Here is a 49,592-nt window from a genome sequence, read left to right as displayed (position 1 = left end):
ACTGGGTTGATAGGCCGGATGTGGAAGCGGGGACTAACGACCCGTGGAGCTGACCGGTACTAATAAGCCGAAGACTTGACAACACAACTATTTCCCACACTTCGGTGTGGGGCTCGCGTCCACTTTGTGGTTCCCGACAGACGATCGGGAACAAGAAACTGAACACTGCGCATGCGCGGAACAGCTTTCGAACTTCCAAGCGATTGGGTCGAAGGTGTTCCGGTGGTCATAGCGAGAGGGAAACGCCCGGTCACATTCCGAACCCGGAAGCTAAGCCTCTCAGCGCCGATGGTACTGCAAGGGGGACCTTGTGGGAGAGTAGGACGCCGCCGGACTCAATTTAGTAAGAAGATGTGGCCATCGGCCCTCCATCGAGAACTCGTAGGGGAGACCCTCGTTCTCGGGAGGCCGGTGGCTACTTCTGTTTCTGCCGCACCTCGCTCGACTCGTGCGCTCGTTCGTGATGGACTGGGTGCACGCGTACGGGCGGGACAGTGCGGCGCCGACACACACAACGACACAGCGGACGATGGCCTGGGCGAGCGCTCGGGCACGCAATGAGGAGCAACGGTGGCGAACGACGACGATCAGCGGCGGAACGACGGCGATCGTGGAGACCGACGAGGCCGCGATGGCGACCGGTCCCCTCGGCGTGACGGTGGGAACCGTTGGTCGTCCGGGCCGCGCGACTTCGAGCGCCGCGAGGGCGACCGGCGCGATACTCCCCGGCGCGATGGGGATCGTCCTGCTCGGGATGCTGGTTCGTCCCGTGACGGGGCGCGCTCCTACCGGGACGGCGATCGTCCGTTCCGCGATGGTGGCCGGCGGCCCGCCTGGCGTGGTGACCGTGACGACTCGAGTCGTCCTCCTCGTGGTGACGGTCCGCGCAGCTCGGATCGTCCTGCTCGTGACGGGGATCGCCCGTTCCGTGGGGGTTCCGACCGTCCTCGTCGTGATGGTGACCGTCCGTTCCGGTCGGATCGTCCGGCTCGCGATGGGGATCGTCCGCGTCGTGACGGGGACCGTCCGTTCCGTGGTGGCGACGACCGTCCTCGTCGTGATGGTGACCGTCCGTTCCGTTCGGACCGTCCGGCTCGTGATGGCGACCGCCCGTTCCGGTCGGACCGTCCGGCTCGTGATGGCGACCGTTCGTTCCGGTCGGACCGTCCGCGTCGCGATGGTGACCGCCCCTTCCGTGGTGGCGATGACCGTCCGCGTCGTGATGGTGACCGTTCGTTCCGGTCGGACCGTCCCGCTCGTGATGGCGACCGTCCGTTCCGCTCGGACCGTCCGGCTCGTGATGGCGACCGACCCCGTCGTGACGGGGATCGTCCGTTCCGCTCGGACCGTCCCGCCCGTGACGGCGACCGTCCGCGTCGTGACGGGGACCGTCCGTTCCGCGGCGCCCAGGACCGTGACCGCGGCGGCCGCGACGATCGTCAGCGCTTCGGCGACGGCAGCCGTCACGCCGGTGCGCGGTTCGGCGAGGCCTCGCGGGACGACTGGGAGGACCGCGACCCCTACGGCACCAAGTCGATCCGCCCCCGCCACGAGGACCCGGAGATCCCCGAGGACATCCAGGCACGCGATCTCGACAAGGTCGCCCGGGCGGAGCTCAAGACCCTCAGCAAGGACAACGCCGACTGGGTCGCCCGTCACCTCGTGGCCGCGGCACTCCTGGTCGACGAGGACCCCGAGACCGCGAACCAGCACGCACTGAGCGCGGCTCGTCGAGCCGGCCGGGTCGGCGTCGTCCGTGAGACGGCGGCCATCACGGCGTACCGCCTCGGTGACTTCGCGACGGCGCTGCGAGAGCTCCGGACCTACCGACGCATCTCGGGCCGGAACGACCAGCTGCCGATGATGGTCGACTGCGAGCGTGGTCTCGGCCGTCCCGAGCGGGCGCTCGAGCTCGGCCGGTCGGTCGACCGCGCGGCGCTGGACACGGCCGTGCAGGTCGAGCTCGCCATCGCCATGTCCGGTGCGCGCCTCGACCTCGGGAATCCCACAGCCGCACTCGGCGAGCTGGAGATTCCACAGCTCGACCCATCCACTGCCTACAGCTGGTCCCCGGCGCTCTACAGTGCTTACGCGGCCACGCTCGAGGAGCTCGGCCGCCAGAACGAGGCCGACGAGTGGTGGGCCCGTGTCGATCGTGCGGCAGCGGCCCTGGCCGAGGTCGCCGACGAGAACGCTTGGGAGACAGTTGATGTGGTCGAGGAAACGCTCGAAGTCGAAGGACCCGCAGACGAGCTCGCCGGAGCCGTCGACGACGAGCCCGACGCCGAGCTCGCCGACGAGCCCCTCGCCGACGAGCCCCTCGGTGACGAGCCCGACGACGACGAGCCGGCCGGAGACGAGCCCGGCGAGATCGACGACGACAACCCCTCCGACGTCGACGGGTCCGCAGCCGACTGACGTGCCGAAGCCGCCGACGGACGGTGTGGACGTCGTCCTCACCGACCTCGACGGCGTCGTGTACCGCGGCCGCAACGCGATCCCGCATGCGGTCGAGGCGCTGACCCGCGCCTCGCTGACCGCCCGCGTCGGCTACATCACGAACAACGCATCGCGCCGACCGGTCGACGTCGCCGAGCACCTCGAGCGGTACGGGCTCGAAGTGTCCGAGGACGACGTGGTGACCTCGTCGCAGGCGGGCGTCCGGCTGCTCGAGACGCTCGTCCCCGCGGGTGCGACGGTGCTCGTCACGGGTGGTCTGGGGCTGACGAGCATCGTCGAGGCAGCGGGCTTCACCGTGACGTCCAGCGCCGAGGACTCGCCGGCCGCGGTCATCCAGGGGTTCTCCCCGGACCTCGGGTGGACGCACCTCGCCGAGGCGTCCTTCGCCCTGGCCGACCCGGACGTGCCGTGGGTCGCGACGAACATGGACTGGTCGATCCCGGTCGAGCGCGGCATCGCGCCCGGCAACGGCACGCTCGTGTCCGCCGTGCACCAGGCCGTCGGTCGGATGCCCGTGGTCGCCGGCAAGCCCGAGCGGCCGATCTTCGACGCAGCCCTCGCGCGCTTCGGTGGTGAGCACCCGTTGTTCATCGGCGACCGCCTCGACACGGACATCAAGGGCGCGAACGACGCCGGCATCCCCAGCGTCCTCGTCCTCACCGGGATCGACAAGGCCAAGCAGGTGCTCGCGGCCGACCAGCGTTCGCGTCCCACGTACATCCTCGGCGACCTCCGTGGCCTGTCCGAGCCCTACCCGGTGACCATCCGGCGGGAAGACCCGGACGGTACCCGCTACGCGACGGTCGGTGCCGTCACGGTAGCGATGCGCGGCCACGTCGTGCGGGTGCTCGACGACGGCGACGCGATCGACCTGCTCCGCGCCGGGACCGCCCTCATCTGGGAGTCCGGGCTCGCGATCTACGGGCTCGACGTCGACCCGAAGCTGTACGGCGGCGAGTAGCGTGACCGAGGTGTCGAACGACGAGCGGGACCCCGAGCGTGACGCCCGCCCGGGCGATCCGGACCAGGTGCGGACGGACGACCGTGCCGTGACGGACGACTTCGGGCAGCGCACCGCCGCGGCCGAATCGCTGCCGCTGGCCGAGCGCGCCGATGCGTTCTCCGCGCTGCACGACGAACTGCGGACCCGTCTCGAGAGCGGCGGCAGCACGAGTGCCTGACGAGCACGGCAACGGCGACGAGACACTGCAGGACGAACGGCCCGTGCGACTCGATGCCCTCCTCGCTTCCCGCGGGCTCGCGAAGTCCCGCACGGCAGCATCGAAACTGATCCAGGACGGCCGCGTGACCGTCGCCGGCACCGCGATCGTCAAGCCGTCGGCGCCGGTGCGGCCATCGGCCCCGATCCACGTCGCGGGTGCGGACGAATGGGTGTCGCGTGCTGCGCTGAAGCTCCTCGGCGCGCTCGACACGTTCGGCGTCGATCCGTCGGACCGTGTCGCGCTCGACGTCGGTGCGAGCACCGGAGGGTTCACCCAGGTGCTCCTGAGCCGCGGTGCACGACGCGTGGTGGCGCTCGACGTCGGGCACGGGCAGCTCGACCCCCTGGTGGCGCTCGACTCCCGTGTCGCCGTCGTCGAGGGCACGAACGCGCGCAACCTCACGGCCGAGGCCTACCTCGCGCTCGACCCCGCCGCGGCCGAGACGAGCCTCGTGGTGGGGGACCTGTCGTTCATCTCGCTCCGGCTCGTCCTGCCGGCGCTGGCCGAGTCCGTCCCCGCCGACGACTTCGTCCTGCTCGTGAAGCCGCAGTTCGAGGTCGGCCGCGGTGGTGTCCGTGAGGGCATCGTCCGTGACCCGGCGCTCCGGAACGACGCGCTCATGAACGTCCTCTGGGCAGCGTGGGACCTCGGTCTGGGCACCTCGGGGCTCGCGGCGTCGCCGATCGTCGGCACGCACGGCAACCACGAGTACCTGGCGCGTTTCCAGCGGGATGTCGGTACCAATCCGACAGAATGGATCGTCCGTGCGACCGAACTGACGGAAGGGACGGCATGAGCGACGACCGGCACATCCTCCTGGTGTCCCACACGGGCCGCCGCGACTCGATCGACGCTGCGGTCGAGGTCTGCGACCTCCTGCACGCCGCCGGTCTCGTCCCGGTCATGCCGTTCGACGAGTACGCCGACATCCGCCGCGCCGAAGCCTCGGTCGGGCAGGTCGACATCCTCGGCGTCGACGTCCAGGCCGACCAGCTCGAGATCGTCATCGTGCTCGGTGGCGACGGCACGATCCTCCGCGCGGCCGAGCTCGTGCGCGGGACGGGCGCCCCGATCGTCGGCGTCAACCTCGGACACGTCGGGTTCCTCGCCGAGAGCGAGCGGGACGGGCTCCGGGCGACCGTCGAACGAGCCCTGTCCGGCGAGTACCACGTCGAGGAACGCGTCACCCTGCAGGTGGACGTCGTCGTCGGCAACGAAGTCGTCTACTCGTCCTGGGCGCTCAACGAGGCGACCATCGAGAAGGCCTCCCGGGAACGCATGCTCGAGGTCGTGACCGAGGTCGACGGCCGCCCGCTGTCCTCGTTCGGCTGCGACGGTGTGGTCGTGTCGACCCCGACCGGCTCCACGGCCTACTCGTTCTCCGGGGGCGGGCCGATCGTCTGGCCCGACGTCGACGCGCTCCTCATGGTGCCGCTGAGCGCCCACGCCCTCTTCGCGCGGCCGATCGTGGTCGGCCCGGACTGCACCCTCGCGATCGAGGTGCTGCGTCGCACGAGCGGTGTCGGCGTCCTGTGGTGCGACGGTCGACGCACGCACGACCTCCCGCCGGGTGCCCGTGTCGAGGTCCGGCGCTCGCCGGACCCGGTGCGTGTCGCCCGCCTCAAGGACGCCCCGTTCACCGATCGGCTCGTGGCGAAGTTCCAGCTCCCCGTCGCCGGGTGGCGCGGCCCGCAGCAGGACGACGAGGACACCCTGTGATCGAGGAGATCTCCATCTCCGACCTCGGGGTCATCGGCGAAACCACCCTCGAGCTCGGCCCCGGCTTCACCGTGGTGACCGGTGAGACCGGTGCGGGCAAGACGATGATCGTGACCGCGCTCGGCCTGCTCCTCGGCGCCCGTGCCGACGCGGGGTCCGTCCGCCGCGACGCGTCGACCGCCGTGGTCGAGGGGCGCTGGCACGTGCCCGAGCACGACGCCGTCGCCGAACGTGTCGAGGACGCCGGTGGCACCGTCGAGGACGGCGAGCTCATCCTGACGCGCACGGTCTCGGCCGAAGGTCGCAGCCGTGCGACCGTCGGTGGCCGCAGCGCTCCCGTCGCGGTGCTCGGCGAGCTCGCGGACCAGCTGGTCACCGTGCACGGACAGTCGGACCAGATCCGGCTGACCTCGGCGACCGCGCAGCGTGCCGCACTCGACGGCTTCGGCGGTCCGGCGCTCGAGAAGGTCCTCGCGGCGTACGTGCGGGCCTACGACACCTGGCAGCAGCACACCGGCGAGCTCGAGACCCTCACCCGTGACCGTGACGACCGGGTGGCCGAGGCCGAACGCATCCGCGCGGCGTCCGACGAGATCGAGGCGGCGGATCCGCAGCCCGGCGAAGACGTCGAGCTGGCCGACCGTGCCGAGCGCTTGGGGAACCTCGAAGAACTCCGGTTGTCCGCGGGCCTCGCGCACGAAGCCCTCTCGAGCGAGTCGCTCGACGGCGTGCAGGACGTCGTGGGGCTCGTCGAGTCCGCTCGCCGGGCGATCGAGCGGGTCGCGGGGTCCGACGCCGAACTGCAGCCCGTGCTCGAGCAGCTCACGGAGCTCGGCATCCAGGCGTCCGAGGCCTCCGCGAGCCTGTCGAGCTACCTCGGCTCGCTCGAACCCGACGCCGGCCACGACCTCGAACTCATCAACGAGCGGCGGGCCCTGCTCGCCGGCCTCACGCGCAAGTACGGCGAGACCGTCGACGACGTGATCGCCTACGGGCAGCGCGCGAGTGATCGGCTGCTCGAACTGGACGGCGACGACGACCGCATCGTGGCGCTGCAGCAGGCGGTCGAGCAGGACGAGCAGACGCTCGCCGGTGCCGCCGCGGCCCTGACGACGGCACGGACCAAAGCGGCGAAGGACCTCGCCAAGCGCGTCACCGCCGAGCTGAAGTCCCTCGCGATGGCCGGGGCGACCCTCGTGGTCGAGGTCTCGGACGCGGGCGACTACCGGCGCCACGGCCGCGACCAGGTGTCGATCCTGCTGCAGCCGCACTCCGGTACCGACCCCCGGCCGATCGGCAAGGGTGCATCGGGTGGCGAGCTCTCCCGCGTCATGCTGGCGATCGAGGTGGTCATGGCGGGCAGCACGACGGTGCCGACGTTCGTCTTCGACGAGGTCGACGCCGGCGTCGGCGGTGCGGCGGCCATCGAGATCGGTCGTCGTCTGGCGAAGCTCGCGGAACGCACGCAGGTCATCGTCGTGACGCACCTGGCACAGGTGGCGGCGTTCGCGAACAACCACCTCAACGTCGTCAAGGACGCCAGCGGGGCGGTCACGTCGTCGAGCGTCCGTCGCCTCGAGGGCGAGGACCGTCTGCAGGAGATGGCGCGGCTCCTCTCCGGGCTCGGGGACAGCGCCAGCGGCATGGAGCACGCGCGCGAGCTGCTCGACGTCGCCGGCCAGCAGGCCTGATCGCGTCGTCGCACGCCGATCCAGGAGGCGCGGCTCGCGCCCGCCTCGCGCCGTGCGGCGGACCTCGCCGCACGGCGCGACCACGGCCCGGAGACCCGGCCACACGCCCGACGCAACGCCCACGGCGAACCGAGGTCGCGCCTCCCGGCAGTTCTGACGTACGATGGAATCCCGTGGCGGACACTCTCAGCGGCGGAACCAATTCTTCGAACGCGACCCCGAAGGTGACGAAGCAGATCTTCGTGACCGGCGGGGTCGTCTCGTCCCTCGGCAAGGGCCTGACGGCGGCCAGCCTCGGCAACCTCCTCACGGCTCGCGGCCTCAAGGTCGTCATGCAGAAGCTCGACCCGTACCTCAACGTGGACCCGGGCACCATGAACCCGTTCCAGCACGGCGAGGTCTTCGTGACCGACGACGGCGCGGAGACGGACCTCGACATCGGGCACTACGAGCGCTTCCTCGACATCAACCTGTCGCAGTCCGCGAACGTCACGACCGGCCAGGTCTACTCGACGGTGATCGCGAAGGAGCGTCGGGGCGAGTACCTCGGCGACACCGTGCAGGTCATCCCGCACATCACCGACGAGATCAAGCGCCGGATGCGCGAGCAGGCGCAGAACGACCCGCAGCCCGACGTCATCATCACCGAGGTCGGCGGCACGGTCGGTGACATCGAGTCCCAGCCCTTCATCGAGTCCGCGCGGCAGGTCCGCCACGAGCTCGGCCGCAACAACGTGTTCTTCGTGCACGTGTCGCTCGTCCCGTTCATGAACGCCTCGGGCGAGCAGAAGACGAAGCCGACGCAGCATTCAGTGGCCGCACTCCGCTCGATCGGCATCCAGCCGGACGCGCTGGTCCTGCGGAGCGACCGTCCGGTGTCGGATTCGAACAAGAAGAAGATCGCGCTCATGTGCGACGTCGACGAGGACGCCGTGGTGAACGCGGTGGACGTGCCGTCGATCTACGACCTCCCGACGCTGCTCAACAACCAGGGCCTCGACCAGGTCATCGTCGACGCGCTCGGGCTCGCGGCGGGGCCGGTCGACTGGACCTCGTGGACCCCGGTCCTGCGTGCCGTGCACGAGCCGAAGAAGGACGTCACGATCGCCCTGGTCGGCAAGTACATCGACCTGCCGGACGCGTACCTGTCGGTCACCGAGGCGCTCCGTGCGGGTGGCTTCGCGCACGACGCGAAGGTCACGCTGAAGTGGGTCGTGTCCGACGACTGCACCACGCCCGAGGGCGCGGCGAAGCAGCTCGGCGACGTCGACGGCATCTGCATCCCCGGTGGGTTCGGCGTGCGCGGCATCGAGGGCAAGCTCGGCGCACTGCGGTTCGCGCGTGAGCAGGGCATCCCGACGCTCGGCCTGTGCCTCGGCCTGCAGTGCATGGTCATCGAGTACGCCCGCCACGAGGTCGGTCTGACCGACGCGTCGAGCACCGAGTTCGACCCGGAGACCTCGACGCCGGTCATCGCGACCATGGCGGAGCAGGTGGACATCATCGCGGGCGGCGACCTCGGCGGCACGATGCGCCTCGGCCTGTACCCGGCGACGTTCACCGAGGGGTCGCTCGCGGCGGAGCTGTACGGGGCCCCCGAGGCGTCCGAGCGGCACCGTCACCGCTACGAGGTGAACAACAAGTACCGCCAGCAGATCGCGGACGCCGGCCTGGTGTTCTCGGGCACGTCGCCCGACGGCACGCTGGTGGAGTACGTCGAGCTGCCGCGCGAGGTGCACCCGTTCTACATCGCCACGCAGGCGCACCCCGAGCTGCGCTCGCGTCCGACGGACGCGCACCCGCTGTTCGCGGGGCTCGTCGATGCCGCGATCGAGCGGCACGAGGCGTCGAGCCTCTTCGACCCGCAGGAAGAGGAGCAGGTCGCGTAACGCGAGTGGTCTCTGACTGGAGGCGCGGTGCCAGCTGGCACCGCGCCTCCCGTCTGCCATGGGGTGGCGTCGGAGGCGCGTGCCAGGATGGTCGCGTGACTGACGCACCCATCGCTGACGAACCCGCCTCGTTCGAGGTCACCGAGTCCACCGTCGTGTACGAGGGCGCCGTCTGGGACGTGCGCCGCGACAGCATCGCGTACCACGACGAGACGATGGTCCGGGAGTACATCGACCACACCGGTGCCGTCGCGGTCTACGCCGAGGACGACGAGGGCCGCGTGCTCGTCATCCAGCAGTACCGGCACCCGGTGCGAATGCGCGACTGGGAGCTGCCGGCGGGGCTGCTCGACATGGCGGGCGAGGACCACCTGACCGCGGCGCAGCGCGAGCTGGCGGAGGAGGCCGACCTCGAGGCGGACGACTGGGAGCCCCTCGTCACCTACAACACCTCGTCCGGCGGCAGCGACGAGTTCCTGCAGATATACCGCGCCCGTGGGGTGCGCGCGACCGCGACGGCGTTCGACCGCGAAGCCGAAGAGGCCGACATCGTGAAGCGGTGGGTGCCCCGGGCCGAGCTGGTGGAGGCGATCCTCGACGGTCGGCTGCACAACTCCGGGCTCGTCGTGGCCGTGCTCGCGGTGGACGCGCTCGAGCGGGGTGCCGCATGAGCCTCGCGGCGCTGCTCGACCAGGGGCAGTGGACGCACGAGCCCGCCGCGGCCACGCTCGACGGCGAGGTCCTGCGGGTGACGGCTGTCGAGGGCAGTGACGCCTGGCGCACCACCTCGTACGGCTTCGTGCACGACTCCGAGCACGCGCTGCTCCGCCCGGTCGACGGGGCGTTCTCGGTCGAGGTGTCGTTCGTGCTCGACTACACGGAGCAGTTCGACCAAGCGGGGGTGTTCCTGCGGGTCGACGAGCGGAACTGGATCAAGGCCGGCGTCGAGTTCGCCGACGGGACGCCCCAGGTCGGAGCGGTCGTCACGCGCGATGCGTCGGACTGGTCGGTCGCGCCCGTGCCGGAGTGGACCGGGCGGGTCGTCACGGTCCGGGCCAGCCGCGACGGCGATGCCGTGACGATCCGGGCGTGGGCGGACGACGAGCCGCCGCGGCTCGTGCGGGTGGCGTACCTCGACCCCGATGCCCCCGTGTCGGCGGGGCTGCTCTGTGCGGCACCGTCCCGCGCGGGACTGACCGTCGCCTTCACCGGGTTCCGCGTGGGGGAGCCGGACGGGTCGCTGCACTGACGCTCCCCGAGCGGCGCTAGCCTCGTGGGGTGATCCCGTTCGAACGTGCCACGGAGACGTACCTGCGGCACATCGCGATCGAGCGGGGGCTCTCGCAGCACACGCTGTCGGCCTACCGGCGGGACCTGCTGACGTTCGCGTCGTGGCTCGAGACGGCTCCGGTCGTGGAGTCGGACGGCGCCGACCGTGCCGGCGGACCGGCCGTGCTCGACGACGTCGGGAGGATCGCGCGCGCGGACCTCGCGGGGTTCGTCGAGCACCTCGCGACCCGACCGTCCGGGCCGCTCGCGCCGAGGTCGGTGGCACGCATGCTCAGCTCCGTGCGGTCGTTCACCGCGTTCGCCGCCGGCGAGGGGTGGCTCCAGCTCGACCCCGGCGCGTCCGTGCGGCCGCCGAAGGCCCCGATGCGGCTGCCGAAGGCCATCTCCGTGCACGACATGGAGCGGTTGCTCGGGGCCGCGTCCGCCGGGTCGCCCGACGGTGCCGCCGACGACCTCGTGGGGCTGCGGGACCGGGCGTTGCTCGAACTCCTCTACGCCACGGGAGCGCGCATCTCGGAGGCCGTCGGGCTCTCGGTCGACGACGTGACGACGCTGTCGGACGGCTCCGGTGACCTCGACGACGGGCTGTCCGTCGTCAAGGTCACCGGCAAGGGCAACAAGCAGCGGGTGGTGCCGCTCGGCAGTTTCGCGCGGGCGGCGATCGACGCGTACCTCGTGCGGGCGCGGCCGGTGTTCGCGGCACGGGGAGCGTCGACGCCGGCGCTGTTCCTCGGTGCCCGGGGCGCACGGCTGTCACGGCAGAGTGCGTGGCTCGTGATCCAGGCGGCAGCCGAGCGTGCGGAGCTCTCCGAGCACGTGTCGCCGCACACGTTCCGGCACTCGTTCGCGACGCACCTGCTCGAGGGGGGAGCGGACGTGCGGGTCGTGCAGGAGCTGCTCGGGCACGCGAGCGTGGCGACGACGCAGATCTACACGATGGTGACGGCGGACATGCTGCGGGACGTGTACCAGACGGCGCACCCGCGGGCGCGGCGTACTTCGTGAGCAGGAACGGTCGGGTCGCCTGACGGCACCCGACCATTCCTGCTCACGAGGTCAGAACACGTGGAACTGCGCGGACGCCGCCACGGCAGCCGTCGCCACCGCGAGGACCAGGGCGCTCGCCGAAGCACTGCGCGCCAGCACCCGCCAGCCCCCGGTCGCCCCGGGCCACGCGACGCCGAGCAGCCCCGCCACGATCGCCGCCGCGCTGCTCGCTCCCCAGGGGTTCACCGCCACGGAAGCCACCGCGAGCAGCACCGCCAGGGTCGAGAACGCACTGAACCGGTGGACCCCGGAGCCCCCGGACGCCCAGGAACGCGTCCGGATCGCCGCCGGCTGCACCGAGAACGACGGTCCGACGGGCGCGACGACCACCGGGACGATCGGCTCGGTCCGGCTCGGCAGCACCCGTGTCGCCGCTCCCCAGGCGCGCCCGTCCCACCAGCGCAGGCGGCTCGCGTCCTGCGGATCGGGGAACCAGCCGGCGGCCGGCAGCGTCACGGGGTGCTCCTCGGGGTGCGTGGGAAGGTGCACGTCGACGCTACGGGAGTGCGGGAAGCGGCCACAGTCCCAGCCCGGGTGTCGGCAGGAAGGGGGACCACCCGCGTGCAGTAGCGTCGAGCGGGTGACCTCGACGCTCGACGACTTCTGGCGTGACCGGCGCGACGAGCGACCGGAGTTGCCGACGGCCCTGCCGGAGGCGTGGTCGTTCGGCGCGACGCCGGCGCAGGCGGACGATCTGCTCGACCTCGTGCTGCGCGGGGTGAAGGACGGGACGGCGTCGTCGTTCTGGGACTACGAGGCGTCCGGGGACCGCGTGCCGGAGGTCGGGGACATCGGCATCGTCACGGACTCCACCGGGGCACCGCGGGCGGTCGTCGAGACGACGAGCGTCCGGATCGTCCCCTTCGACGAGGTCGATGCGGACCACGCCCGGGCCGAGGGGGAGGGCGACCGGACGCTCGCGCACTGGCGTCGGGTGCACGAGGCGTACTGGCGCGCGCACTCGGAGGACCCGCGCGGGTTCGATCCGCGGATGCCGGTCGTGTGCGAACGCTTCCGGCTCGTCTGGCCCGCACCCGCACCGGCGCCGACCCCGCCCGCACCGGCGACGACCCCGCCCGCACCGGCGACGACCGCGCCCGCACCGGCGACGACCGCGCCCGCACCGGCGACGACCCCGCCGGCCCCGCCGACCCCGGACCCGACCGCCGTCGCCTGACCGCCCGTCAGGCCGGGACGGGCGCCGCGTCCACCTCGCGCATGACGTCCTTCACCGAGGCGAGCAGCCGGGCGTTGAACTCGACGCCGAGCTGGTTCGGCACGGTGACGAGCACGGTGTCGGCAGCCCGCACGGCCTGGTCCGCCGCGAGTTCGGCCACCAGGTCCTCCGGGGACCCGATGTACGACCGGCCGAACCGGGCGAGCCCGCCGTCGAGGTGCCCGACCTGGTCCTGGCCCTCGACCTGTGCCCGGACACCGAAGTAGTGCCGCGACTCGTCGTCGATGATCGGGATGATGCTGCGGGACACCGAGACCCGAGGGGTCCGCTCCCAGCCGGACTCGGCCCAGACCCGACGGAAGCGTTCGATCTGCTCGGCCTGGAGCTCGTCGAACGGCACACCGGTGTCCTCGGTCAGCAGGGTCGACGACATGAGGTTCATGCCCTGCTCGGCCGTCCACTCCGCGGTGGCCCGGGTGCCGGCGCCCCACCAGATGCGGTCGCCGAGCGAGTCGGAGAGCGGCGAGATCGGCAGGGACCCGACCGAGCCGGTCATCTGCGGGTTCGCGTTCGCCATCGGTTCACCGGCGATCGCCCGTCGGAACACCGACGTGTGCGCCCGCGCCATGTCCCCGCCGTTCTCGTCGGAGGCGTCCGGCACGTAGCCGAACTGCTGGTAACCGGCGAGGGCGGTCTCGGGTGAGCCCCGGGAGACCCCGAGCTGCAGTCGACCACCGGAGATGAGGTCGGTCGCAGCCGCCTCTTCCGCCATGTACAGCGGGTTCTCGTAGCGCATGTCGATGACGCCGGTGCCGATCTCGATGCGGCTGGTCTTCGCTGCGATCGCGGAGAGCAACGGGAAGGGCGCCGCCTGCTGGGGCGCGAAGTGGTGGACGCGGAAGTACGCGCCGTCGACGCCCGCCTCCTCGGCGGCGACCGCGAGGTCGATCGCCTGGACCAGGGCCTCACGACCGCTGCGCACCTTCGACCCCGGCACGTCGCGCCAGTGTCCGAACGACAGGAACCCGATCTTCGTCATGTCGATACGAACGCATCCGACAGCACGGCCATTCCGGGCCGACTACGGTGTCCGGCATGGACGACCCTCGCCAGGCACTGGTCGCGGAGCGGGCGCGCAACGAGCGGCTCCTCGCGGACGTCGAGCGGAGCATGCGGGACGTCAGCGACGCCCGGCAGGACGCCAACTCCGACGACGAGCACGACCCCGAGGGCGCGACCCTCGCCTGGGAGCGCGGCTCGCTCGGCGCCGTGCGGGACGACGCCCGCGCGCGGATCCGGTTGGTGGACGCCGCGCTCGCGCGGCTCGACGCCGGGACCTACGGCCGCTGTGCCATCGGTGGGGAACCGATCCCGGAGGCGCGCCTCGCCGCCGTCCCGTGGGCCGCGACCTGCGTGGCGCACGCGTGACGAGCCTCCTGGCCCACACCGTCTGACGGGAGGCGCGGGTCGCCCCCGCCACGCGCCTCCCGTCACGGACGCACCGCACGTCCACCGCGCGCGCCGCGGTTTCCCAGCCGCGCGCCCTACATTGCGGCACATGGAAGGCGACCCGAACGACCGGACCGACGCGGTCGAACGTGCCGAGACGCCGCACCGGCGGTTCCAGTGGTTCCACGACGTCCGCGCCTGGATCCACGCGCGTCCCCACCTGCACCTCTTCTACAAGGTGCTCGTCGGGATCGTCGGCGGGCTCGTCGTCGTGATCGGGCTGATCCTCGTGCCGCTGCCCGGGCCGGGGTGGCTGGTGGTCTTCATCGGGCTCACGATCCTCGCGAGCGAGTTCCACTTCTTCCACCGGATCATCACGTGGCTCCGTGCCCAGCTGCACCGCTTCTGGGACTGGGCGAAGGCGCACGGGCCGCAGTGGCTCCGGAACGCCGCCGACCGCGGCAAGGCGGACGTCGACGCGGCGCACACCGGTGCTGCTCGGACGGTCGGGGTGCGCGGGCGCGGCGCGAAGCGGGCGCGGCCTGGGCACTGAACCGCGCGCCGGTCGCGCCTACTCGGCGGGGGACACCCAGACCGAGCCGGTGCAGGTGCGCTCGAGCACCTCGGCGGCCTGCTCCTCGACGGCGGCGGCGTCCCGCGACACGAGCTGCAGCACGAGGGCGACGACCGCGGCGAGGACGATGAACGCCCCGTACCCGGCGATGACCGGCACGAGCCCCACGGTCGGCTCGAGCAGCCCTCCGACGACGGCCGGCACGCCGAACGCCAGGTAGCTCACGACGTAGATCGTGGAGAGCAGCCCCGCCCGGTGCGTCGGTGCCGCGGTGGCGAGCAGCATCCGCAGCGGTGCCTGGAACCCGGCGCCGAAGCCCACGCCCGCGATCGCACTGCCCACGACGAGGCCGGGCAGGGAGTGCGCCATCACGAACGCCACCGTGACGATCGGTCCGAGCACGAGGGCGACCAGGCCGATCAGGACCGCGCGACGGGCGTCCATCCGCTGCGTCGCGAGGCCGGTCAGCGCGCCGACCCCGGTGACGACGGCGATCAGGGCCCCGGCGGCGAAGTGGTTCGTGATGCCGAAGACCGCGCCGAGCGCCGAGGGGACGAGCGACAGGAACATCCCGCCGAGGGCCCAGCTCGCGATGAGCGATCCGGCGACGCTGCGGAACAGCCGCCGCGAGGACCGGGGCACGCTGATCCGGGGGACCAGGGAGCGGAGGGCACCCGGTCGCGGGGTGACCCGCTCGGGGACGACGACGAGTGCGATCACCATGAGGACGAGCAGCGCGCCGAAGAGCAGGTACACGAGCTGCTCGGGCGCGGGACCCCACTGCACGAGGGCGCCGCTCGACATCGCACCGGTCGCGAGGGCGATCGGCGGGATGACGCCGTTCAGCACCCCGGCGAGGGTGGGGAAGCGCTCGAGCGAGTTGTCGATGAGTGCCGCTCCGAGGGCGCCGATGAGCAGTCCGACGGAGACGCCCTGCACGATGCGGTCCACGATCAGTGCGCCGACACCGTCCGCGACCGCGAAGAGCCCGAGGGACAGTGCGACGCCGAGGCCGCCGACGACGAGCACGGGCTTGCGGCCGACGTGGTCGGACAGGCGCCCGGCGACGAGCAGGCTGGCCAGCAGCCCCGCGACGTAGATGGCGAACACGCCGGTGAGCATGAGCGGGGTGAGGTGCCACTCCGCGGCGTACACGGGGTAGATCGGCGAGGGGACCGCCGACGAGGCGACGGACACGAGGAGCATCGCCGCCAGGATCCAGAACCCGGCGACCGAGCGAGCTGACTGCGCCATGTGCGCCACCTTCCGTTGCGAGCGGGACAGTACGAAGAGAGTCGTACAGTATCGAGTCGTGCTGTACGACGCAAGTCGTACTACGAGCGGAACGGTGGTAGCGTCCCGTCCATGCCCGCGACCGTGGATGCTCCCGAACACCTGCCGCAGCCGACCGTGGCCGAGATGGACCTGCCGGTCGTGATGGACGCCCTGAGCGACCCGATCCGGCTCGCGATCCTGCACCGCTACCTCGTCGACGCCGCCGGTGGCATCCGCAGCTGCGGCTGGGTCGGCATCGACCGGCCGAAGTCCACGCTGACCCACCACTTCCGCGTCCTGCGCGAGGCCGGGCTCCTCGAGCAGCACCAGGAGGGGCTCACCCGGTCGAGCCGCGTCCGCATCGAGGACGTCGAGCAGCGGTTCCCCGGGCTCCTCGACCTCGTGTTCGCGTGGGAGGTCCCCGCTGCGCTCATGCGCACGGACCTCGTCGAGGGCGCCGCGTGAACGCCTCCGCCGCCTCCGCCGACTCCGCCGCGTCTGCCCGGACCCCGCACACGCTCCCGACGATCGGTGCCGACGCCGCCGTCACCGACGCGCTGCGCCAGGACCTGACCGACGCCGGGTTCACGGTCGAGCGGGTCGACGCCCTGTGGGGCGCCGAGGCCGCCGCGTCGCTCCACCGCGGTTCGCGCGTCGCAGCGCTCCGGGCGCTCACCGCTCGCGACACGACACCACTCGGCACCCTCGCGACGCTCTTCGTGCTCGGGCTCCCGGTCCGTCGCGCCGACGCGGACGCCGCGTTCCCGTCCGCCGGCGTGCAGTCCGTCGAAGCGAGCGGTCTGGTCCGCGTCGACGCCGACTCCGTCGCCCCCGCGGTGGACCTCCGCCCCTACGCCTTCGTCGACGACCTCGGCGCCGGCAGCTGGTGGATCGTCTCGGACCTCGGCGAACTCGCACTCGGCACGGCCCTCGGTGAGGAGCACGTCCTCGGCATCGGCGGTGCCACCACGACGCTCTCCGGCCTGCAGGTCCCCGTGCCCGTCCGTCGCGTGCTCGACCTCGGCACCGGCTGTGGCATCCAGGCGATGCACGCCCGACGCTTCGCCGACGAGGTCGTCGCCACCGACATCTCGCGCCGGGCCCTCGACATCGCCCGGTTCAACGCACAGCTCAACGGCATCGACGGCATCGAGTTCCGCTTCGGCTCCCTGTTCGAACCGGTCGCGGGCGAGCGCTTCGACCGCATCGTCTCGAACCCGCCGTTCGTCATCACACCACGCAGCGAGGGCGTCCCCGCCTACGAGTACCGCGACGGCGGCATGGTCGGCGACGCCCTCGTCGAGACCGTCCTCACCGGACTCGGCGAGCACCTCGAACCCGGCGGGACCGCGCAGCTGCTCGGCAACTGGGAGTACCACTGGGGCACGGACGGCCTCGACCGCGTGCGGTCCTGGTTCGAGCGCGCAGACACCGACGGACTCGGGCTCGACGCCTGGGTCGTCGAGCGGGAACGGCAGGACCCGACCGCCTACGCCGAGACGTGGATCCGGGACGGCGGGACGAAGCCCGGGACGCCCGAGTTCGACCGGTTGGTCGGCGCGTGGCTCGACGACTTCGCCGACCGTCGGGTGACCGGCGTCGGCTTCGGGTACGTCGTGGTCCGGAAGCCCCGGCCGGGGCCCACGCGGGCCGGTTCCGACGCGTCGCGGAGCCTGCGGAGCGACGTGGCGGCCGAGCCCGTGGGGAGAGGCGCGGCGCACCTCCGCCGCTTCGAGCGCGTCCCCGAGACGCTCGGCTCCAACCCCGCGGGTCTCGGCGCGACGGTCGCGCGGGTCCTCGACGCGGCCGCGTGGCTCGCCGCGCACGACGACGTCGCGCTCGCCGCCGCCCACCTCGCGGTCGCCGGCGACGTCACCGAGGAGCGCTTCTACTGGCCGGGCAACGACGACCCGACCGTGATGACGCTCGTGCAGGGCGGCGGACTCGGACGCCGCGTGGACGCCGACACCGCGCTCGCCGCGTTCGTCGGGGCCTGCGACGGGGAGCTGTCGGTGGCGGCGATCGTCGGCGCCCTCGCGCAGATCACCGGGGTGGACGAGCAGGTGCTCGCCGCCGACCTGCTGCCGGCGGCGCGCGACCTGGTGCTCGACGGCCTGCTCGTCCCGGCCGCCTGACGATCAGGCGCGGTGGTCGCGCCAGCTGTGCTCGGGGGCGTAGCCGAGCAGCTCGCGGGCCTTCTCCGACGAGAGCAGCGAGCTGACGCCGTCGATGTCCGCGCGGCGCTCGATGTCCGGCACGTAGCGCTCGACGAGCTCGATCGTCGGGGTGTCCATGACGGTGTCCGGGCTCGCGATCACGAACGCCTCGAACCCGGTGAGCTCGGCCTCGAGGGCCTTGCGCACGGCCTGGGCACCGTCGCGGGAGTCGATGTACGACCAGAGGTTGAACGTCTTCGCCTCGGGGGTGGCGTCCCAGGGGAACGCGGGGTAGTCGGTCTCGTCCATCACGTTCGAGAACCGCAGACCGATCATCTTCAGCTCCGGGTCCCAGCGGGTGAAGTGGCGGGCCATCTCCTCCTCCACCGCCTTGCCGAGCGAGTACGACGACTGCGGGCGCACCGCGAACTCCTCGTCGACGGGCAGGTACGGCGGGTGGTGCTCACCCATCGGGATGCCGAGCAGGGTCTCGCTCGACGCCCACACCAGGTTCTTGATCTTCGCGGCACGAGCGGCGTGGAAGACGTTGATCGACGACGTCACGTTGTTCGTGATGAGCGCCACGTCGGGGACCTGTCCCGGAGCGGGGACCGCGGCGAGGTGCACCACGGCGTCGACGTGGTCGTACCGGTCGTCGACGCCGAGCAGGACGTTCAGCACCTGGCCGTGGTCGGTGAGGTCGGTGCGGACGAACTGCACCCGTTCGGGCTTGTCGGGGAAGGGCACGCGGTCGACCAGGACCACGTCGTACCCGTGCGCATCGAGGTCGCGGACCACCGCTCGCCCGAGCTTCCCACTGCCGCCGGTCACCACTACACGCGTCATCGCGTCACTCCACATCGTCGTCGGGTCGCCCTCGCGGGCTGGCTCCATCCTGCCCGGCGCGACCTGACCCGACCAGGCCCTGTCCGTACCCCGTTGCCCGGGTCAGGCGGTGGGGGCGACCTGGGCGATCGCGAGCCGTGCGACGAGCTCGACGTGCTGCGCCATGTCCCGCGACGGGTCGAACAGCCACTGGATCTGCATGCCGTCCGAGACCGCGAGCAGCACGCTCGTCAGTTCCTCGACGTCGACGTCGACGCGGAGCCGTCCGTCCTCCTGCATGGCGCGGAAGTCGGACGACAGGTCGCGGCGGCTGCGCTCGTAGCGCTCGCGGAAGTACTCGTGCGCCGGGTGCTCCGGGTCGGTCGCGGCCGCGGCGGAGAGGTTGACGAACATCTGCACGAGGCCGGGGACCTCGGCGTTGTGCCGCACGATGGCGGCGAGCAGCGCTGCCGGGTCCGGGGCGTGCCAGTCGTGCTGCAGGTCGATCTCGTCGCGGCGCCGCAGGATCTCGACCCAGAGCTCGTCCTTCGAGTCGAAGTAGTGCAGCAGCCCGGCCTGCGTCAGCCCGACGGCATCGGCGATGTCCTTGATGCTCGTGCGACGGAAGCCCTGCGACGCGACGAGGTCGAGCGCCGTCGTGAGGATCTCCTCGCGCTTCGCGATGCCCTTCGCGTACGAACCCCGTCGTGCCATGGCAGGACTGTACCGCTCTCGGCGACCGCCCAGAAAACCTAGCCCCGGTTGGTTTTGGTGTTACGGTGGCACGAGCCGCCGACGAAGGCGTGCGAGTCGCCGACGCAGGCGGCGTCCCCGAGAAGAGGTTGCAGTGGCCAACGATGCCCTGACCGTCAACGACACCCCGACCGCCGTCGCCCCCACGCGCGGCCGGGGCAATCCGCTCGTGTACACGCTCGGCATGCCGATCGCGATGCTCGGCCTGTACATCGCGCTGCTGCCGCCGGTGCTCGTCGCCATGGCGCTGAAGGTCGCCGAGATCGCGCCGGACAACCAGGCGGGCGTGCTCGGCCTGGCACTCGGTGTGGGCGCGTTCGCCGCGATGGTCGCCAACCCCCTTGCCGGTCGCTTCAGCGATCGGACTGCCGGGAGGCTCGGCATGCGTCGTCCGTGGATCATCGGTGGCACCGTGGTCGGCTTCGCGGGCCTCGTGGTCGTCGCGACGACCACCTCGACCGTCGTGCTGGTCCTCGCGTGGGGCCTCACGCAGATCGCCTACAACGCCACCATCGCGGCGCTGACCGCCGTCATGCCGGACCACGTCACGCGCTCCCAGCGCGGCCGGGTCGCGGCGCTGCTCGGGCTCTCCCAGAACCTCGCGCTCGTCGGCGGCACGTTCCTCGTGCAGCTCTTCTCGACCTCGGCGACGCAGATGATCATCCCCGGCGCGATCGGGTCGATCGTCGTCGTGCTCTACGCGCTCGTGTTCCGGGACCGCGTGCTCACCAACCGGCCGACGTCGAAGCTCAGCGTCGGGCAGGTCTTCGGGTCGTTCGTGTTCAACCCGGTGAAGCACCCGGACCTCGGCTGGGCCTGGCTGACCCGCTTCCTCATGGTCGCCGCGCAGTACACCGCGGTGAGCTACCTGACCTACTTCCTGCGCGACGACATCGGCGTCGAGTCCGAGCACGTCGCGAACGCGGTGTTCCAGGGCACGCTGTGGAACGTCGTGGGGATCGTCCTCACGTCGCTCGTCGCCGGGTGGCTGTCCGACAAGCTCGGCCGCCGCAAGCTCTTCGTCGCCGTGGCCGGTGTCGTCGGCGTGGTGGGACTCGTGCTCATCGCACTCGCGCCGTCGCTCGGCATGGTGCTCGTCGGGGAGTTCGTGATGGGCGCCGGCATGGGTGTCTTCTACGCCGTCGATCTCGCCCTCATCACCGACGTGCTCCCCTCCGACGAGGACAACGCGAAGGACCTCGGCGTGGTGAACATCGCGCAGGCCCTGCCACAGTCGATCGTCCCCGCCTCCGCCCCCGGCGTGATCGCCCTCACCGGCGGGTACAGCGGCTTCTTCATCACCGGCGCCGTCGTCGGACTGCTCGGCATCGCCTCGGTGTCCCGCATCCGCGGCGTGCGCTGACCACCTGTTCTGGCTCTGAACGAAAGGACCGACCACCGTGACTACCGTGGACGACGTGACAACTGCCTCCAGTACGGCCGAGCGCATCGAGGCGCTCGTCGGCCAGCTGACCACCGACGAGAAGGTGCAGCTCCTGACCGGGCGCGACTTCTGGACCACCTGGCCGATCGAGAAGATCGGGCTGCGCCGCATCCTCATGTCGGACGGCCCGTCGGGCGTCCGCGGTGAGGTCTGGGACGAGCGCGACCCGTCGCTGAACCTGCCGTCCGCGACGGCGCTGAGCGCCTCGTGGGACCGCGCGATCGCGAAGCGCTACGGCGCCGCAGCGGCCGTCGAGGCCCGCCGCAAGGGCGTCGACGTCGTCCTCGGCCCGACCATCAACCTGCACCGCTCGCCCCTCGGCGGCCGGCACTTCGAGGCGTTCAGCGAGGACCCGGTCCTGACCGGTGACTTGGCCGCGTCCTACGTCGACGGCGTGCAGGAGAACGGCGTGGCCGCGACCCCGAAGCACTACATCGCGAACGACTACGAGACCGACCGCTTCACCGCGTCGACCGAGGTCTCCGACCGTGCGCTGCGCGAGCTGTACCTGCTCGCGTTCGAGAAGGCCGTGACCGAGGCGCACGCCTGGGCGATCATGTCGTCGTACAACTCGATCAACGGCGTCACCGCGTCGGAGCACGACCTGCTCGAGACGCCGCTGAACTCCGAGTGGGGCTTCGACGGCATCGTCGTCTCGGACTGGACCGGTGTCCGCTCGGTCGACTCGGCGAAGGCGTCCCAGGACGTCGCGATGCCCGGGCCGAACCAGTGGTGGAGCGAGGGGCCGCTGCTCGCCGCCGTGCAGTCCGGCGACGTGCCGATCGAGGCGATCGACCGGAAGGTCCGCCGCATCCTCACCCTCGCCGCCCGCGTGGGCGCACTCGAGGGCTTCGAGCCCGTGGCCGCGCAGCCCGTGCACGTCGAGGACGGCGTCGCATTCGTCCGCGAGGCCGAGGCCGAGGGCACCGTCCTCGTCCGCAACACGGGCGTGCTGCCGCTCGACGCGCCCGCCGTCTCCCGCATCGCCGTGATCGGCCACAACGCCGACCAGGCCCGCACGCAGGGCGGTGGCTCGGCCACGGTCGTGCCGTCGCAGGTCGTCTCGCCGCTCGACGGGATCCGTTCGGCGTTCCCGGGTGCCGCGGTGGACTACGCGATCGGTGCCGTCGTGCAGGAGGGCATCGCGGAGTTCCCGCTGTCCACCATCACCAACCCCGGCACCGGCGAGCCCGGCGCCCGCGTCGCGTTCGTGCGCGACGGGACCGAGCTGTACGTCGAGGACCGCCGTGCCACCGCGCTGTTCTGGTTCGGCGGCGACGCCCCCACGCGCGACGCCGACCGGCTCGACATCACCACGACCTACACCGCGCCGTCCACCGGCACGGTCCGGATCGGCATCGGCGCAGCGGGTCGCTCGCGCATGTGGATCGACGGCGAGCTCGTGCTCGACGAGGACGTCCCGTTCGAGGGCGACCAGCTCGGCGCCGCGTTCCTCAACCCGCCGGCACGGTCGGTGCCCGTGTCGGTGACGGCCGGCCAGGACGTCGCGATCCGCATCGAGTACGACGTCATCCAGGACGAGACCCTCGGCGGCGTGCTCGCGTACCAGTTCGGCACCGAGCCGAGCGACGAGGACCCGTCGGTGCTGATCGACGCGGCCGTAGCCGCCGCACGTGGCGCCGACGTCGCCGTCGTCGTGGTCGGGACCAACTCGAAGGTCGAGTCCGAGGGCTACGACCGCTCCTCGCTCGCGCTCCCCGGTCACCAGGACGACCTGGTCCGTGCGGTCGCCGCGGCGAACCCGAACACCGTGGTCGTCGTGAACGCCGGCTCGCCGGTCGAGATGCCGTGGCGGAACGACGTCGCCGCGGTCCTGCTCACGTGGTTCGGCGGACAGGAGTACGGCAACGCGCTCGCCGACGTCCTCACCGGTGCTCGCGAGCCGGGCGGCCGTCTGCCCACCACCTGGCCGGTCGCGATGGCGGACGTGCCCGTGCTGGAGGTCACCCCGGTCGACGGCAAGGTGTCCTACGACGAGGGCGTGCACATCGGCTACCGGGCCTGGCTCCGCGCGGGCACCGAGCCGGCCTACCCGTTCGGCCACGGACTCGGCTACACGACCTGGACGATCGACGGCGTCACCGCGACGCCGACCGTTCGCGAGGGCGACGCGGTCATCGTCACCGCGACCGTCGCGAACACGGGCGATCGGGCCGGCAAGCACGTCGTGCAGGTCTACGCCTCGCGGGAGTCCTCGGCGGTCGACCGCCCGGTCCGCTGGCTCGTCGGCTTCGCGCCCGTGCGGCTCGACGCGGGGGAGTCCACCGAGGTCTCGATCGAGGTCCCGGCCCGGGCGTTCGCGCACTGGGACGGTGCATGGGCCCACGAGTCCGGCACCTTCACGCTGCACGTCGGCGCATCGGTGTCGGACGAATCCGGCACCGTGACGGTCCAATCCGCGTGAAGTCGTCCGGTTTCCGCGCTGACGCCGTGATCATTCAGTAACATCGATCTGCGCCAGGCGGCTGGTTACCGTCGGCGTGCGCACCGAGAACGGGGTCGCCATGCGTGCGACACGGTCTCCTGATCCGGCCGATGGAGCCCTGGTGGCCCTGGTGCGTCCAGAATGCGTCCCCGCGTCCGCGCGGGGACGCATTCGTTCGTTCCGGCAGATGCCAACCGGTTGACTTCTTCCCGCCTGGGAGAAACCAGTGAACGAACGTCACTTTTTCGGTCCATCAACCGCAATCCGGTGTGACAAACCACTCGGTAGGTGGAACGATGGGTGCACCATCCCGTGCGGATCAGGGACGAGATGGTCATCCGGTCGGGCTCCCGGGGGAACTCACCAACCCCCGGCGCGGGCCCGCCGGATGCCCCGCATCACTCCGCTCGGACGATGGGTGCCACGTCCTCGGCGACGATGCGCAGGATCCGCTCGTGCGACGCGGCGTCGCCGTTCGCGGGCAGGGTGATCACGAGTTCGTCGGTCGACCGCACGGCCGGGTCGGCGAGCAGCGCGTCGACGATGGCCGACGGCTCGCCGGAGACGACCTTGCTGAAGCGGAACGGCGGATTCCCCGAGAGCGGCCGCCCCTCGTCGTCCATGCCGCTCGCGTACCCGGTGAGGAACTCCTCGTGCACGGCGCGGTCGTGGTCGTCGAGCAGCGGGACCACGATCCGGCCGACGGCGACCTTCGGGGTGCGGTCGGGGTGCAGCTGGGCGAAGCGCTCGCGGTACGCGGCGATCTGGTCGGCCTGCGCCTGGGCGAACGGGGCACCGGTGTCCTCGGTGTTCAGGGTCGAACAGTGCAGCAGCAGGCCCTTCTCGGCGGTCCGCACCGCGGTGCCCATGCTGCCGCCGCCCCACCACACACGGTCGCGGAGTCCGGGACTGAGGGGCTGCAGCGTCAGGTCGGCGCCGGCCGGGATGCTCTCGTAGCCCGTACCGGCGGTGCCGAGCGGCTCGCCCTGCAGCACCTCGAGGAGGCGGGACGCGCGCGCCTCCGCCTCGTCGCGGAAGCTGCGGTCGGACGCGCCGAACACCGGGTCGAGGATCGGGCCGTAGCCCGCGATGCCGGTCGAGATGCCGAGCTGCACGCGGCCGTCGCTGAGGAGGTCGACGGTGCTGGCGTCCTCGGCGAGGCGGATCGGGTCCTCGTAGCGCATGCCGAGGACCGCGGTACCGAAGCCGATCGTGCTGGTCCGCTGGGCGGCTGCCGCGAAGAAGGTCATCGGGCTGGTCAGGAACGGCTCGAAGTGGCGCCCCCGGACCCAGCCGGTGCCGTACCCGAGCGACTCGGCGGTCTCGAAGAGCCGCAGGCCGTCCTCGAGGGCGGCGGCGGCGCCGGCCGTGCCGCCGTGGTTCGGGACGAAGGAGAGGAAGCCGAGTTCGCGCACGACGTGAGTCTATGCGGACGCATCCATGCGTGGCCCAGGAGGCGCGGTGCCGGCCCGCACCGCGCCTCCAGTCCGCCTCGTCGTCACCACCCACCTGGGAGGATGGTCCCATGACCGACGTCACCACCCAGCCCCCGCTCGTCGCCGCCCTGCCGGCGGCGGTCGACGGTGTCGTCGACCCGGACGCCGTGTACGAGGCGTTCGCGGCCTGGGCGGCCGAGGGCGGGCGCCCGCTCTACCCGGCGCAGGACGAAGCCGTGATCGAGCTCGTGTCCGGCGCCAACGTCGTGCTCTCGACGCCCACCGGCACCGGCAAGTCACTCGTGGCCGCGGGTGCGCACTTCGCCGCGCTCGCCGAGGGCAAGCGGAGCTACTACACGGCGCCGATCAAGGCACTCGTCTCCGAGAAGTTCTTCCAGCTCGTCGAGCTGTTCGGCGCCCAGAACGTCGGCATGGTCACGGGCGACTCGAGCGTCAACGCCGATGCCCCGATCGTGTGCTGCACGGCGGAGATCCTCGCGAACCTCGCGCTCCGGCAGGGACCGGATGCCGACGTCGACGTCGTCGTGATGGACGAGTTCCACTACTACGGCGACCCCGACCGCGGATGGGCGTGGCAGGTGCCGCTGCTCGTCCTCGAACGGGCGCAGTTCCTGCTCATGTCCGCGACGCTCGGCGACGTCACGACCATCGCGGACGACCTCTCGCGCCGGACCGGACGGCCCACCGCGCGGGTCACCGGGGTCTCGCGTCCGGTGCCGCTCGAGTACGAGTACGTGATGACGCCCGTGCAGGAGACGGTCGAACGGCTGCTCGAGGAGGGCAAGGCGCCGATCTACATCGTCCACTTCGCCCAGGCCGCCGCACTCGAACGGGCGCAGGCGCTCATGTCGGCGCGCGTCGCGTCACGCGAACGCCGAGACCAGATCGCCGAGGCCATCGCCGGGTTCCGCTTCAGCGCCGGGTTCGGGCAGACCCTGTCCCGACTCATCCGGGCGGGCATCGGCGTCCACCACGCCGGCATGCTGCCGAAGTACCGACGGCTCGTCGAGCAGCTCGCCCAGCGCGGGCTGTTGCCGGTGATCTGCGGCACCGACACCCTCGGTGTCGGCATCAACGTGCCGATCCGCTCGGTGCTGCTCACCGGGCTGACGAAGTTCGACGGCACGAAGATGCGGCAGCTGTCCGCTCGCGAGTTCCACCAGATCGCCGGTCGTGCCGGTCGTGCCGGGTACGACACCGAGGGCGACGTCGTGGCCGAGGCGCCGGAGCACGACATCGAGAACGCGCGGGCGGTCGCGAAGGCCGGTGACGACCCGAAGAAGAAGAACAAGATCAAGCGGAAGAAGGCACCGGACGGCTTCGTGTCGTGGGGCCAGGCGTCGTTCGAGCGGCTCATCGCGGCCGAGCCCGAGCCGATGGTCTCGCGGATGCGGATCACGCACGCGATGGTGCTCTCCGTCGTCGCGCGCGGCGGTTCGGCGTTCGAATCCGTCCGGTCGCTCGTCTTCGACAACCACGAGCCCCGGTCGCGGCAGCTCGCGATGGCCCGGCGGGCACTGACCATCGCGCGGACGCTCATCAACGCGCGGGTGATCGAGAAGGTCGACGGGGAGTACCGGCTGACCGTCGACATCGCGCCGAACTTCGCGCTCAACCAGCCGCTCTCGCCGTTCGCGCTCGCGGCGTTCGAGCTGCTCGATCCTTCGTCTCCCAGCTACGCGCTCGACATGGTCTCGATCGTCGAGGCCACCCTCGACGACCCGCGGGCGATCCTCTCGCAGCAGCAGTTCAAGGAGCGCGGCGAGGCTGTCGCCCGGATGAAGCAGGAGGGGATCGAGTACGACGAGCGGATGGAGCTGCTCGAGGAGGTCACGTGGCCCAAGCCGCTGGACGAGCTGCTGACGGCCGCCTACGAGGCCTACGCCGCCGAGCAGCCGTGGGTCCTCGACTTCGCGCTCTCGCCCAAGGCCGTCGTGCGTGACATGTACGAGCGGGCGATGACCTTCGGCGACTTCGTGCGGTTCTACCAGCTCACCCGCTCCGAGGGGCTCGTGCTCCGGTACCTCTCCGACGCGTACCGGACGATGCGGCAGACGATCGCCGACGAGCAGCGCACCCCCGAGCTCGACGACCTGATCGAGTGGCTCGGCGAGGTCGTCAAGCAGACCGACTCCTCGCTCGTCGACGAGTGGGAGGCCCTGCTGAACGGTGACGTCCTGCTCGCGTCGGAGGAACACGAGGAGATCGCGCCGCCGCAGCCCTCGCGGCTCACCGGGAACCCGCGGGCGTTCCGGGTGCTCGTCCGCAACGCGTTGTTCCAGCGGGTCCTGCTCGCCGCCGCCGACGACGTCGCCGGACTCGCGGCGCTGGACGGAGCGGCGGGCTTCGGCGAGGACGCGTGGGACGCCGTGCTCGAGGAGTACTTCGAGGCGCACGACGAGATCGGGACGGGTGCCGACGCCCGGTCCATGCAGTACCTGGTGCTCGACGAGGCCGGGGCCACCGGGGTGTCCGGTGCGGCGGGCTCGGCACGCGTCTGGCGTGCGCGGCAGATCTTCGCCGATCCCGCCGGTGACAAGGACTTCGGGTTCTCAGCCACGATCGACCTCGACGCGTCGGACGAGGCGGGTGAGGCCGTGGTGCGGGTCACCGAGATCGGTCGCTTCGACGGTTGGTCGGACGTGGACGTCGACTGATGCCCGTGGTGCGCGAGCTCGGCGGCTCCTCGGCCGACGGCGACGTCGGCGCGCTGCAGGACCTGCTCGAGTCGGTGCCGGACTACGCGTTGCGGATCACCGGGTACCCGCCGGGGCCGTCCGACGGGCTGAGCGCGCTGCTGTCGGTGCCGGACGGGTTCGATCCGGCGGGGAAGGTCGGGCTCGGGCTGTGGGAGGGGGAGCGGCTCGTGGCGTTCGCGGACGTGTTGCTCGGGTACCCGTCGCCCGCCGTCGCGTACATCGGGCTGCTGGTCGTCCGAGGGGGCGAGCAGGGTCGGGGGCTCGGGCGGGCGATGCACGACGCGGTCGTCGGGCGGGTCCGGGCGGCGTCGGGGCGCTCGGGCGTGGAACGATTGCGCCTCGGGATCGTCGCGTCGAACGCGTCGGTGGCGGAGCCGTTCTGGCGGGCGCTCGGGTACGAGCCGACGGGGGAGGAGAAGCCGTACCGGTACGACCACCTCGTCAGCACGGTCGCGCTCTGGGAGCGGCCGCTCTCGGACCGGCCGCTCTGACGGTCAGAACAGGGTCGCGGGCGGAGTCGCCTCGGGCAGCGCGGCCGGCTCGGTGACCTCGACCCCTGGCCACCCCGGGCCGTGCGGCACCTCGGTGCCCTGCTGGTAGGCGGTCGCAGCACCGCGGGCGCGGACGTCCGCCGCCTCGTTCATCTCGTGCCCGACGTGGCCACGGACCCACTCGAAGGTGACCTTGCGCCCCTGCAGCTCGGCGTCGAGCTCCTTGATGATCTCGACGTTCAGCACGGGCTTGCCGTCGGCCTTCCGCCAGCCCTTCCGCTTCCAGCCCGCGAGCCACTCGGTGCACGCCTTGATCGCGTACTGGCTGTCGCAGAGGATGTGCAGCGGCTCGCCGGTGTCCTTCGTGGCGCGGAGCAGCTGGAGGACGGCGGTCAGCTCGCCCTGGTTGTTGGTGGCGTTCGGCCACCCACCGGCGGCCCAGCGGTCGTCATCGACGTACCAGGCCCAGCCGGCCGGGCCGGGGTTGCCGAGGGCTGAGCCGTCTGCTGCGGCGACGATCGTCACGGTGGGACCTCCTGCGTGTGGCGAGTGCTGGTCAACCGTAACGGACCGGACCGACCCCGGCGTCAGCGGTTCGCGGGGGAGATGTTGAGGGTGGCGTCCTCGTTGAGCCACTTGTCGCCGCGGAGCTCGAGGTAGGGGTTCATCCACTCGAACTGCGCCGGGGTGACGCCGAAGCGCTTCGACACCGTGGTGAGGTCGTCGCCGTGCGACACCATGTACCAGGTGGGCGTGCCGTCGACGTCCTTCACGTACCCGTACGCACCCGGGCGGGCCTTCCCCACGGTCACGCGCAGGTCCGGGTAGGGATTCGGGATCTTCCACGTCAGCGTGCCGACCGCGAGCACCGAGCCGACCCACGGGCGGTCCGCGTCACTGCTGCCGTCGTCGGACGACATCGGCACCAGGACGGCGCTCGCGAGGTAGTCGGGCCGTGCGCCGGCGTCGAGCGTGTACGAGTCGGGCGGTCCGGATGCGCGGTCCCACTGCACGAACCCGCGGGCGACCGCGTCGTAGCCGTCCTGGAACCCGGCGACGCGGTGGCGGAACTGGATCGACATCGGCTGCGGGTTCGTCGTCCGGTAGTCCGAGAGGTGCACCGTGAACACACCGTCGGCATCGGCCGTGACCCGCACGTGGATCGACGTGTCCCCGGTCTTCGACACGACGTCGGTCTCGGCGGCGACCGTCCCGGCGGGGAGGACCTGCTCGGGGGTCGGGGAGGCGGAGGGCGTCGGTAACTCGGTGGCGTCCGGTCCCTGCACGGCCAGCCGGGTCGGACTCGGCACCGGATCGGGTCCGCTGAACACCGAGCAGCCGGTCAGTCCGATGGCTGCGACCGCCGCCAGCAGCACCACCGCAGTCGTCCGTCCCCTCGTCACCGCTCGTCGCATGATCCCCCTCGTCCCCGGCCGGCGTCGGATCTCGCCTGGCCCGCGGCGATCGTAGCGTGGGGTCGGGGCGCGTTCCGGGCTCGTGACCGGATCGGTACCGATGCTGCGGGATCGAGCGGTCGCCCTCGGGCGGACCACCGGTCGGGTGCGTCGATCGGACTGCCGGGGACGTCGCTCGGGCAGCGAGGCCTACGGTCGGCGCCATGAGCGACAGCATCCCCGACGTCCCGGGCCCCGAGCACTCCGACGACCACGCACGCACCGACGCCCTGCGCGAGGCCGCACACCACGAGGGCGCGGACGGGGTCGGGGAGCGCGAGCAGCGCGCGGCCGACACCTCGTACAGCCCGTCGAGCGAGCGGGAGACCGAGGCCTCGCAGACGTCGCAGCGTGATCGCGCCGACCTCGAGGCGGACGGCATCGACCCCTCGCGGATCGTCGCCGCTCCGGGCACGGGTGGTGCCGACGACGCGGGCGACGTCGAGCCGGAGCCCGGCGACCTGCACCTGCCGTGGCAGTCCGAGGAGGACCGCCGGGGCTAGCTCGCCACCCGGTCGAGTTCGCGGACGAGCTCCTCACCGTCGCGGACGTCCCAGAACGCGAACCGCTGCGGGCCGAAGGCGAACGCGTCGAGACCCGTGTTCGCGTAGAGGCGTGCCGCTCCGGAACCGCTGACGAACGCCGGGAGCCCGGACGGCTGGCCGGTGTTCCACTCCACCGAGCAGTGCCGACGGTCCTTGCTCCACGTGATGGTCCGGTTGGTGCGGCCCACCGAGACCTCACGCGAGCCGCGGGGTGTGATGACGAGCGCTCGGCGAGACGTCACCGCGTACACCGTGGTGCGCTTCCGGTGACCCTTCAGCAGGAAACGGCCGAAGACGAAGAACAGGCCGAGCAGGATGAAGACGCCCCCGAAGACGAGGAAGAACGTCGGCGCGCCGGACGTCGCGGCGGTGACCTCCCAGTACACGGCGAACCCGCACCAGAGCACCGAGAAGGGCACCAGGAACACGTCCTGTCCGGCGAACAGCTTCGCCGGATCGCTCGTCCCCGCCCAGTACAGGTGCTCGTCCGGCTGGAGGTGTTCACGCGCGGTCTGTTGAGGATCGTTCACCCCGAAGAACCTACGCGCGTCAGGACACCGAGTCCGGGTGGGACCCCGTGCGCTGCCCCGACTCGAGCGACGCGATCGCCGCGAGGTCGTCGTCGCTCAGCACGAACCCGTCGACGTCGAGGTTCGACCGGATCCGCGACGGCGTCACCGACTTCGGCAGCACCACCACCCCCTGCTGCACGTTCCACCGCACGAGCACCTGCGCCACGCTCACCCCGTGGGCGTCCGCGATGCCGGTGAGCACCGGCTCGTCGATGAGCCGCCCGCGTCCGAGCGGCGACCAGGCCTCGGTCACGATCCCGTGCTGCGCGTGGAATGCCGTGAGCTCACGCTGCGGCAGCCACGGGTGCCGCTCGACCTGGTTCACCGCCGGGACCTCGCCCGTCTCGTCGATGAGCCGTTCGAGGTGCGGCACCTGGAAGTTCGACACCCCGACGCTGCGCGCGCGCCCCGACTCGCGCAGCTCGACGAGGGCGCGCCAGGTGTCGACGTAGCGGTCGTTCGCCGCGGCCGGCCAGTGGATCAGGTAGAGGTCGACGGTGTCGAGCCCGAGTCGCTCGAGGCTCGCGTCGAACGCCCGCAGGGTCGCGTCGCGCCCCTGGTGGTCGTTCCACACCTTGGTCGTCACGAAGACGTCGTCACGGTCGAGCCCGGAGGCGCGGATCGCCTTCCCGACGCCGGTCTCGTTGCCGTACATCTCGGCGGTGTCGACGTGCCGGTAGCCGGCGTCGAGCGCGAGACCGACCGCCGTCTCGGCCTCGGTGTCGTCGACCTTGTAGACGCCGAAGCCGATGGCGGGGATCGATGCGCCGTCGCGGAGGGGGACTGAGGTGACCATGCACCCATCCTGCCGATCGTGGCGGGGTGCGCCGTGCCTCCAGGCTGGGTGTCGCACCACGTCATCGACGTGACACGTGTCGATCGACGCGCGGGACGTCGAAACACGCGTGTTTCGCGCCTAGGTGGGGATGTTCACCGGCTCCGTGTCGGGGATGGGGCTCGCGTCGCGCCCGCGCAGGTCGGGCAGCCAGCGCCTCGTGACGAGCGGCAGGACGACGCCCACCGCGGCCATCACGGCGCCGACCATCATCCCGCCGGTCGCCCCCTGACTGTCGATGAGGAAGCCGGCGACCGCGGAACCGCCCGCTGCACCGATGAGCTGGCCGGTGCCCATCCAGCCGTACGCCTCGGCCGTGTCGGAGAACTTCACCGTCGCCGAGACCGAGCCGAACATGACCGCGAGGGCCGGAGCGATGCCGGCGCCGGCGATGACCAGGGCGAGGCAGAGCCACCAGAAGTTCGTGCCGCCCACGGCCAGGGCGAGTCCGACGAACACGATCGACATGCGCGTCCACAGGGTGTTGCGAGAGATCGGCAGGTGGCCCAGCGTGAGGCCGCCGATGAGCGACCCGACCGCGAACACGGCGAGGACGATGCCGGCGTTCGGGCTGCCCTCGCCGAAGACGCTCGTGACGCTCGCCTCGACCGCGGCGCAGGCCCCGATGAGGAGGAGGCCGGTGAGGGTGGCGACGACGACCGACGGCCGCTTCAGGACGACGCCGAACGCACGCTTCGACCGCGGGATGCGGACCCGGCCGAGCTCGGGGGAGGCGATGAACCACGTGCCGCCGACCACCAGGAACACCATCGCGACGACGATCGCCTGGACCGTGCCGATCTGCGTCGCGACGAACGTCGTGATGACCGGGCCGGCGACCCAGATGAGCTCCTGCGCGCTCGCGTCGAGGGAGAAGAGGGGCGTGAGCTGCGACGAGGTCACCATCTTGGGGTAGATGGTGCGCACCGCCGGCTGCACGGGCGGGACGGCGAGGCCGCCCAGGAACCCGACGACCACGTAGGCCCACAGCGGCATGACGAAGAACGCGATGACGGCCATGCTCACGAGCGCGACGAGGCTCGTGAGGATGAGCACCGGCCGCATGCCCCAGCTGCCCATCCAGCGGCTGGTGAGCGGACCCGCGATCGCCTGCCCGATGCTCGTCGTCGCGAGCACGAGACCGGCGGCGCCGTACGAGTCGAAGACGTGCTCGACGTGCAGTAGGTAGGCCAGCGACAGCATGCCGAAGGGGAACCGTGCGGTGAGCTGCGCGGCGATGACGCGACCCACGCCGGGAGTCTTGAGGAGGGGGCCGTACGTGCTCACGAGACGAGTGTACGGACCGGACGGATGGCCCTGTCACCCGTCCGGGGGAGGTGTGGACGGCGAGCTGCCCGCGACACGCCGACACGCTGATTCCACACATGTGGATCGACGCTGTCCACGGGTGTGGGGAAGTGTCGGTGGTCCGCTGGAGAATGGCGGAATCACGGGCCTCTCCGAGCTGTTCACACTGTGGAGGAGCTTGTGGAGAACTACACGGCTGTAACACTTCCTCTTGTGGTCGGTGACTCCGCCAGCCACTAGATGTAGTGTGGAGGCATCGCAGCGGCCCCTCCCGGAACCTGCTGCACACAGGCATCAAGACAACCACCACAGCAACAGCAGAACCAGGGGAGATCATGGCCGTCACCGTCTACACCAAGCCGTCCTGCGTCCAGTGCACCGCGACGTACCGGGCGCTCGACAACAAGGGCATCCAGTACGAAGTGCACGACGTCTCCACCGACGAAGCCGCGCTCGAGCACGTGAAGAGCCTCGGCTACCTGCAGGCGCCCGTCGTCGTCACGGACGACGACCACTGGTCGGGCTTCCGTCCCGACAAGATCGCGACGCTCAGCGCCGAACTCGCGTAGTTCGACCCACGTCCGCGGGTGGTGACCCGAGCTCGTTCAGGAGGCTCGGATCACCACCGCAGGACACCCACGGTCCGTCTGTCCGCACCTTCTCATCGGAGGGGCACCATGAGCCGACTGGTCTACTTCTCGAGCGTGTCCGGGTACACCGCACGCTTCGTCGAGAAGCTCGGCCGTGACGCGGACCGGATCCCGCTCTACCCGAACGACCCGTTCCTCCACGTGGACGAGCCGTACGTGTTGGTGCTGCCCACCTACGGTGGCGGCAACGGGCAGGGAGCGGTCCCCAAGCAGGTCATCAAGTTCCTCAACGACGAACGCAACCGCTCGCTCATCCGCGGCGTGATCGTCGGGGGCAACACGAACTTCGGCGAGGCCTACGGCCTTGCGGGGGACGTCATCGCACGCAAGTGCAACGTCCCCGTCCTCTACAGATTCGAACTCTTCGGGACTCCTGACGACGTGTCAGCGGTCAACACAGGATTGGATGCATTTTGGACGCAGCAGTTGCAGACGTCGATCTGACGTCGCCGCAGACGGGGATGGACTACCACTCCCTCAACGCGATGCTCAACCTCTACGACGCGGACGGGAACATCCAGTTCGACAAGGACCGTGAAGCCGCGAAGCAGTTCTTCCTGCAGCACGTCAACCAGAACACCGTCTTCTTCCACAACCTGAAGGAGCGGCTCGACTACCTGGTCGAGAACGAGTACTACGAGCGCGAGACGATCGACATGTACTCGCTGGACTTCATCCAGAAGCTCAACGACCTGGCCTACTCGAAGAAGTTCCGGTTCCAGACGTTCCTCGGTGCGTTCAAGTACTACACGAGCTACACGCTCAAGACGTTCGACGGCAAGCGCTATCTCGAGCGCTTCGAGGACCGCGTGGTGATGACCGCCCTCGGCCTTGCACAGGGCAACGAGCAGCTCGCGATCGACCTCGTGGAAGAGATCATCGCCGGCCGCTTCCAGCCCGCGACCCCGACGTTCCTCAACACCGCGAAGGCCCAGCGCGGCGAGCTCGTCTCCTGCTTCCTCCTCCGCATCGAGGACAACATGGAGTCGATCTCGCGCGGCATCAACTCCTCGCTGCAGCTCTCGAAGCGCGGCGGCGGCGTGGCCCTGCTCCTCTCCAACATCCGCGAGGCCGGCGCTCCGATCAAGCAGATCGAGAACCAGTCCTCGGGCATCATCCCCGTGATGAAGCTGCTGGAAGACTCCTTCTCCTACGCGAACCAGCTCGGTGCGCGTCAGGGTGCCGGCGCGGTCTACCTCAGCGCCCACCACCCGGACATCATGCGGTTCCTCGACACCAAGCGTGAGAACGCCGACGAGAAGATCCGCATCAAGACGCTGTCCCTCGGCGTCGTCGTGCCGGACATCACGTTCGAGCTCGCGAAGAACAACGAGGACATGTACCTCTTCTCGCCGTACGACGTCGAGAAGGTCTACGGCATCCCGTTCGGCGACGTCCCGATCTCCGAGAAGTACCGCGAGATGGTCGACGACTCGCGCATCAAGAAGACGAAGATCAAGGCGCGCGACTTCTTCACCACGATCGCCGAGATCCAGTTCGAGTCGGGCTACCCGTACATCGTGTTCGAGGACACGGTGAACAAGGCCAACCCGATCAAGGGTCGGATCAACATGTCCAACCTGTGCTCTGAGATCCTGCAGGTCAACACCCCGACCACGTTCAACGAGGACCTCTCGTACAACGAGATCGGCAAGGACATCTCCTGCAACCTCGGCTCGCTGAACATCGCGCTGACGATGGACTCGCCGGACTTCGGTCGCACCATCGAGACCGCCATCCGCGGCCTCACCTCGGTGTCGCAGATGTCGCACATCACGTCGGTCCGCTCCGTCGAGGACGGCAACGACAAGTCGCACGCCATCGGCCTCGGCCAGATGAACCTGCACGGCTACCTCGCTCGTGAGCGCGTGTACTACGGCTCCGAAGAGGGCATCGACTTCACGAACATCTACTTCTACACGGTGCTGTTCCACGCCCTTCGTGCGTCGAACAAGATCGCGATCGAGACCGGCGAGACCTTCGACGGATTCCGCGACTCGAAGTACGCGTCGGGCGAGTTCTTCGACAAGTACACCGACCAGGCGTGGACCCCCGCGACCGCTCGCGTTGCCTCGCTCTTCGACAACGCGAACATCACGATCCCGACGCAGGACGACTGGAAGGCGCTGAAGGCGTCCATCCAGGAGCACGGCATCTACAACCAGAACCTGCAGGCCGTCCCGCCGACAGGTTCGATCTCGTACATCAACCACTCGACGTCGTCGATCCACCCGATCGCGTCGAAGATCGAGATCCGCAAGGAAGGCAAGCTCGGTCGCGTCTACTACCCGGCGCCGTTCATGACGAACGACAACCTGGACTACTACCAGGACGCGTACGAGATCGGTGCCGAGAAGATCATCGACACGTACGCCGCGGCGACGCAGCACGTGGACCAGGGCCTGTCCCTGACGCTGTTCTTCAAGGACACCGCCACCACGCGTGACATCAACAAGGCGCAGATCTACGCATGGCGCAAGGGCATCAAGACGATCTACTACATCCGTCTCCGCCAGCTCGCGCTCGAGGGCACCGAGGTCGAGGGCTGCGTGTCCTGCATGCTCTGATCGCTCGCGCGATCATCTTTGGACTGGAGGCGCGGGGCGGCCCCGCACCGCGCCTCCAGTCCGTCACTTAGTCACCATCTCTTGAAGGAAACGTGCGTTGGTCGAGAAGCTGAAGCTCATTGATCGGGTCCAGGCCATCAACTGGAACCGCATCCAGGACGACAAGGACGTCGAGGTCTGGAACCGCCTCGTCAACAACTTCTGGCTGCCCGAGAAGGTGCCGCTGTCGAACGACGTGCAGTCGTGGAACACGCTGACGCCGGCCGAGCAGAAGCTGACCATGCGCGTCTTCACCGGCCTGACGCTCCTGGACACCATCCAGGGCACCGTCGGCGCCGTGTCGCTCATCCCCGACGCGATCACCCCGCACGAAGAAGCCGTCTACACGAACATCGCGTTCATGGAGTCGGTGCACGCCAAGAGCTACTCGTCGATCTTCTCGACCCTCGCGTCGACGCCCGAGATCGACGAAGCCTTCCGCTGGTCCGAGGAGAACCCGAACCTGCAGAAGAAGGCCCAGATCGTCATGGACTACTACCAGGGCGACCAGCCGCTGAAGCGCAAGGTCGCTTCGACGCTGCTCGAGTCGTTCCTGTTCTACTCCGGGTTCTACCTGCCGATGCACTGGTCGTCGCGGGCGAAGCTGACGAACACTGCCGACCTCATCCGCCTGATCATCCGGGACGAAGCCGTCCACGGGTACTACATCGGGTACAAGTACCAGAAGGGGCTCGAGCAGCTCACGCAGGCCGAGCGGGACGAGCTGAAGGACTACACGTTCTCGCTCCTGTTCGAGCTGTACGAGAACGAGGTGCAGTACACGCAGGACCTCTACGACGAGGTCGGGCTGACCGAGGACGTCAAGAAGTTCCTGCACTACAACGCCAACAAGGCGCTGATGAACCTGGGCTACGAGCCGATGTTCCCGAAGAACATCACGGACGTGAACCCGGCCATCCTCTCGGCGCTGTCGCCGAACGCTGACGAGAACCACGACTTCTTCTCGGGGTCGGGGTCGTCGTACGTGATCGGCAAGGCTGTGAACACTGAGGACGAGGACTGGGACTTCTGAGTCTGGTCTGATTCGTGGGACGTCCCGCTGGCTTCGGCTGGCGGGGCGTTCTTCGTTCACGGGCGGAGTCGCTGATGCGGCCGGATAGAGGGCGCTCATCGAGATTCGTTCCGGACGAGCCATGGAAGTCGCGGAGGCCGCGTTGAGGTACCTGAGAGAGGCTGTGGCCGCTGGAAGGCCGGCTTTCGGAATTCGCAGGTCTTCGACCGAGTCGTTCGGCAGCGGCTGGTAGGCGCTGCGAGGTTCGGTGACCCGGCGTGGGGGGCTGGACCAATGAGGCGTGGGCGAGTCCAACGTCGAGTACCGTGTGAAGGTGAGCAAAGCCCCACTCCGCCTTGACGACGTTGTGCAACTAGATTCACTAGCACCCGACTACCGAGAACGGGACCACAGCACCTATCTCGCGGCGCTCGAGCACGCAATCGACGCTCAGCCCGGTGCGCGCAACATCGCGCTCGCCGGGCCATATGGCGTCGGCAAGAGCAGTGTTCTCACCGAGCTCGCGAGACGACGCAAGCGCCAGGTCATCAACATCTCGTTGCTCACACTCGGTGTTCAGCCGGAACCATTGAGTGACACCACCGACATGAATCCGGCGGCGAACACCACCACCAATCGCATACAGAAGGAAATTGTCAAACAGCTGCTGTACCAGCAGAGTCCCGGAAAGACGAAGCAGTCCCGATTCCGCCGGATCGATCGCCCGCACTGGTGGATCGAGCTGCTGGTCGCCTCCATCGGGGGCACAGTTCTGGTCAGCCTCTTCTTTCTCGCCGGGGTGCTGGACTCAGCACTGCGATACGTCAGGATCGAACCGCCGTCGTTTGAAGAGTGGCTGCGACCCGTGGCGCTCGCGGTTCTCGCGGTTGGTGCAGCGGGGTGCGTCGTCCTGCTCGCCCGGATGGTCAGCCGCGGCCGCATCGGCATCGACAAGGTTGCGGCTGGCCCCGCAACGATCTCCCTTCCTGCTAGGTCAACGAGCTACTTCGATGAGTACCTTGACGAACTCATCTACTTTTTTGAGGTGAACCGACCACGCGACATTGTCATCATCGAAGACCTAGACAGGTTCGGTGACCCGCTCATCTACGAGTCGCTGCGATCCTTGAACGCGCTTCTAAATGCAGCGCACCAACTTCGGCAACGGAACATCCGCTTCGTTTACGCCGTCCGCGACAGCGTGTTTGAACGACTTGGCCGCGAACCCGATGGTCCGACAGATGATACGCGCGCCGAGCTTGGTCGCGGGAATCGCACGAAATTCTTCGAGCTTATCATCCCCATGGTGCCGTTCATCACCCACAAGAACGCGCGTGACCTCCTGCAGCGAACCCTGCAAGCCCGCGGCTACTCCATGTCGAGAGAGTTGATCGATCTCGCCGCACGACATCTCCCGGACATGCGACTCATTCACAACATCATCAACGAATATGAGGTCTTCAAGCGACAACTCCTCGACGTTCCCACGCCGGTTCCCGAGCTGACCAGCGAGCGGCTTTTTGCGCTGATGCTGGTCAAAAACACACAGGCAAAGGACTTCGAAGCGATACGCCACGGCGAGAGCAGCTTGGACAAGCTCTACGACACCTGGCGTGCATTCGTAGTCGCAAATCAGGACCGACTTCGAACGGACACCGATCAGCGATATCGCCGTATTCAACGCCAGACAGCCGCCGAGGAGCACGCCAAGCAACTTGCCGAAATCCTGCATCTGCGCATCCAAGGCCTCTTCCAAGCAGCCGGAAGTGGCCTGGCAAGTGACGCTATTAGCGTGGATGGGGTCGCTGTCGACGAGGCGCGCATACGAACCGCCGCGTTCTGGGATGACCTTCGAGAGCATAACCGAACGATCGACCTCGTTGCGCAGAATACGCATTCCTATAGTCATCAAATGATGCGGTTAGGGCTCGACGAACTCGAAATGCTCATCGGTATGCCAATTGCCCACGCTGCGTTTTCAGCCGAAGCAGTCGCGAAAGAGCACGCTCAAACAGCGCGGAACGGTGTCGCGTTGCAGTTCCTGCGGCGACATTCGTGGAAAGACCTATTCCTCCGCTCGGAATTTACTCACTCTGTGGCCGAAGGGGAGGCGCGGACATTCCGCGAGTGGGCCTCCGAACTCCTGCCATCTTCCCTCGTGGTGGAGCTCGTCGAGCACGGGTATGTTACCGAGTACTTCCCGCTCCACGTCTCAGCGTTCTATGGTGAACTTATCCGCCCAGACGCAATGACCTACATCATGCGCAATATCGACCACGGAACGGCCGATCCGGAGTATCCTCTCGAGCCGGAGGACGTCGATGCCATCCTGGCCGACCAAGGCAGGTCAATCTTGTCCGAACCGAGCGTGCGTAACGTGTCGATCATCGATCGTTTGTTGGTCTCTGACCTTGCCGGAGCAACGTCCGTCATCAGATCCCTCCGCGGGGCCGAAGGCATCGCCTTCATCGATCGATACCTCAGCGCCGGGCAAGAAAAGGCTATCTTCATTGCGACGCTCGCGCCGCACGCGACTTTCCTCGTGCGGTACCTCGTGGAGGACGCACCCCTCGAGCTTGAAGAACGTATTCGCATGGTCAGCGTTGCCATAGATCACCGAGACCCTGACCTTGACTTCGAATTGAGTGACTCGATCGCGGTGTTCCTCGAGCACCATGGCGCCCGGATGTCGGTGCTCACATCCGAACCGGGCGAGCACGCTCAACTGGCAGTCGACTTCGTGCATTCCGCAGGTGCAACACTCCCCGATGTCTCCGCACTATCCCGTGCCGCCAGAGCCTCGATGGCCGGGACGCGCGCATATCGCCTTACTGCCGGGAACTTGACGCACTTGACGGGGTCGACCTCCTTGGCGCTAGATCGCCTACGTGAGCACAATGGTGAGATGTACAGGTACGCGCTCGACGAGCCCGAGTTGTATTTTGCGGCTCGCGCGGCTACATCGGAAACGTCTCCTACCATTGATGAGGCTTCCAATTTTGCAGCCATACTCCGAGACACAGAACGTTGGAAGTTCGAGCAGCTCGTCGCGTTAGTTGAGGGGGTGAGTGAGCACTGCGAGGTTGAAGTGCTCCGGGAGGTTCCGGCGATCAGCTGGCCCATCCTCGCTCAGCAGGGCCGCGCGCCTGCAACTTTCGAAAACGTCGACGCCTACCTAGGCCACTTCGGCGACGTCGATGCGCCTTTGGCAGCATGGCTTCGCGAGGCTGACAGCATCGGCGACGTACCGGACGTGGGTGAAGAGGCACGAATGCGCATCGCTGCGGCGATCATCAACGCTGGATCAGAGCACATCAGCGTGCCGCACAGGATCAAGCTTGCTGCAGCTCTGCAGCCCGGCAGGCTGCCGACTGCCGAACTCGTCCCGGAGCGCGGCGTGCTCGTCGGGGAGCTCCTCCGAGCTGGTCTCATCGTGGATGATGAGTCCGCGTTCAATACCCGGTTGATGCTGGACTGGCCGACACAACAGCACGCAATAGTGAACTCTCCGTCGTTTGAGAATTTTGTCGGGCCAGACGTACTAGCGCCGCAGTTCATCGCGCCGTTGATGCGAAGCGTCGAGGTTTCATCTCGCAGTCAGACTGCCCTGATCAGTGCCTTCGGGCAGTATAAGTCTGTCCCCAAGGACGCGTTCCGCGCCATCGCCGAATGTGCTCTCTCCGGACGGGTCCAACTCGCGCCGTCGGAGATAGCAATGCTTCCCCGGGGCGACGTACCGGCCTCCAGTATCCTCGAGCTTCTGAATCGAGGTGGTGAGTTTGTGCCGCTCGACCTGGTCCGACAAACGCTCCGGCGACTCGGCGAACCGTACGCTGCGGTCGCTGATCTCGGCAGACGTCGCCCTCTGCTGCCTTCAACTTCCGCAGTTCGCGGACTTCTGCAGCGCTTGAACGCAGCCGGCATCGTCTCCGGATGGAAGGACGATCCTACGGGCGGAGTCCGGGTCACGATGCACCGCGGCTAACGTGACGTGAAACGCGCGATTGCGCGTCGCTCCGATACTAGAGGCCTGCATGCATGAAGGGCCTCACTGGTTCTGTGGCGCGGTCCAGATAGCGATAGCTTGCCTGGACGTCGTTGAGGAGAGCGATGATGACGTGGGGACCGGCGTGCAGCGCCGGCTCGGTTCTGTCTCAGAGATTAGTGATTAACGAGATGGGGGACGCACACAGCGCCGCCGCGGGCGTTTACGAGCCGGTCGAGCTGATCGTGCTACCGAGGCACCATCGACCGCGACCCTCGCTGCGGGGGTCTGACGGCCGAGCACGAACGGCGAACGGCGAGCATCAGAGGTGCAGCTCTCCGAACGGGAAGATGCCGTCCGTCGCGTAGGCACCCTTCACGTTGGCGGCGTCGTGCCAGCGCCCTCCGTGTCGTCCGCGCCGGCCGGACCTTTCCCAGCCTGATCGAGGTTCTCATCCGGGTCGCCCATGTCGCCGGTCGCTGCGCCGACGGCGGACAAGCCGAAGTGGTTGCGGACGGCGTTTGCCTCGGCGGGGGACACGGAGTGTCCTGGCACGATTAAGGGAGCGCCCTTGATCGCGCCCTTCGTGTACCCGACGCGTAGATCGGCGCCGTCGAAGGCAGCGTCCTCGACCGGAACGAGCGCCTGGCGCCTCCCGAGCACACCCAACGCGACGCTGACGTAGGCGGCGCTTCCGTCCTCATCGGACGGGAACACTTGCGTTACCTTGCCGACCGACGCGCCGTAGCGATCGCGGACCGTCGCGCTCTCGACCTGGTGGATGAGGCGTTTGGGGATCATGGACGTAGTCAACGCTGCATGCCTGATGCTTCCAGGCGACTTAAGGACCAGCGCGACGTGACCGACCGAAAGTGGCCGCGCCTCCAGGCCAGATCGAGAGGCGCGCACGCGGCGGACGCGACGAACGGGATCGCGCCTAGCGACCCGACGGGACGGCAGTGCCGACGAGCTCCGCCCGCACGATGTCCGCACCAGCGGACAGCGCACTGAGCTTCCCCAACGCCGCACCCCGCGCCAGCGGCGCCATCCCACAGTTCGAGCTGGGGATGAGCTTGTCCGCATCGACGAACTCGAGCGCCCGCCGCAGCACCTCAGCGACCTCGTCCGGAGTCTCGACGACCTCGGTCGCGACGTCGATCGCCCCGAGCATGACCTTCTTCCCCCGGATGAGCTCCACGAGGTCGAGCGGCACGTGCGAGTGGATGCACTCGAGCGACACGATGTCGATCGACGACTGCTGCAGCAGCGGGAACGACTGCTCGTACTGCCGCCACTCCGCCCCGAGCGTCTCCTTCCACTTGTTGTTCGCCTCGATGCCGTACCCGTAGCAGATGTGCACAGCGGTCTCGGCGCGGAGCCCCTCGGTGGCGCGTTCGAGCGCGGCGACGCCCCAGTCCTGCACCTCGTCGTGGAACACGGTGAAGGCGGGCTCGTCGAACTGGATGATGTCGACGCCGGCGGCCTCGAGCTCGCGGGCTTCCTGGTTGAGGATCGTGGCGAACTCCCACGCCAGCTTCTCGCGAGACTTGTAGTGCTGGTCGGAGAGCGTGTCGATCATGGTCATCGGCCCGGGCAGCGCCCACTTGATCGGCCGGTCGGTCTGCGCCCGGAGGAACTTGGCGTCGTCAACGAACACCGGGGCGGGACGGCTCACGGCGCCGACGACCGTGGGGACGGCAGCGTCGTAGCGGTCGCGGATCCGGACGGTCTCCTTGCGCTCCTGGTCGATGCCGTCGAGGTGCTCGATGAACGTCGTGACGAAGTGCTGGCGGGTCTGCTCGCCGTCGCTGACGATGTCGATCCCGCGGTGCTCCTGCTCGTGCACGGCGGATCGGAGTGCGTCCTGCTTGCCCTCGGTCAGGGCGGCGCCGTCGAGCTGCCAGGGGGACCAGAGGCGCTCGGGCTCGGCGAGCCAGGACGGCTTCGGCAGGCTGCCGACGATCGCGGTGGGAAGGAGAGAACTCATGCGGGTGCGGGTCCAGACGGTCAGCGGGCGGGGGCGGGCTCGGCAGCGAACTGCGAGAGGAGCGCGTGGTGCGGCGTCACGAGGTGCTCCTCGGTCCACCGGCCCTGGGTGATTCCGAGGCGGCTGCGCTCCTCACGGTCGTAGGTGACCGGGGTGGGCGTGAAGTCGGTGTGGTCGAGGGTGGGGCGGTACGTGCTGCCGGCCGGGGTGTTCGCTGCGTAGATCTCCGGGCGGTAGATCTTCTGGAACGTCTCCATGGTGGCGATCGTGCCGATGAGCTGGAGGTCCGTGTAGTCCCCGGTCAGGTCGCCGCGCGTGTAGAACGCGAGCGGGGCCGACGCTCCGGCGGGCTGGAAGTACCGGACCCGCATGCCCATCCGGCCGAAGTAGTCGTCGGTGAGCGAGGAGTGCTCGTGCTCGTACTCCGCGCCGAGGACGGGGTGGACGTACCCGGTCCGGCGGTAGGTCTGGCTCGTCGAGACGCTGATGCAGACGACGGGCTCGGCACTGAAGCCGTCGTGGAACGCCGACGACGAAAGGAACCGCTGGAAGAGCGCCCCGTGCAGCACACCGAAGTCGGACGGCAGGCCCGGCGACGACGGCAGCAGCACCGAGAAGTCGTAGTCGCGCAGGTACGACGAGAAGTTGTTGCCGAGGATGCCGTGGTGGTGCTCGCCGGTGTGCTGGTCGACGATCGTGACGTCGAGCATCTCGAGCAGCGGGAACTCGGCGTCCGATCCACCGTCGGAGAACTGCAGTGCGGCCGAGACGATGTCGAGCTGCAGGCGGTAGCGATCACCGGCAGCCGAGAGCTCGTTCGCGCGCTCGTCGATCATCGCCAGCGCAGCACGGAGGTTCTCCTGCCGGCACTCGCCGCGCGCCAGGTTGGCGAAGTTCGTGGTCAGCCGGGAGCTGTCCGACGGGGAGTAGTCCTCGTCGAACCGGGTCCGGGTGATGCTGAAGGTGATCTCGCTCGCCATGATGCATCGATCATGGCGGGATCCCGAGGCCATCAGGTAATACCGAGACACTATGCGGCGGTATAGCCTCGGCCTATGGCACGGGTCTCGAACGACATCACCCTGCAGCAGCTCCGGTACTTCATCGAGGTCGCGACCGAGGGCTCGATGAGCGCTGCGGCCGATCTGCTCTACGTGTCGCAGCCGACCATGTCCGCGGCGATGAAGGACCTCGAGACACGGATCGGTCGCCCACTCTTCACCCGTTCGGCCCGGGGTGTCGTGCTCACCGTCGACGGCGTCGAGTTCCTCGGGTACGCCCGGCAGGTCGTCGAGCAGGTCTCCCTGCTCGAGCAGCGGTACGTCGGGCGGCAGGCGTCGCGTCGGTTGCTCGGGGTGTCGGCGCAGCACTACTCGTTCGCCGTCGAGGCCTTCGTCCGGATGGTCGAAGCGGCGGCCGCGGACGAGTACGAGTTCTCGCTCCGTGAGACCCGCACCTGGGACATCATCGAGGACGTCCGCACCCTGCGGAGCGAGGTCGGCATCCTCTACCGCAACGACTTCAACAAGCAGGTCCTCGGGAAGCTGCTGCGGGACGCCGGCGTCGTGTTCACCCCGCTGTTCGTCGCTCAGCCGCACATCTTCGTGTCGCGGCGGAACCCGATCGCGTCGCGGGAGCGGGCGACCCTCGAGGACCTCGCCGACCTGCCCCGACTCACGTTCGACCAGGGCGCGAACAACTCCTTCTACCTCGCCGAGGAGATCCTGTCGACGATGTCGAGCAAGCGGGAGATCCGGGTCTCGGACCGAGCGACGATCTTCAACCTCATGATCGGCCTCGGTGGGTACACGATCTCGACGGGCCTCATCAGCGATGACCTCGACCCCGAGATCGTCGCCATCCCGCTCGACGTCGACGAACGCATCGAGATCGGGTGGATCTCCCACGCCTCGGTTCCCCTCACCGTGCAGGCGCAGGCGTACCTGGACGAGTTGCGAGCGGTGGTCACGAGCTACGGCGTCGAACCGCTCGCGCGGTGACCAGCCTGGAGGCGCGACCCGCCTCCGTCAGGCGGGTCGCGCCTCCAGGCTCCCGCGACCGGCGCGGGGCGCGACGGACCGCCGTATCCTGGCTGCCGGCCCGCGTCGACTCCGCGGCGCGGAGGGAACTGCCATGAGCATGGAAGGCGCGGCCTGGAGCTCGCTCTACAAGATCTCCACCGCCAAGGACGGCAGGAACGGGTTCTCCCGCGAGTCGCTCCGGCGCATCATGACGTTCGCGACGCCGTACCGCGCCAAGCTCGTGGTCTTCATCGCGCTCTCGATCGTCGGCGCGTTCCTCGCGGTCGCGACTCCGGTGCTCGCCGGCCAGGTGGTCGACGTCATCGCCGCTCGTGGCGCGGTCGGCACGATCGTCTGGCTCGCGGTGGTCATCGCCGTCGTCGCCGTGGCCGACGCTGCCTCGTCGCTCGCGACCCGGTGGTACTCCGCCCGCATCGGTGAAGGGGTGATCCTCGACCTGCGGACGGCGGTGTTCGACCACGTGCAGAAGATGCCGATCGCCTTCTTCACCCGGACCCGGACGGGCGCGCTCGTCAGCCGCCTCAACAACGACGTGATCGGGGCGCAGCAGGCCTTCAGCGGCACGCTGTCCGGCGTGGTCACGAACCTCGTGGCGCTCGTCCTCACCCTCGCCGTGATGCTCAGCACGTCGTGGCTCGTGACGGTGATCGCGGTGCTCATGCTGCCGCTCTTCCTGGTGCCGGCTCGCCGCATGGGTGGTCGACTCGCGGCCCTGCGTCGCGAGGCCGCCGACCACAACTCGGCGATGAGCACGCAGATGACCGAGCGCTTCTCCGCACCCGGAGCCACCCTCGTGAAGCTCTTCGGTCGGCCGGAGGAGGAGTCCGAGGAGTTCCGCGTCCGTGCGGCGCGCGTCCGGGACATCGGCGTGCGCACCGCGATGCTGCAGTTCGTCTTCGTCACCGCCCTGACGCTCGTCGCGGCCCTCGCCCTCGCGCTCGTCTACGGCCTCGGCGGGGTCCTCGCCCTCGGCGGCCAGCTGAACACGGGTGACGTGGTCACGCTCGCGCTCCTCCTCACCCGGCTGTACGTGCCGCTGACCAGCCTCGCGAACGCCCGTGTCGAGATCATGAGCGCGGTCGTCAGCTTCGAGCGGGTGTTCGAGGTCCTCGATCTCGAGCCGCTCATCCAGGAGAAGCCCGGCGCCGTGGCCGTGCCGGACGGTCCGGTCGCGGTGGAGTTCGACGACGTCCGGTTCGCCTACCCCTCGGCGGACCGCGTGTCGCTGGCCTCGCTCGAGGAGGTCTCCACGCTCGACACCCGCGGCGGGGACGAGGTGCTGCACGGCATCTCGTTCCGGATCGAGCCCGGACAGACCGTGGCGCTCGTCGGGACCTCGGGCGCGGGCAAGTCCACGATCGCGCAGCTGCTCTCGCGGCTCTACGACGTCGACCAGGGCGCCGTCCGGCTCGCCGGTGAGGACGTCCGCGACGTGACCTTCGAGTCCCTCCGGCACACGATGGGCATGGTGACCCAGGACGGGCACCTGTTCCACGAGACCATCCGCTCGAACCTGCGGCTCGCGCGGCCGGACGCCTCCGACGACGAGGTGTGGGACGCGGTCCGCCGCGCGCGCCTCGAGTCGCTGATCCGGTCCCTGCCGGACCAGCTCGACACGATGGTGGGGGAGCGCGGCTACCGGCTGTCCGGCGGGGAGCGGCAGCGGATGACGATCGCGAGGCTCCTGCTCGCCCAGCCGCGGGTGGTCATCCTCGACGAGGCCACGGCGGCCCTCGACTCCACCTCGGAGGCCGCGGTGCAGGCCGCCCTCAGCGAGGCGCTCGAGGGACGCACGGCGATGGTGATCGCGCACCGACTCTCCACCATCCGGAGCGCGGACCAGATCCTCGTCGTCGAGGACGGCTCGATCGTGGAGCGCGGGACGCACGAGGAGCTGCTCGCGGCGGGCGGGCGGTACGAGGAACTGCACCGGACGCAGTTCGCGGTGCAGAAGGACGTCGCTCCGGACGAGGTGGGTCCGGCGAGGGCGTAGGTGCACTCGGCCGCCGTGCTGCACTACGGTCGGGGCGGGGGTTCGATGCTCCCGCCGACCCCCGAGGAGCGCACCGTGTCGTCACCGACGCCGCCAGGCTGGTACCCCGACCCGTCCGGTCAACACGCCACCCGGTGGTGGGACGGCACCCAGTGGACCGTGCAGGTCGGCCCGCCGCCCGCGCAGCTGCCCCGCCAGCGGCTGCCCGAACACGTGCCGACGGACACCGTGTTCGTCTGGGTCCTCGCGCTGCTCCCGCTGCTCTCCCTGCCCGTCACCTTCCTCTACGAGCCGCAGGTCCGGTACGGCGTCGGTCCGGGAGGCGTCCGGACGGTGGACCCGACCTCCATCTACACCGCCGGGTACTTCCTGCTGCAGGCGTTCTCCGTGCTCCTGTACGCCGCGAACGTCGTGCTCGCGTTCTTCGACCACCGGGCCCTCGGGCGGCGGGGCGTCGTCCGGCCGTTCTCGTGGCCGTGGGCGTTCCTGTCGCCGATCGTCTACGTCATCGGCCGGTACGTCGTCGTCCGCAAGGTCGCACCCGGACGGCCCATGTGGCCGCTGTGGATCAGCATCGCCGTCGTCGTCATCGGCATCATCGTCGGGATCGGTCGGGCCGTCGCGGTGTTCCAGCAGCTGCTCCCGTAGTCGTCACCGGACGAGGACGAGTCGTGCCCTGCACACGAGCGACGAGCGACGACCTGGACGAGTTGCGGACGTTCCTGCTCGAGGCCGACCTGACGGTCGCCGGCCTCGACTCGCCGGCCGTGCAGATCTGGCTCGAACGCGGACCCGAGGGCGGGATCATCGGCAGCACCGGATTCGAGCTCAGCGCGGACGGCGCGCACGCCCTGATCCGGAGCGTCGCGGTGTCCGGCTCGATGCGGGCGTCCGGGGCCGGTACGCGGCTCGCGCGCTTCGCGCTGGCTGAAGCGGCTCGAGCGGGCGCGGGTCGAGCGTGGTTGTTCTCGCGGCGGTCGGGGCCCTTCTGGCAGAAGCTCGGCTTCACTCCCGCAGACCGCGACGTGCTCGCTTCCGTCCTGCCCGGGACGCAACAGGTGCGCCTCTTCACGTCGACCGGGCAGCTCGGACGCGAGGTCGCGTGGTCACGCGAGCTCGTCAGTGGCGACGCCTCGTTCCGGGTCCGCGAGCGGGGCGCGTAGCATTGCCCGACCCGGCGCTCGGTCGCGGAACACACCCCAACGCACGGGAGGCAACGTGAACGGCCCACTGCGGAGCACTGTTCGTGGACGGCGTCGAGGGGGAGCCCGGGTCGTGGCCGGTGTGGCCGTCGCACTCCTGGGCATCGTCGTGTCGGGGTGCTCCACGCAGACGGCCCCGAAGGCCGCCGATCCCCTCGCCACCTGGAACGCTGCCGTGGCCGACCGGGCCGACGAACCCGCGAACTGGGTCGCCCTGGGAGACTCGATCACCGAGGGGCAGGGTGCCTCCGCCCGCTCCACCCGGTGGATGGACCTCACGCTCGACGGGCTCCGCACGGAGCACCCGACGGACGCTGTCACCGGTGGCGCCGGGTACCTCCCGGCACAGTTCGCCGTGTACGGCCCGGACTCGACGTGGGGTGACTGGGCGACCGCGAGCACGGGGTCGAGCCAGTTCGACGCCACCGCACCCGACCTCGGTTACCGATCGGTCGCGATGCAGGCAGGCGCTTCGCGCACCTACGCATTCACGGGCACCGGGATCGACATCTGGTGGGCGCGCTACCCCGGGTCCGGCGACTTCACCTACAGCGTCGACGGAGCCGCACCGGAGACCGTCGCCACGACGGGGAACGCCAGCACCGGCACGACGACGACGGTGGACGGGTTGTCGAGCGGTGAGCACACGGTGACCGTCACCGCTGTCTCGCCGTTCTCCCTGCTGGGGTTCACGATCTTCGACGGCGACCGGGGCAAGGGCATCCACCGCTACGACTCCGCCCACTCCGGAGCGACGATCGCGACCTTCACCGAGGACCAGGAGGGCTTCCTGACAGCGGTGCGTCGTGCTGCTCCGGACCTCGTCACGATCACGCTGGGTGGCAACGACGCGTCGAAGCTCACCCCCGAGGAACTCGGGACGCAGTACGTGGCGTTCCTGAAGGCGCTCGCGGCGCTCCCCACGAAGCCCTCGCTGCTCGTGATCGGTGAGTTCGACCCGGCGTCGAGCATGACGGACGGCATGGCGAGCCCGTGGTCGACCTACCTCGCCGAGATCGAGAACGCCGCAGCCAAGGGTGGCGCTGCCTTCGTCGGCCTGGCGGACGCTCTCCCGCAGGCCGACCACTCGGGCACGGGGATCTACTCGACGGACGGCATCCACCCGAACGACTCCGGCCAACGGCGGATCGCCAAGCTCGTGCTCGCCACCCTGGCTGCGCACGAGGACGACTGACGGACTGGAGGCGGGGGGGGGGCCGGGCCCCCCCCCCCCCCCCCCCCCCCCGGGCGGGGCGGCGGGGGGGGGCGCCCCCCCCCCCGCCCCGCGGGGGGCGCGGGGGGGGGCCCCGGGGGCGGCGGCGCCGCCCCCCGCCCC

The 49,592-nt window shown here is 69.6% G+C and carries 44 protein-coding genes and 1 rRNA gene; 31 read left to right on the top strand and 14 right to left on the bottom strand.

Features of this window, described 5'->3' with window-relative positions; all coding sequences use genetic code 11:
- Window positions 1-218 precede the first annotated feature (218 nt).
- The 11 genes from rrf to ACIPKM_RS17895 all read left to right on the top strand — a co-directional run bounded on the left by rrf (window position 219) and on the right by ACIPKM_RS17895 (window position 11,277).
- Window positions 219-335, top strand: a 5S ribosomal RNA gene (gene rrf, locus ACIPKM_RS17945).
- A gap of 1,327 nt (window positions 336-1,662) precedes the next feature.
- Entirely contained in the window at window positions 1,663-2,418 is a 756-nt protein-coding gene (locus ACIPKM_RS17940) for a hypothetical protein (protein WP_402737247.1), read from the top strand.
- A 1-nt stretch (window position 2,419) separates the two neighbouring features.
- The gene (locus tag ACIPKM_RS17935) at window positions 2,420-3,421 is read left to right on the top strand and encodes an HAD-IIA family hydrolase (RefSeq protein ID WP_092388312.1); all 1,002 of its coding nucleotides are present in this window, start codon (window positions 2,420-2,422) and stop codon (window positions 3,419-3,421) included.
- Between the two features lie 10 nt (window positions 3,422-3,431).
- The gene (locus ACIPKM_RS17930; RefSeq protein WP_402737246.1) at window positions 3,432-3,641 is read left to right on the top strand and encodes a hypothetical protein; all 210 of its coding nucleotides are present in this window, start codon (window positions 3,432-3,434) and stop codon (window positions 3,639-3,641) included.
- A complete protein-coding gene (locus ACIPKM_RS17925) occupies window positions 3,634-4,479 on the top strand; it encodes a TlyA family RNA methyltransferase (protein ID WP_402737245.1) in 846 nt (281 codons plus the stop codon). The genes ACIPKM_RS17930 and ACIPKM_RS17925 overlap by 8 nt, the downstream gene beginning before the upstream one ends.
- Window positions 4,476-5,402 (top strand): NAD kinase, encoded by a 927-nt coding sequence (locus ACIPKM_RS17920; protein WP_070417894.1) that lies wholly within the window; start codon window positions 4,476-4,478, stop codon window positions 5,400-5,402. The genes ACIPKM_RS17925 and ACIPKM_RS17920 overlap by 4 nt, the downstream gene beginning before the upstream one ends.
- Window positions 5,399-7,093, top strand: coding sequence for a DNA repair protein RecN (gene recN / locus ACIPKM_RS17915; protein WP_402737244.1), 1,695 nt, complete (start codon window positions 5,399-5,401; stop codon window positions 7,091-7,093). The genes ACIPKM_RS17920 and recN overlap by 4 nt, the downstream gene beginning before the upstream one ends.
- Window positions 7,094-7,266: 173 nt before the next feature.
- Window positions 7,267-8,982: a CTP synthase gene (locus ACIPKM_RS17910; RefSeq protein WP_402737243.1), complete on the top strand. Its 1,716-nt coding sequence runs from the start codon at window positions 7,267-7,269 to the stop codon at window positions 8,980-8,982.
- 95 nt (window positions 8,983-9,077) lie between these two features.
- Entirely contained in the window at window positions 9,078-9,653 is a 576-nt protein-coding gene (locus tag ACIPKM_RS17905) for an NUDIX hydrolase (protein WP_070417897.1), read from the top strand.
- On the top strand, window positions 9,650-10,231 hold the full coding sequence (locus ACIPKM_RS17900; protein WP_402737242.1) for a DUF1349 domain-containing protein: 582 nt from the start codon (window positions 9,650-9,652) through the stop codon (window positions 10,229-10,231). Before ACIPKM_RS17905 ends, ACIPKM_RS17900 begins: the two co-directional genes overlap by 4 nt.
- A gap of 32 nt (window positions 10,232-10,263) precedes the next feature.
- Complete coding sequence (locus ACIPKM_RS17895) at window positions 10,264-11,277, top strand: site-specific tyrosine recombinase XerD (RefSeq protein ID WP_402737248.1); 1,014 nt, start codon at window positions 10,264-10,266, stop codon at window positions 11,275-11,277.
- 51 nt (window positions 11,278-11,328) lie between these two features.
- Here the strand turns inward: ACIPKM_RS17895 and ACIPKM_RS17890 are convergent, their stop codons facing one another.
- A complete protein-coding gene (locus ACIPKM_RS17890; protein ID WP_402737241.1) occupies window positions 11,329-11,808 on the bottom strand; it encodes a DUF2510 domain-containing protein in 480 nt (159 codons plus the stop codon).
- Between the two features lie 91 nt (window positions 11,809-11,899).
- Here ACIPKM_RS17890 and ACIPKM_RS17885 point away from each other — a divergent pair, with 91 nt between their 5' ends.
- Window positions 11,900-12,496, top strand: a complete 597-nt coding sequence (locus ACIPKM_RS17885; protein ID WP_402737240.1) for an ASCH domain-containing protein — start codon at window positions 11,900-11,902, stop codon at window positions 12,494-12,496.
- A 7-nt stretch (window positions 12,497-12,503) separates the two neighbouring features.
- Here ACIPKM_RS17885 and ACIPKM_RS17880 read toward each other — a convergent pair whose 3' ends face one another.
- On the bottom strand, window positions 12,504-13,535 hold the full coding sequence (locus tag ACIPKM_RS17880; protein ID WP_267484136.1) for an LLM class flavin-dependent oxidoreductase: 1,032 nt from the start codon (window positions 13,533-13,535) through the stop codon (window positions 12,504-12,506).
- Window positions 13,536-13,591: 56 nt separating this feature from the next.
- Between ACIPKM_RS17880 and ACIPKM_RS17875 the strand changes: the two genes are divergently transcribed.
- Window positions 13,592-13,924, top strand: a complete 333-nt coding sequence (locus ACIPKM_RS17875) for a TraR/DksA C4-type zinc finger protein (RefSeq protein WP_336698640.1) — start codon at window positions 13,592-13,594, stop codon at window positions 13,922-13,924.
- Between the two features lie 130 nt (window positions 13,925-14,054).
- Window positions 14,055-14,498 (top strand): TIGR02611 family protein, encoded by a 444-nt coding sequence (locus ACIPKM_RS17870; RefSeq protein ID WP_070417903.1) that lies wholly within the window; start codon window positions 14,055-14,057, stop codon window positions 14,496-14,498.
- An 18-nt stretch (window positions 14,499-14,516) separates the two neighbouring features.
- On the opposite strand, the gene ACIPKM_RS17865 is transcribed toward ACIPKM_RS17870, so the two are convergent.
- Window positions 14,517-15,773 (bottom strand): MFS transporter, encoded by a 1,257-nt coding sequence (locus ACIPKM_RS17865; RefSeq protein WP_402737239.1) that lies wholly within the window; start codon window positions 15,771-15,773, stop codon window positions 14,517-14,519.
- 111 nt (window positions 15,774-15,884) lie between these two features.
- Between ACIPKM_RS17865 and ACIPKM_RS17860 the strand changes: the two genes are divergently transcribed.
- On the top strand, window positions 15,885-16,259 hold the full coding sequence (locus ACIPKM_RS17860) for a helix-turn-helix transcriptional regulator (RefSeq protein WP_071295666.1): 375 nt from the start codon (window positions 15,885-15,887) through the stop codon (window positions 16,257-16,259).
- The gene (locus tag ACIPKM_RS17855) at window positions 16,256-17,929 is read left to right on the top strand and encodes a methyltransferase (protein ID WP_402737238.1); all 1,674 of its coding nucleotides are present in this window, start codon (window positions 16,256-16,258) and stop codon (window positions 17,927-17,929) included. The genes ACIPKM_RS17860 and ACIPKM_RS17855 overlap by 4 nt, the downstream gene beginning before the upstream one ends.
- A 3-nt stretch (window positions 17,930-17,932) precedes the next feature.
- Here the strand turns inward: ACIPKM_RS17855 and ACIPKM_RS17850 are convergent, their stop codons facing one another.
- Window positions 17,933-18,796, bottom strand: coding sequence for an NAD(P)-dependent oxidoreductase (locus tag ACIPKM_RS17850; protein WP_070419385.1), 864 nt, complete (start codon window positions 18,794-18,796; stop codon window positions 17,933-17,935).
- 102 nt (window positions 18,797-18,898) lie between these two features.
- Window positions 18,899-19,489 carry a TetR/AcrR family transcriptional regulator gene (locus tag ACIPKM_RS17845; RefSeq protein ID WP_083295193.1) on the bottom strand — a complete coding sequence of 197 codons (591 nt, stop codon included), beginning with the start codon at window positions 19,487-19,489 and terminating at the stop codon, window positions 18,899-18,901.
- Window positions 19,490-19,622: 133 nt separating this feature from the next.
- Here ACIPKM_RS17845 and ACIPKM_RS17840 point away from each other — a divergent pair, with 133 nt between their 5' ends.
- Both ACIPKM_RS17840 and ACIPKM_RS17835 read left to right on the top strand, forming a co-directional pair.
- The gene (locus ACIPKM_RS17840) at window positions 19,623-20,891 is read left to right on the top strand and encodes an MFS transporter (protein WP_254790851.1); all 1,269 of its coding nucleotides are present in this window, start codon (window positions 19,623-19,625) and stop codon (window positions 20,889-20,891) included.
- Between the two features lie 46 nt (window positions 20,892-20,937).
- Window positions 20,938-23,397 carry a glycoside hydrolase family 3 protein gene (locus ACIPKM_RS17835; RefSeq protein ID WP_254790853.1) on the top strand — a complete coding sequence of 820 codons (2,460 nt, stop codon included), beginning with the start codon at window positions 20,938-20,940 and terminating at the stop codon, window positions 23,395-23,397.
- Between the two features lie 419 nt (window positions 23,398-23,816).
- Here the strand turns inward: ACIPKM_RS17835 and ACIPKM_RS17830 are convergent, their stop codons facing one another.
- Window positions 23,817-24,833 carry an LLM class flavin-dependent oxidoreductase gene (locus tag ACIPKM_RS17830; RefSeq protein WP_071295667.1) on the bottom strand — a complete coding sequence of 339 codons (1,017 nt, stop codon included), beginning with the start codon at window positions 24,831-24,833 and terminating at the stop codon, window positions 23,817-23,819.
- Between the two features lie 110 nt (window positions 24,834-24,943).
- Here ACIPKM_RS17830 and ACIPKM_RS17825 point away from each other — a divergent pair, with 110 nt between their 5' ends.
- Together ACIPKM_RS17825 and ACIPKM_RS17820 are read left to right on the top strand one after the other, a co-directional pair.
- Complete coding sequence (locus ACIPKM_RS17825) at window positions 24,944-27,532, top strand: RNA helicase (RefSeq protein WP_071295668.1); 2,589 nt, start codon at window positions 24,944-24,946, stop codon at window positions 27,530-27,532.
- Window positions 27,532-28,065, top strand: a complete 534-nt coding sequence (locus ACIPKM_RS17820; RefSeq protein ID WP_071295669.1) for a GNAT family N-acetyltransferase — start codon at window positions 27,532-27,534, stop codon at window positions 28,063-28,065. The genes ACIPKM_RS17825 and ACIPKM_RS17820 overlap by 1 nt, the downstream gene beginning before the upstream one ends.
- 3 nt (window positions 28,066-28,068) lie before the next feature.
- Here ACIPKM_RS17820 and ACIPKM_RS17815 read toward each other — a convergent pair whose 3' ends face one another.
- The gene (locus tag ACIPKM_RS17815) at window positions 28,069-28,590 is read right to left on the bottom strand and encodes a ribonuclease H (protein WP_070417909.1); all 522 of its coding nucleotides are present in this window, start codon (window positions 28,588-28,590) and stop codon (window positions 28,069-28,071) included.
- Window positions 28,591-28,652: 62 nt separating this feature from the next.
- The gene (locus ACIPKM_RS17810; RefSeq protein WP_139201936.1) at window positions 28,653-29,480 is read right to left on the bottom strand and encodes a hypothetical protein; all 828 of its coding nucleotides are present in this window, start codon (window positions 29,478-29,480) and stop codon (window positions 28,653-28,655) included.
- A gap of 203 nt (window positions 29,481-29,683) precedes the next feature.
- Between ACIPKM_RS17810 and ACIPKM_RS17805 the strand changes: the two genes are divergently transcribed.
- Complete coding sequence (locus ACIPKM_RS17805) at window positions 29,684-30,022, top strand: hypothetical protein (protein ID WP_071295671.1); 339 nt, start codon at window positions 29,684-29,686, stop codon at window positions 30,020-30,022.
- Here the strand turns inward: ACIPKM_RS17805 and ACIPKM_RS17800 are convergent.
- The 3 genes from ACIPKM_RS17800 to ACIPKM_RS17790 form a co-directional block, all read right to left on the bottom strand.
- Window positions 30,019-30,594: a hypothetical protein gene (locus ACIPKM_RS17800; protein WP_071295672.1), complete on the bottom strand. Its 576-nt coding sequence runs from the start codon at window positions 30,592-30,594 to the stop codon at window positions 30,019-30,021. The genes ACIPKM_RS17805 and ACIPKM_RS17800 overlap by 4 nt on opposite strands.
- A gap of 19 nt (window positions 30,595-30,613) precedes the next feature.
- Window positions 30,614-31,432: an aldo/keto reductase gene (locus tag ACIPKM_RS17795; RefSeq protein WP_071295673.1), complete on the bottom strand. Its 819-nt coding sequence runs from the start codon at window positions 31,430-31,432 to the stop codon at window positions 30,614-30,616.
- A gap of 120 nt (window positions 31,433-31,552) precedes the next feature.
- Window positions 31,553-32,758, bottom strand: coding sequence for an MFS transporter (locus tag ACIPKM_RS17790; protein WP_070417915.1), 1,206 nt, complete (start codon window positions 32,756-32,758; stop codon window positions 31,553-31,555).
- Between the two features lie 356 nt (window positions 32,759-33,114).
- Here ACIPKM_RS17790 and nrdH point away from each other — a divergent pair, with 356 nt between their 5' ends.
- The 5 genes from nrdH to ACIPKM_RS17765 all read left to right on the top strand — a co-directional run bounded on the left by nrdH (window position 33,115) and on the right by ACIPKM_RS17765 (window position 41,032).
- Window positions 33,115-33,348, top strand: coding sequence for a glutaredoxin-like protein NrdH (gene nrdH / locus ACIPKM_RS17785; RefSeq protein WP_022904483.1), 234 nt, complete (start codon window positions 33,115-33,117; stop codon window positions 33,346-33,348).
- A gap of 108 nt (window positions 33,349-33,456) precedes the next feature.
- Window positions 33,457-33,873: a class Ib ribonucleoside-diphosphate reductase assembly flavoprotein NrdI gene (nrdI, locus tag ACIPKM_RS17780; protein ID WP_022906556.1), complete on the top strand. Its 417-nt coding sequence runs from the start codon at window positions 33,457-33,459 to the stop codon at window positions 33,871-33,873.
- Between the two features lie 17 nt (window positions 33,874-33,890).
- Entirely contained in the window at window positions 33,891-35,996 is a 2,106-nt protein-coding gene (gene nrdE, locus ACIPKM_RS17775) for a class 1b ribonucleoside-diphosphate reductase subunit alpha (RefSeq protein ID WP_083295195.1), read from the top strand.
- A 97-nt stretch (window positions 35,997-36,093) separates the two neighbouring features.
- Complete coding sequence (nrdF, locus tag ACIPKM_RS17770) at window positions 36,094-37,068, top strand: class 1b ribonucleoside-diphosphate reductase subunit beta (RefSeq protein ID WP_071303048.1); 975 nt, start codon at window positions 36,094-36,096, stop codon at window positions 37,066-37,068.
- A gap of 280 nt (window positions 37,069-37,348) precedes the next feature.
- Window positions 37,349-41,032 carry a hypothetical protein gene (locus ACIPKM_RS17765; RefSeq protein ID WP_402737237.1) on the top strand — a complete coding sequence of 1,228 codons (3,684 nt, stop codon included), beginning with the start codon at window positions 37,349-37,351 and terminating at the stop codon, window positions 41,030-41,032.
- Window positions 41,033-41,407: 375 nt separating this feature from the next.
- Here ACIPKM_RS17765 and ACIPKM_RS17760 read toward each other — a convergent pair whose 3' ends face one another.
- The 3 genes from ACIPKM_RS17760 to ACIPKM_RS17750 form a co-directional block, all read right to left on the bottom strand.
- Window positions 41,408-41,833 carry a hypothetical protein gene (locus tag ACIPKM_RS17760; RefSeq protein WP_402737236.1) on the bottom strand — a complete coding sequence of 142 codons (426 nt, stop codon included), beginning with the start codon at window positions 41,831-41,833 and terminating at the stop codon, window positions 41,408-41,410.
- A gap of 136 nt (window positions 41,834-41,969) precedes the next feature.
- The gene (locus ACIPKM_RS17755; RefSeq protein WP_402737235.1) at window positions 41,970-43,019 is read right to left on the bottom strand and encodes a methionine synthase; all 1,050 of its coding nucleotides are present in this window, start codon (window positions 43,017-43,019) and stop codon (window positions 41,970-41,972) included.
- Window positions 43,020-43,039: 20 nt separating this feature from the next.
- The gene (locus ACIPKM_RS17750; protein ID WP_402737234.1) at window positions 43,040-43,999 is read right to left on the bottom strand and encodes a putative oxygenase MesX; all 960 of its coding nucleotides are present in this window, start codon (window positions 43,997-43,999) and stop codon (window positions 43,040-43,042) included.
- Window positions 44,000-44,074: 75 nt separating this feature from the next.
- Here ACIPKM_RS17750 and ACIPKM_RS17745 point away from each other — a divergent pair, with 75 nt between their 5' ends.
- The 5 genes from ACIPKM_RS17745 (at window position 44,075) to ACIPKM_RS17725 (ending at window position 49,451) form a co-directional block, all read left to right on the top strand.
- Entirely contained in the window at window positions 44,075-45,019 is a 945-nt protein-coding gene (locus ACIPKM_RS17745) for a LysR family transcriptional regulator (protein WP_229085495.1), read from the top strand.
- Between the two features lie 133 nt (window positions 45,020-45,152).
- Entirely contained in the window at window positions 45,153-47,054 is a 1,902-nt protein-coding gene (locus ACIPKM_RS17740; protein ID WP_402737233.1) for an ABC transporter ATP-binding protein, read from the top strand.
- Between the two features lie 75 nt (window positions 47,055-47,129).
- Complete coding sequence (locus ACIPKM_RS17735) at window positions 47,130-47,702, top strand: DUF2510 domain-containing protein (RefSeq protein ID WP_254803984.1); 573 nt, start codon at window positions 47,130-47,132, stop codon at window positions 47,700-47,702.
- Window positions 47,703-47,725: 23 nt separating this feature from the next.
- The gene (locus ACIPKM_RS17730) at window positions 47,726-48,217 is read left to right on the top strand and encodes a GNAT family N-acetyltransferase (protein WP_402737232.1); all 492 of its coding nucleotides are present in this window, start codon (window positions 47,726-47,728) and stop codon (window positions 48,215-48,217) included.
- A gap of 121 nt (window positions 48,218-48,338) precedes the next feature.
- Complete coding sequence (locus ACIPKM_RS17725; RefSeq protein ID WP_402737231.1) at window positions 48,339-49,451, top strand: GDSL-type esterase/lipase family protein; 1,113 nt, start codon at window positions 48,339-48,341, stop codon at window positions 49,449-49,451.
- The last annotated feature ends 141 nt before the right edge of the window (window positions 49,452-49,592 follow it).

Source organism: Curtobacterium sp. NPDC086286, from assembly GCF_044746255.1.
GTDB lineage: Bacteria > Actinomycetota > Actinomycetes > Actinomycetales > Microbacteriaceae > Curtobacterium.
This window is presented reverse-complemented; position numbering and strand designations above follow the sequence as displayed.

What these genes read in the sequence shown, in the direction of transcription:
- ACIPKM_RS17920 (WP_070417894.1), top strand. Translation starts at nt 4,476, where the DNA reads ATGAGCGACGACCGGCACATCCTCCTGGTGTCCCACACGGGCCGCCGC.
- ACIPKM_RS17900 (WP_402737242.1), top strand. Translation starts at nt 9,650, where the DNA reads ATGAGCCTCGCGGCGCTGCTCGACCAGGGGCAGTGGACGCACGAGCCC.
- ACIPKM_RS17880 (WP_267484136.1), bottom strand. Translation starts at nt 13,535, where the DNA reads ATGACGAAGATCGGGTTCCTGTCGTTCGGACACTGGCGCGACGTGCCG.
- ACIPKM_RS17875 (WP_336698640.1), top strand. Translation starts at nt 13,592, where the DNA reads ATGGACGACCCTCGCCAGGCACTGGTCGCGGAGCGGGCGCGCAACGAG.
- ACIPKM_RS17870 (WP_070417903.1), top strand. Translation starts at nt 14,055, where the DNA reads ATGGAAGGCGACCCGAACGACCGGACCGACGCGGTCGAACGTGCCGAG.
- ACIPKM_RS17865 (WP_402737239.1), bottom strand. Translation starts at nt 15,773, where the DNA reads ATGGCGCAGTCAGCTCGCTCGGTCGCCGGGTTCTGGATCCTGGCGGCG.
- ACIPKM_RS17860 (WP_071295666.1), top strand. Translation starts at nt 15,885, where the DNA reads ATGCCCGCGACCGTGGATGCTCCCGAACACCTGCCGCAGCCGACCGTG.
- ACIPKM_RS17850 (WP_070419385.1), bottom strand. Translation starts at nt 18,796, where the DNA reads ATGACGCGTGTAGTGGTGACCGGCGGCAGTGGGAAGCTCGGGCGAGCG.
- ACIPKM_RS17845 (WP_083295193.1), bottom strand. Translation starts at nt 19,489, where the DNA reads ATGGCACGACGGGGTTCGTACGCGAAGGGCATCGCGAAGCGCGAGGAG.
- ACIPKM_RS17825 (WP_071295668.1), top strand. Translation starts at nt 24,944, where the DNA reads ATGACCGACGTCACCACCCAGCCCCCGCTCGTCGCCGCCCTGCCGGCG.
- ACIPKM_RS17820 (WP_071295669.1), top strand. Translation starts at nt 27,532, where the DNA reads ATGCCCGTGGTGCGCGAGCTCGGCGGCTCCTCGGCCGACGGCGACGTC.
- ACIPKM_RS17810 (WP_139201936.1), bottom strand. Translation starts at nt 29,480, where the DNA reads ATGCGACGAGCGGTGACGAGGGGACGGACGACTGCGGTGGTGCTGCTG.
- ACIPKM_RS17805 (WP_071295671.1), top strand. Translation starts at nt 29,684, where the DNA reads ATGAGCGACAGCATCCCCGACGTCCCGGGCCCCGAGCACTCCGACGAC.
- ACIPKM_RS17795 (WP_071295673.1), bottom strand. Translation starts at nt 31,432, where the DNA reads ATGGTCACCTCAGTCCCCCTCCGCGACGGCGCATCGATCCCCGCCATC.
- nrdH (WP_022904483.1), top strand. Translation starts at nt 33,115, where the DNA reads ATGGCCGTCACCGTCTACACCAAGCCGTCCTGCGTCCAGTGCACCGCG.
- nrdI (WP_022906556.1), top strand. Translation starts at nt 33,457, where the DNA reads ATGAGCCGACTGGTCTACTTCTCGAGCGTGTCCGGGTACACCGCACGC.
- nrdE (WP_083295195.1), top strand. Translation starts at nt 33,891, where the DNA reads ATGGACTACCACTCCCTCAACGCGATGCTCAACCTCTACGACGCGGAC.
- ACIPKM_RS17760 (WP_402737236.1), bottom strand. Translation starts at nt 41,833, where the DNA reads ATGATCCCCAAACGCCTCATCCACCAGGTCGAGAGCGCGACGGTCCGC.
- ACIPKM_RS17755 (WP_402737235.1), bottom strand. Translation starts at nt 43,019, where the DNA reads ATGAGTTCTCTCCTTCCCACCGCGATCGTCGGCAGCCTGCCGAAGCCG.
- ACIPKM_RS17750 (WP_402737234.1), bottom strand. Translation starts at nt 43,999, where the DNA reads ATGGCGAGCGAGATCACCTTCAGCATCACCCGGACCCGGTTCGACGAG.
- ACIPKM_RS17745 (WP_229085495.1), top strand. Translation starts at nt 44,075, where the DNA reads ATGGCACGGGTCTCGAACGACATCACCCTGCAGCAGCTCCGGTACTTC.
- ACIPKM_RS17740 (WP_402737233.1), top strand. Translation starts at nt 45,153, where the DNA reads ATGAGCATGGAAGGCGCGGCCTGGAGCTCGCTCTACAAGATCTCCACC.